Origin of the sequence: Streptomyces sp. NPDC005492, assembly GCF_040605995.1 — a bacterium.
Classification (GTDB): Bacteria; Actinomycetota; Actinomycetes; order Streptomycetales; family Streptomycetaceae; genus Streptomyces.
Window position 1 is genome coordinate 451559 of sequence record NZ_JBEXDX010000002.1, and the last position, 52108, is coordinate 503666.

Annotated in this window: 48 protein-coding genes and 1 pseudogene (1 of these 49 only partly in view); 31 read left to right on the plus strand and 18 right to left on the minus strand. The window is 70.3% G+C overall.

Going from position 1 to position 52108, the window contains the following annotated elements; translation table 11 throughout:
• Nucleotides 1–907, minus strand: the 5' portion of a protein-coding gene (locus ABZT04_RS04845) for an SAM-dependent methyltransferase (protein ID WP_356052952.1). It extends 89 nt beyond the left edge of the window; 907 of the gene's 996 nt are visible here — the first part of the coding sequence; the start codon lies at nt 905–907; its stop codon lies off the left edge, out of view.
• A gap of 118 nt (nt 908–1025) precedes the next feature.
• Here ABZT04_RS04845 and ABZT04_RS04850 point away from each other — a divergent pair, with 118 nt between their 5' ends.
• A complete protein-coding gene (locus tag ABZT04_RS04850) occupies nt 1026–2231 on the plus strand; it encodes a sensor histidine kinase (protein ID WP_356052954.1) in 1206 nt (401 codons plus the stop codon).
• Nucleotides 2232–2312: 81 nt separating this feature from the next.
• Nucleotides 2313–2984, plus strand: coding sequence for a response regulator transcription factor (locus ABZT04_RS04855; RefSeq protein ID WP_356052956.1), 672 nt, complete (start codon nt 2313–2315; stop codon nt 2982–2984).
• Nucleotides 2985–3006: 22 nt separating this feature from the next.
• Here the strand turns inward: ABZT04_RS04855 and ABZT04_RS04860 are convergent, their stop codons facing one another.
• Both ABZT04_RS04860 and ABZT04_RS04865 read right to left on the minus strand, forming a co-directional pair.
• Nucleotides 3007–4116 carry a DUF5937 family protein gene (locus ABZT04_RS04860; RefSeq protein WP_356052959.1) on the minus strand — a complete coding sequence of 370 codons (1110 nt, stop codon included), beginning with the start codon at nt 4114–4116 and terminating at the stop codon, nt 3007–3009.
• A 734-nt stretch (nt 4117–4850) separates the two neighbouring features.
• Nucleotides 4851–6047, minus strand: coding sequence for a beta-eliminating lyase-related protein (locus tag ABZT04_RS04865; protein ID WP_356052962.1), 1197 nt, complete (start codon nt 6045–6047; stop codon nt 4851–4853).
• Between the two features lie 185 nt (nt 6048–6232).
• Here ABZT04_RS04865 and ABZT04_RS04870 point away from each other — a divergent pair, with 185 nt between their 5' ends.
• From ABZT04_RS04870 to ABZT04_RS04915, 10 genes are all read left to right on the plus strand, one after another.
• A complete protein-coding gene (locus ABZT04_RS04870) occupies nt 6233–7153 on the plus strand; it encodes a DUF2520 domain-containing protein (protein WP_356052964.1) in 921 nt (306 codons plus the stop codon).
• The gene (gene panC, locus ABZT04_RS04875; protein WP_356052966.1) at nt 7150–8157 is read left to right on the plus strand and encodes a pantoate--beta-alanine ligase; all 1008 of its coding nucleotides are present in this window, start codon (nt 7150–7152) and stop codon (nt 8155–8157) included. The genes ABZT04_RS04870 and panC overlap by 4 nt, the downstream gene beginning before the upstream one ends.
• On the plus strand, nt 8154–9872 hold the full coding sequence (locus ABZT04_RS04880; RefSeq protein ID WP_356052968.1) for an L-aspartate oxidase: 1719 nt from the start codon (nt 8154–8156) through the stop codon (nt 9870–9872). The genes panC and ABZT04_RS04880 overlap by 4 nt, the downstream gene beginning before the upstream one ends.
• Before the next feature lie 5 nt (nt 9873–9877).
• Nucleotides 9878–10855, plus strand: coding sequence for a carboxylating nicotinate-nucleotide diphosphorylase (nadC, locus tag ABZT04_RS04885; RefSeq protein ID WP_356052970.1), 978 nt, complete (start codon nt 9878–9880; stop codon nt 10853–10855).
• A gap of 2 nt (nt 10856–10857) precedes the next feature.
• Nucleotides 10858–11655 carry a type III pantothenate kinase gene (locus ABZT04_RS04890; RefSeq protein ID WP_355907923.1) on the plus strand — a complete coding sequence of 266 codons (798 nt, stop codon included), beginning with the start codon at nt 10858–10860 and terminating at the stop codon, nt 11653–11655.
• Between the two features lie 137 nt (nt 11656–11792).
• On the plus strand, nt 11793–12440 hold the full coding sequence (locus ABZT04_RS04895; RefSeq protein WP_356053074.1) for a hypothetical protein: 648 nt from the start codon (nt 11793–11795) through the stop codon (nt 12438–12440).
• A 48-nt stretch (nt 12441–12488) separates the two neighbouring features.
• Complete coding sequence (locus ABZT04_RS04900) at nt 12489–12668, plus strand: hypothetical protein (protein WP_043685379.1); 180 nt, start codon at nt 12489–12491, stop codon at nt 12666–12668.
• Nucleotides 12669–12797: 129 nt separating this feature from the next.
• Nucleotides 12798–13211 carry a BlaI/MecI/CopY family transcriptional regulator gene (locus tag ABZT04_RS04905; protein ID WP_356052973.1) on the plus strand — a complete coding sequence of 138 codons (414 nt, stop codon included), beginning with the start codon at nt 12798–12800 and terminating at the stop codon, nt 13209–13211.
• 9 nt (nt 13212–13220) lie between these two features.
• Nucleotides 13221–13754, plus strand: a complete 534-nt coding sequence (locus ABZT04_RS04910) for an amino-acid N-acetyltransferase (RefSeq protein WP_356052975.1) — start codon at nt 13221–13223, stop codon at nt 13752–13754.
• 224 nt (nt 13755–13978) lie between these two features.
• Nucleotides 13979–14314 carry an Lsr2 family protein gene (locus ABZT04_RS04915; RefSeq protein ID WP_055512928.1) on the plus strand — a complete coding sequence of 112 codons (336 nt, stop codon included), beginning with the start codon at nt 13979–13981 and terminating at the stop codon, nt 14312–14314.
• Here the strand turns inward: ABZT04_RS04915 and ABZT04_RS04920 are convergent.
• A complete protein-coding gene (locus tag ABZT04_RS04920; RefSeq protein ID WP_356052977.1) occupies nt 14293–14892 on the minus strand; it encodes an SCO3374 family protein in 600 nt (199 codons plus the stop codon). The genes ABZT04_RS04915 and ABZT04_RS04920 overlap by 22 nt on opposite strands.
• Nucleotides 14893–15333: 441 nt before the next feature.
• Between ABZT04_RS04920 and ABZT04_RS04925 the strand changes: the two genes are divergently transcribed.
• Nucleotides 15334–17862: an ATP-dependent Clp protease ATP-binding subunit gene (locus ABZT04_RS04925; RefSeq protein WP_356052979.1), complete on the plus strand. Its 2529-nt coding sequence runs from the start codon at nt 15334–15336 to the stop codon at nt 17860–17862.
• 72 nt (nt 17863–17934) lie between these two features.
• Here the strand turns inward: ABZT04_RS04925 and ABZT04_RS04930 are convergent, their stop codons facing one another.
• Both ABZT04_RS04930 and ABZT04_RS04935 read right to left on the minus strand, forming a co-directional pair.
• Nucleotides 17935–20958, minus strand: coding sequence for an NACHT domain-containing protein (locus ABZT04_RS04930; RefSeq protein ID WP_356052981.1), 3024 nt, complete (start codon nt 20956–20958; stop codon nt 17935–17937).
• A 48-nt stretch (nt 20959–21006) separates the two neighbouring features.
• Nucleotides 21007–21627 (minus strand): HAD family acid phosphatase, encoded by a 621-nt coding sequence (locus ABZT04_RS04935; protein ID WP_356052983.1) that lies wholly within the window; start codon nt 21625–21627, stop codon nt 21007–21009.
• A 443-nt stretch (nt 21628–22070) separates the two neighbouring features.
• On the opposite strand from ABZT04_RS04935, the gene ABZT04_RS04940 reads away from it, so the two are divergent.
• Nucleotides 22071–22652, plus strand: coding sequence for a M23 family metallopeptidase (locus ABZT04_RS04940; protein ID WP_356052985.1), 582 nt, complete (start codon nt 22071–22073; stop codon nt 22650–22652).
• Here ABZT04_RS04940 and ABZT04_RS04945 read toward each other — a convergent pair.
• Nucleotides 22649–23257 carry a helix-turn-helix domain-containing protein gene (locus tag ABZT04_RS04945; RefSeq protein ID WP_356053076.1) on the minus strand — a complete coding sequence of 203 codons (609 nt, stop codon included), beginning with the start codon at nt 23255–23257 and terminating at the stop codon, nt 22649–22651. The genes ABZT04_RS04940 and ABZT04_RS04945 overlap by 4 nt on opposite strands.
• 127 nt (nt 23258–23384) lie before the next feature.
• Here ABZT04_RS04945 and ABZT04_RS04950 point away from each other — a divergent pair, with 127 nt between their 5' ends.
• From ABZT04_RS04950 to ABZT04_RS04965, 4 genes are all read left to right on the plus strand, one after another.
• Nucleotides 23385–24983, plus strand: coding sequence for an MDR family MFS transporter (locus ABZT04_RS04950; RefSeq protein WP_356052987.1), 1599 nt, complete (start codon nt 23385–23387; stop codon nt 24981–24983).
• A gap of 227 nt (nt 24984–25210) precedes the next feature.
• On the plus strand, nt 25211–25636 hold the full coding sequence (locus ABZT04_RS04955; protein ID WP_356053078.1) for a helix-turn-helix transcriptional regulator: 426 nt from the start codon (nt 25211–25213) through the stop codon (nt 25634–25636).
• 98 nt (nt 25637–25734) lie between these two features.
• Nucleotides 25735–26181: a VOC family protein gene (locus tag ABZT04_RS04960; protein ID WP_356052989.1), complete on the plus strand. Its 447-nt coding sequence runs from the start codon at nt 25735–25737 to the stop codon at nt 26179–26181.
• On the plus strand, nt 26175–27038 hold the full coding sequence (locus ABZT04_RS04965; RefSeq protein WP_356052991.1) for a class I SAM-dependent methyltransferase: 864 nt from the start codon (nt 26175–26177) through the stop codon (nt 27036–27038). The genes ABZT04_RS04960 and ABZT04_RS04965 overlap by 7 nt, the downstream gene beginning before the upstream one ends.
• A 31-nt stretch (nt 27039–27069) precedes the next feature.
• Here the strand turns inward: ABZT04_RS04965 and cseC are convergent, their stop codons facing one another.
• From cseC to ABZT04_RS04990, 5 genes are all read right to left on the minus strand, one after another.
• Entirely contained in the window at nt 27070–28413 is a 1344-nt protein-coding gene (gene cseC / locus ABZT04_RS04970; protein ID WP_356052994.1) for a two-component system sensor histidine kinase CseC, read from the minus strand.
• A gap of 8 nt (nt 28414–28421) precedes the next feature.
• The gene (cseB, locus tag ABZT04_RS04975) at nt 28422–29129 is read right to left on the minus strand and encodes a two-component system response regulator CseB (protein WP_356052996.1); all 708 of its coding nucleotides are present in this window, start codon (nt 29127–29129) and stop codon (nt 28422–28424) included.
• Between the two features lie 130 nt (nt 29130–29259).
• A complete protein-coding gene (locus tag ABZT04_RS04980; RefSeq protein WP_356053080.1) occupies nt 29260–29856 on the minus strand; it encodes a hypothetical protein in 597 nt (198 codons plus the stop codon).
• 80 nt (nt 29857–29936) lie between these two features.
• The gene (locus ABZT04_RS04985; RefSeq protein WP_356052999.1) at nt 29937–30476 is read right to left on the minus strand and encodes a SigE family RNA polymerase sigma factor; all 540 of its coding nucleotides are present in this window, start codon (nt 30474–30476) and stop codon (nt 29937–29939) included.
• 288 nt (nt 30477–30764) lie between these two features.
• A complete protein-coding gene (locus ABZT04_RS04990) occupies nt 30765–31700 on the minus strand; it encodes an A/G-specific adenine glycosylase (RefSeq protein WP_356053001.1) in 936 nt (311 codons plus the stop codon).
• Between the two features lie 319 nt (nt 31701–32019).
• Here ABZT04_RS04990 and ABZT04_RS04995 point away from each other — a divergent pair, with 319 nt between their 5' ends.
• Complete coding sequence (locus tag ABZT04_RS04995; RefSeq protein ID WP_356053003.1) at nt 32020–32841, plus strand: hypothetical protein; 822 nt, start codon at nt 32020–32022, stop codon at nt 32839–32841.
• 10 nt (nt 32842–32851) lie between these two features.
• Here the strand turns inward: ABZT04_RS04995 and disA are convergent, their stop codons facing one another.
• Nucleotides 32852–33976 carry a DNA integrity scanning diadenylate cyclase DisA gene (gene disA, locus ABZT04_RS05000; RefSeq protein ID WP_356053005.1) on the minus strand — a complete coding sequence of 375 codons (1125 nt, stop codon included), beginning with the start codon at nt 33974–33976 and terminating at the stop codon, nt 32852–32854.
• 82 nt (nt 33977–34058) lie between these two features.
• On the minus strand, nt 34059–35468 hold the full coding sequence (radA, locus tag ABZT04_RS05005; RefSeq protein WP_356053007.1) for a DNA repair protein RadA: 1410 nt from the start codon (nt 35466–35468) through the stop codon (nt 34059–34061).
• Between the two features lie 198 nt (nt 35469–35666).
• Here radA and ABZT04_RS05010 point away from each other — a divergent pair, with 198 nt between their 5' ends.
• Nucleotides 35667–37364, plus strand: coding sequence for a hypothetical protein (locus ABZT04_RS05010; RefSeq protein ID WP_356053009.1), 1698 nt, complete (start codon nt 35667–35669; stop codon nt 37362–37364).
• Nucleotides 37365–37368: 4 nt separating this feature from the next.
• Here the strand turns inward: ABZT04_RS05010 and ABZT04_RS05015 are convergent, their stop codons facing one another.
• Nucleotides 37369–38235: a hypothetical protein gene (locus ABZT04_RS05015; RefSeq protein WP_356053011.1), complete on the minus strand. Its 867-nt coding sequence runs from the start codon at nt 38233–38235 to the stop codon at nt 37369–37371.
• Between the two features lie 83 nt (nt 38236–38318).
• Between ABZT04_RS05015 and ABZT04_RS05020 the strand changes: the two genes are divergently transcribed.
• From ABZT04_RS05020 to ilvD, 4 genes are all read left to right on the plus strand, one after another.
• Nucleotides 38319–39251, plus strand: coding sequence for a Ppx/GppA phosphatase family protein (locus tag ABZT04_RS05020; protein WP_356053013.1), 933 nt, complete (start codon nt 38319–38321; stop codon nt 39249–39251).
• Nucleotides 39252–39671: 420 nt separating this feature from the next.
• On the plus strand, nt 39672–40496 hold the full coding sequence (locus ABZT04_RS05025) for a sugar phosphate isomerase/epimerase (RefSeq protein WP_356053016.1): 825 nt from the start codon (nt 39672–39674) through the stop codon (nt 40494–40496).
• Nucleotides 40493–41098, plus strand: a complete 606-nt coding sequence (locus ABZT04_RS05030; RefSeq protein ID WP_356053017.1) for a TetR family transcriptional regulator — start codon at nt 40493–40495, stop codon at nt 41096–41098. The genes ABZT04_RS05025 and ABZT04_RS05030 overlap by 4 nt, the downstream gene beginning before the upstream one ends.
• Nucleotides 41099–41209: 111 nt before the next feature.
• Nucleotides 41210–43063, plus strand: a complete 1854-nt coding sequence (gene ilvD / locus ABZT04_RS05035; RefSeq protein ID WP_356053018.1) for a dihydroxy-acid dehydratase — start codon at nt 41210–41212, stop codon at nt 43061–43063.
• A 66-nt stretch (nt 43064–43129) separates the two neighbouring features.
• Here the strand turns inward: ilvD and ABZT04_RS05040 are convergent, their stop codons facing one another.
• Nucleotides 43130–45232 carry a serine/threonine-protein kinase gene (locus ABZT04_RS05040; protein ID WP_356053019.1) on the minus strand — a complete coding sequence of 701 codons (2103 nt, stop codon included), beginning with the start codon at nt 45230–45232 and terminating at the stop codon, nt 43130–43132.
• Nucleotides 45233–45414: 182 nt separating this feature from the next.
• Between ABZT04_RS05040 and ABZT04_RS05045 the strand changes: the two genes are divergently transcribed.
• The 4 genes from ABZT04_RS05045 (at nt 45415) to ABZT04_RS05060 (ending at nt 47528) form a co-directional block, all read left to right on the plus strand.
• Nucleotides 45415–45732, plus strand: coding sequence for an SH3 domain-containing protein (locus tag ABZT04_RS05045; protein WP_356053021.1), 318 nt, complete (start codon nt 45415–45417; stop codon nt 45730–45732).
• A gap of 29 nt (nt 45733–45761) precedes the next feature.
• Entirely contained in the window at nt 45762–46097 is a 336-nt protein-coding gene (locus ABZT04_RS05050; protein ID WP_356053024.1) for a hypothetical protein, read from the plus strand.
• Nucleotides 46098–46143: 46 nt separating this feature from the next.
• Complete coding sequence (locus ABZT04_RS05055) at nt 46144–46653, plus strand: EamA/RhaT family transporter (RefSeq protein WP_356053026.1); 510 nt, start codon at nt 46144–46146, stop codon at nt 46651–46653.
• Nucleotides 46654–46736: 83 nt separating this feature from the next.
• Nucleotides 46737–47528 (plus strand): class I SAM-dependent methyltransferase, encoded by a 792-nt coding sequence (locus ABZT04_RS05060; protein ID WP_356053029.1) that lies wholly within the window; start codon nt 46737–46739, stop codon nt 47526–47528.
• Here the strand turns inward: ABZT04_RS05060 and ABZT04_RS05065 are convergent.
• Nucleotides 47518–47679: pseudogene (locus tag ABZT04_RS05065) on the minus strand (SulP family inorganic anion transporter); the annotation flags it as partial. The gene ABZT04_RS05060 and the pseudogene ABZT04_RS05065 overlap by 11 nt on opposite strands.
• Before the next feature lie 211 nt (nt 47680–47890).
• On the opposite strand from ABZT04_RS05065, the gene ABZT04_RS05070 reads away from it, so the two are divergent.
• The 3 genes from ABZT04_RS05070 (at nt 47891) to proC (ending at nt 50398) form a co-directional block, all read left to right on the plus strand.
• Nucleotides 47891–48703 carry an ABC transporter ATP-binding protein gene (locus tag ABZT04_RS05070; protein ID WP_356053031.1) on the plus strand — a complete coding sequence of 271 codons (813 nt, stop codon included), beginning with the start codon at nt 47891–47893 and terminating at the stop codon, nt 48701–48703.
• Nucleotides 48700–49479 (plus strand): ABC transporter permease, encoded by a 780-nt coding sequence (locus ABZT04_RS05075; protein WP_356053033.1) that lies wholly within the window; start codon nt 48700–48702, stop codon nt 49477–49479. Before ABZT04_RS05070 ends, ABZT04_RS05075 begins: the two co-directional genes overlap by 4 nt.
• 109 nt (nt 49480–49588) lie before the next feature.
• Complete coding sequence (proC, locus tag ABZT04_RS05080) at nt 49589–50398, plus strand: pyrroline-5-carboxylate reductase (RefSeq protein WP_356053035.1); 810 nt, start codon at nt 49589–49591, stop codon at nt 50396–50398.
• Between the two features lie 27 nt (nt 50399–50425).
• On the opposite strand, the gene trpS is transcribed toward proC, so the two are convergent.
• Nucleotides 50426–51421, minus strand: a complete 996-nt coding sequence (gene trpS, locus ABZT04_RS05085; RefSeq protein ID WP_356053037.1) for a tryptophan--tRNA ligase — start codon at nt 51419–51421, stop codon at nt 50426–50428.
• Nucleotides 51422–52108: the final 687 nt, after the last annotated feature.

Consider the following 52108-nt stretch of genomic DNA (forward strand, 5'->3'; position numbering starts at 1 on the left):
CCTCTCCTGCGCTCGCGAGGGCGCGTACGTACTCCGCCGGGTCGGTGGAGGCCAGCGTGAGCGGGGGGCGCGCGCCGGTGATGCCCAGGGTGTGCAGGGCGGCGCGTTGGGTGAGCAGGCGTGCGCCGGGGAGTGCGCAGGCGTCCAGGGCGACGTGCGCGGTGAGGTCGCACGAGCCGTCCGGCACGGGTGCCGTCTCGCGGCCCTCGCGGAAACCGGTGAGGGTGCCGAACGGGGGGCGGGTGTCCAGGGTGTGCGCGTAGTCGACGGCGATCGCGAGTCCCCGGTCGACGGCGGCGACGGCGGACGCCCAGGCGGTGTCCCTGGGGAGGCCGATCTCGGCGCGCAGCCCCTCCTCGGGCGGCTGTGGCCACCACCGCGCGAGCCACTCGGCCTCCGCGCGGGGGAGGGGTTCCCCTAGCCGCTCGGTCCCGTCCTCCCGTACGAGCACGAGGCGCGGTACGCCGGTGGAGTCCACCTCGGCGACCTCCACGGGCACGTTGTCCAGCCACTCGTTGGCGAACAGCAGCCCCGTGACGCCCTTCGGCGGCTCGGTCCGCCACTCGACGCGGGGATCGAGTCCCCCGGGGCGGTCGGCGAGCTCGACGCCGCACGCACGCACGCGTGCCGCCACTTCGGCGGGCAGGGCGGCGAGCACACCGGTCACCAGCTCGCCGCGGCCCGCGCCGAGGTCCACGAAGTCCAGCGCATCCGGCCCCTCCAGTGCCTCGTCCACCCGGCACAGCAGTCGCGCCACGGCCTCGGCGAAGAGCGCCGACGCGTGCACGGACGTACGGAAGTGCCCGGCGGGCCCCTCGGGCCTGCGATAGAAGCCCTCGGGGCCGTACAGGGCGTCCTCGGCCGCCGCCCGCCAGCCGCGCCAGCGGCCCGAGGTGTCTTCCGTCACGCGGCCAGACTAAGTGCACAGGACAACGGGGCCTCCACCTTGGGGAGTACGTCGGGCGTATACGGATCGATCCTCCGGTTGACCCCCGCACACCGCACGCGTCCCTACGCTGGGTTACGTGCAGCGCCTCTATGACTTCCTCCGCAGACACCCGACATGGGTCGACACCTTCTGGGCTGTCTTCCTGCTGGGGCTGAGTGGCGTGAGCATCGTCGGTGTCCACTACTCGCCGGGCCACCACGAGTCGGCCGTCGGGCCGGCGGTGGTGTCCGTCGTGATGTGTGCCGCGATCGCGCTGCGCCGCCGGTGGCCGGAGAAGATGCTCGTCCTGGCCAGTGCGACGGGCCTCGTGCAACTGGTCCTCGACATCGAGCCCCAGGTGGCCGACTTCGCCATGCTGGTGATCGTCTACACGGTCGCCGCGGTCGGGGCCCGCTGGGCCTCCCGCGTCGCCCTGGCCGCAGGTCTGTCCGCGGCGACCTTGGCGCAGATCCGCTGGCCCCAGGAGCACACCAACTCCCTCGGGCTGATCGCGCTGGCGATCTTCCAGACGGTGCCGTTCGCGCTGGCCTGGGTGCTGGGCGACTCGATGCGCACCCGGCGCGCGTACTTCGCGCAGTTGGAGGAGCGCGCCGCCCGGCTGGAGAAGGAGCGCGAGGCGCAGGCCAAGGTCGCGGTCGCCGCCGAGCGCGCCCGGATAGCCCGCGAGCTGCACGACGTGGTCGCGCACAACGTGTCGGTGATGGTGGTCCAGGCCGACGGCGCCGCCTATGTCCTCGACTCCGCGCCGGACCAGGCCAAGAAGGCCCTGGAGACGATCTCCTCCACCGGCCGCCAGGCCCTCGCCGAGATGCGCCGCCTGCTGGGCGTGCTGCGCACCGGCGAGCACAAGGAGGTCGGGGAGTACGTTCCGCAGCCGGACGTGGAGCAGATCGACGACCTGGTCGAGCAGTGCCGTACGTCCGGACTGCCCGTCGACTTCAAGGTCGAGGGCACCCCGCGCCCGCTGCCCAGCGGCGTCGAGCTGACCGCCTACCGGATCGTGCAGGAGGCGCTCACCAACACCCGCAAGCACGGCGGCCCGAACACGGGCGCCAGTGTGCGCCTGGTCTACTTCGACGACGGTCTCGGGCTGCTCGTCGAGGACGACGGCAAGGGCGCCCCGCACGAGCTGTACGAGGAGGGCGGCGCGGACGGCCAGGGGCATGGTCTGATCGGTATGCGGGAACGGGTCGGCATGGTCGGGGGCACCCTGGACGCGGGCCCGCGCCCGGGCGGCGGCTTCCGCATCAGCGCGCTGCTGCCGCTGAAACCCGCGCACTGACCCTTCGTACGCCGAGCGCTGACACCTGTAACGAACAGTTGAACGACCTTCAGACCGAACGACGGAACGGAAGAGGACCCGATGACGATCCGCGTGATGCTCGTCGACGACCAGGTGCTGCTGCGCACCGGGTTCCGGATGGTGCTCGCCGCCCAGCCGGACATGGAGGTCGTCGCGGAGGCGGGCGACGGCGTCGAGGCCCTCCAGGTGCTGTCCGCGACCGCGGTCGACGTGGTGCTGATGGACGTCCGGATGCCGAAGCTGGACGGGGTGGAGACCACCCGCCGCATCTGTCAGGGCGAGAACCCGCCGAAGGTGCTGATCCTGACCACCTTCGACCTCGACGAATACGCTTTCTCCGGGCTGAAGGCGGGTGCCTCCGGCTTCATGCTCAAGGATGTGCCGCCCGGCGAGCTCCTCACCGCGATCCGCTCGGTGCACAGCGGGGACGCCGTGGTGGCGCCCTCCACGACCCGCCGGCTCCTGGACCGCTTCGCCCCGATGCTGCCCGCCACCGGCAAGGAGCCCCAGCGCAAGGAACTGGAGCGCCTCACCGAGCGCGAACGCGAGGTCATGATCCTGGTCGCCCAGGGCCTGTCCAACGGCGAGATCGCGGCCCGCCTGGTGCTGTCCGAGGCGACGGTGAAGACCCATGTCGGCCGCATCCTGACCAAGGTCGGGCTGCGGGACCGGGTGCAGGTGGTCGTCCTGGCCTACGAGACGGGGCTGGTGCGGGCGGGCGGGCACGGTTAGACGCCTGGCCGCCCGGTGCGGGTCATCTGAGGATGCCCTCCAGGAAGTCGCTGCCCAGGCGGGCCACCATCGTGACGTCCAACTGGTGCAGGACATAGCGGCCGCGGCGGCGGGTCGTGATGAGGCCGGCCTTCTTCAGGACGCCGAGGTGGCGGGATATCTCGGGGGCGGTCATGCCGTGCACCTGGGTCAGCTCGCCGGTGGTGAACGCGCTGCGGGCGAGGCTGCGGCACAGGCGCATACGGACCGGGTGGGACAGGGCGGTCATCCGCAGGGTCAGCAGCTCCACGGAGGTCGGTGCCGTGGGCCTGGGCGCTCCCACGGGGTAGTGCACGACGGGCTGCCAGCCGTACCGGTACAGGACCGTCAGGTGCGGCCAGCCCAGGCTGGTGGGCACCAGGAGGAGGCCACCGTCCTGGGTCGCCGTACGGCCGTCACCGAGCTTGTCGACCGTGATCCGGGTGGCGCCCTCGTCGAGGGTCATCGCGGTGGACACCGACGCCAGCGCCTCCGCCAGGCCCTTGCGGCGCAGGAGGTCCGTCTTGTGGCGGGCGTCGGCCGCGAGCTGGTGCTCCATCCGGGACCAGGTCTCCGCGAAGAACGCCTCGTCGCAGTCCTCCAGGAACTGCCTCAGCCAGGCCCTGGTCCGCGGCGGGTCGGCCAACAGCCGCTCGGTGAAAGCCAGTTGATGCGGACCTCGCGCGGCCGCCTGCTCCAGGGCGCGCCGCTGGATCCCGGTGTCGGTGAGCGGGCCGGGTCCGCCGGTGCTGTAGGAGATCGCGCAGGTGGTGAACTCCAGTGCCGCGTCCACGAACTGCTCGTCCGTCAACTTGTCCAGCAGGTCCAGCTCCTCGGCGAGCGTGGCCCCGGGGAGCGTGCTCCGGCCCGGGATGCCCGCGTACGGCAGGAACAGGTCGGAGAACGTCGACCGCCACAGGAAGTCCGCCTCGCACATCCGGTCCGCCAGATGCGGATCGAGCCGGGCGGTGACGCCGGTGACCCACCCCTGGAGACCGGGATGGTGCCCCGGCTCGGACATCGCGTGCAGCGCCATGCACAGCTCGCCCAGCGGCGAGGGTGCGAAGGTGATCCGCTCCGGCCGCAGCCCGGTGATGTCGATATGCACGCTCATGCCCCCATCGTGCACCCCGCCACTGACAACGCCTCCGTCGTTTGACGCCGCCCGTCAATCGACGCGACAGCCGGCGGGTGGGGGCTGCGGCTGGGGGTTCGTGCGGCTTGCTGCGACCGGTTCGGCCAGGCTTCTGCCGCCGCCCGGCGCCCACGATCGGCGGACCGCCCGCGAGCTGCGCTCCTACCGCCAGTTCCGCGCCGCCGTCGCGGAGCGCTCGGCCCCCGGCCGCTGCGGCGACTCCTGGGCCGGTGGCTGCGCCTGGGACGCGGGGTTTGCTGGGGCCAGCCCCGGCGGCTCGGCTCGGCGAGGCTTCCGCCGCCACCTGGCGCGCACCTCCGGCGGACCGCCCGCGAGCTGCGCCCCTACTGCCGGTTCCGCGCGGCCGTCGCGGAGCGCTCGGCTCAGGGTCGGCTACGGCGGTCCTGGGCCGGTGCTGCGCCTGGGGGCGCGGGGCCCGCAGAGACCGGCCCGGCGGTTCGGCGAGGGCCTTCCGCCGCCGCCCGGCGCCCACGATCGGCGGACCGCCCGCGAGCTGCGCGCCTACCGCCAGTTCCGCGCCCGCCGTCGCGGAGCGCTCGGCCCCCGGCAGGCTACGGCGACTCCTGGGCCGGTGGCTGCGCCTGGGGACGCGGGGTTTGCTGAGACCGGCCCGGCCGCTCGGGTCGGCAAGGTCCTTCCGCCGACAGGCCCAGGAGCGCCTGCGAGGGCCCTGGGGCGCTGGCCCCGCCCCCTCAGCCCCCTGTCTCCTCCTTGAGCCGGGTCACGAAGTTCGTGACCGCTGTCTTCACGTCCTCGGCCGTCCACTCCAGGCCCGCTGCCCGGACGTAGACCTCGGTGACCGCGAGCCCCGGGCCCTTCGTGTCCCAGGGGTTGGCGAAGAGGGCGGTGCTCGTCTCCTCGGACTGGCGGATCGCGGCCTCCGCGAGGGTGTCGGGGTCGTAGGGCAGCCAGACCTGGAACTCGTTCGTGTGCGGCCGCTCGGGGTGGACGCGCGTCCAGGGCACCCCGGCCGCGGCGAACCCCTCGCGCAGCGCCTCGGCGACCACGCGCGCGTGGGCCACGTATGCGGGCAGCCGGGGCAGCTCCCGGTCCAGGCCCGCGAGTGCGGTCAGGGCGGTGGGGAACTGCTGGAAGACCGTGCCTCCGTAGCGGTGCCGCCAGGTCTTCGCCTTGTCGATCAGGGTTTTCGGGCCGGCGAGCGCGGCACCGCCGAGGGCGTCGAGGGACTTGTAGAACGACACGTAGACGCTGTCCGCGAGGTCGGCGATCTCGTCGAGCGGGCGGCCGAAGTGAGGGGCGGACTCCCACAGGCGGGCCCCGTCGAAGTGGACCACCGCGTCGCGTTCGCGGGCGGCCTCGGCGACGGCGGAGAGTTCCTCCCAGGAGGGCAGGACGAAACCGGCGTCCCGGAGGGGCAGTTCGAGCATCAGCGTCCCGAAGGGCTCGGGGAAGTCGCGCACCTCGTCGGCGGTGGGCTGCCGGGGCTCGGTCGTCACATGGACGGGGCGCAGGCCGGCGACCTGGCTGAAGGCGTCCCGTTCGTGCACTTCGGGGTGGGCGAGCGGGTGCAGGGCGACCGTCGGGTTGCCGGTACGGCCCGCCCAGCAGCGCAGGGCCACCTGCTGGGCCATCGTGCCCGTGGGGAAGAACGCGGCGGCCTCCTTGCCGAGGAGTCCGGCGACCCGCTTCTCCAGGGTCTCCACGACACCGGTGCCGTACATGTCCGACGCCTCGTCCAGGTCGTACAGCTCGGCCGCCTCCTGGACGAAGGCGAGCCGCTCCCGGAGGGGGCCCAGGAAGCCGAGGCGGGCGAGTGCGCGCTCCGCGTTCCGGTTCGCGTCGATGCGCCGCTTTCGGCGCCCCAGGATCCGCTCCTCCTCCGTGGTCGGCTCCGCCCGCTCTTCGCCCCGACCCGCCCTATCACTCATGCACCGGATGATGCCCGGCGCACGCCTGTGCGAGCACCCGGGTTTCCGCGGGCTCTCCGCAGAACGCGGAGTGTGCGACTACCCACAGCCTGTGGACAACCGGACGCCCCTCGAACCGATCGCGTTAACATGACGAGAAATCGTCCGGTACCCGGAGCGGACTGGAACGGGAAGGCCGCCCTCGCGTGAGTACATTCCAACAGCCAGAGCCCAAGGACCGCCCCGCGCGGCTCGCCGTCGGCGTCGTCGGCGCCGGCCGGGTGGGCCCCGCGCTGGCGGCGTCCCTCCAACTGGCGGGCCACCGTCCGGTGGCCGTCTCCGGGGTCTCCGACGCGTCCAGGCGACGGGCCGCGTCGATGCTCCCCGAGGTGCCGGTCCTCACGCCCGCGCAGGTCCTGGAGCGCGCCGACCTGGTGCTGCTCACCGTCCCGGACGACGCGCTGCCGGGGCTCGTGGAGGGCCTCGCCGAGACCGGGGCCGTGCGCCCCGGCCAACTGCTCGTGCACACCTCCGGGCGGTACGGCACGCAGGTCCTGGAGCCCGCTCTGCGCGTCGGCGCGCTGCCGCTGGCCCTGCACCCCGCGATGACCTTCACGGGCACCCCCGTGGACGTACAGCGCCTCGCAGGCTGCTCCTTCGGGGTCACCGCGCCCGAGGAACTCCGGCTGGCCGCCGAGGCCCTCGTGATCGAGATGGGCGGCGAGCCCGAGTGGATCGCCGAGGAGAACCGCCCGCTGTACCACGCGGCCCTCGCGCTCGGCGCCAACCACCTGGTGACGCTGGTCGCCGAGTCCATGGAGCTGCTGCGCACGGCCGGTGTCGAGGCCCCCGACCGGATGCTCGGCCCGTTGCTGGGCGCCGCCCTGGACAACGCGCTGCGCTCCGGCGACGCGGCCCTCACCGGCCCCGTCGCGCGCGGGGACGCGGGCACCGTCGCCGCGCACATCACCGAGCTGCGCAAGCACGCCCCGCAGACCGTCGCCGGCTATCTGGCGATGGCCCGCGCGACCGCCGACCGGGCCCTGGCCCACGGGCTGCTCAAGCCGGAACTCGCCGAGGACCTCCTCGGCGTACTCGCCAACGGCACCGAGGGAGACGCCGGATGACCACCGTCCTGCTGCGCACCGCCGGCGACCTGCACGCACGCACGCGTGCGGGCCGTCGCGCCGTCGTGATGACGATGGGCGCCCTGCACGAGGGCCACGCCACCCTGGTCCGCGCCGCCCGCGAGCTCGCCGGGCCGGACGGCGAGGTCGTGGTCACCGTCTTCGTGAACCCGCTCCAGTTCGGCGAGGGCGAGGACCTCGACCGCTACCCGCGCACCCTGGACGCCGACCTCAAGATCGCCGAACTGGCGGGCGCGGACGTCGTGTTCGCCCCCTCCGTGGACGAGGTCTACCCGGGCGGCGAACCCCAGGTCCGCATCTCCGCGGGTCCCATGGGCGAACGTTTGGAGGGCGCGGTCCGCCCCGGTCACTTCGACGGCATGCTCACCGTCGTCGCCAAGCTGCTGCATCTCACCCGTCCCGATGTCGCCCTGTTCGGCCAGAAGGACGCCCAGCAGCTCGCCCTGATCCGCCGCATGGTGCGCGACCTGAACTTCGGCATGGACATCGTCGGCGTGCCGACCGTGCGCGAGGCCGACGGCCTGGCCCTCTCCAGCCGCAACCGCTATCTGTCCCCCCAGGAGCGGCGCACCGCGCTCGCCCTCTCCCGGGCCCTGTTCGCCGGCCGCGACCGGCACGCCGCCCAGGAGGCGCTGCGCGCGCGGGCCCGCGAGGTGCCCGCCACGCACGCGCGTGCCGAGGCGCTCAGTGCCATAGGGGAGTCCCGCGCGGCGGCCGACGCGCACGCCGTCGCCAAGGTCGCCCCCGGCCCCGGAGGCCCGGCGTCCGTCCGCGCCGCCGCCCGCCTGGTCCTCGACGACGCCGCCCGCCTGGACCCGCCGCTCGTCCTGGACTACCTCGCCCTGGTCGACCCGTCCGACTTCACGGACGTGGACGAGGACTTCACCGGCGAGGCCGTTCTGGCCGTCGCCGCCCGGGTCGGGACGACCCGGCTGATCGACAACATCCCACTCGCTTTCGGAACCCTCGGAGCCGCCTCGTGACCAGCACAGGCATACGACTGCACGCGCCCGCCCCCGGGTGGTCCATCGACGCGGACGTGGTGGTCGTCGGCTCCGGGGTGGCCGGCCTCACCGCGGCCCTGCGCTGCCAGGCGGCCGGCCTGCGGGCGGTCGTCGTCACCAAGGCCCGCCTCGACGACGGCTCCACCCGCTGGGCCCAGGGCGGGGTCGCCGCCGCCCTCGGGGAGGGCGACACCCCCGAACAGCACCTGGCCGACACCCTGGTGGCGGGCGTGGGCCTGTGCGACGAGGAGGCCGTACGGATCCTCGTCACCGAGGGCCCCGACGCCGTACGGCGGCTCATCGAGACCGGCGCCCACTTCGACGAGTCCTCCGAAGGAGGGCTGGAACTGGCCCGCGAGGGCGGCCACCACCGGCGCCGGATCGCACACGCCGGCGGCGACGCCACCGGCGCCGAGATCTCCCGGGCGCTCGTCGAGGCCGTACACGCGCGTGGCCTGCGCACGATCGAGAACGCGCTCGTCCTTGACCTGCTCACGGACGCGGAAGGCCGTACGGCGGGCGTGAGCCTGCACGTCATGGGCGAGGGGCAGCACGACGGTGTGGGCGCGGTGCACGCGCCCGCCGTGGTCCTCGCGACCGGCGGCATGGGGCAGGTCTTCTCGGCCACCACCAACCCGTCCGTGTCGACGGGCGACGGGGTCGCCCTCGCCCTCCGCGCGGGTGCCGAGGTCTCCGACCTGGAGTTCGTGCAGTTCCACCCGACCGTGCTGTTCCTCGGCGCCGACGCGGAGGGCCAGCAGCCCCTCGTCTCCGAGGCGGTGCGCGGCGAGGGCGCCCACCTGGTCGACGCCGACGGCGTGCGCTTCATGGTGGGCCAGCACGAGCTGGCCGAGCTGGCGCCCCGGGACATCGTCGCCAAGGGCATCATGCGGCGCATGCAGGAGCTGGACGCCGAGCACATGTTCCTCGACGCCCGGCACTTCGGCGCCGACATGTGGGAGCACCGTTTCCCGACGATCCTCGCCGCCTGCCGCAGCCACGGCATCGACCCGGTCACCGAGCCCGTCCCGGTCGCCCCGGCCGCCCACTACGCCTCCGGCGGCGTCCGAACGGACTCCCGGGGCCGTACGACCGTCCCCGGCCTGTACGCGTGCGGTGAGGTCGCCTGCACCGGTGTGCACGGCGCGAACCGGCTCGCCTCCAACTCCCTTCTCGAAGGCCTCGTCTATGCCGAGCGCATCGTCGCCGACATCATCGAGGGCCGGGCGGAGACCGCCCTCCACGCGCGCGTGCCCGAACCGGTCCCGCACCCCCTGAAGCCGGCGCACCCGCTGCTCGCCCCCGAGGCCCGCTTCGCGATCCAGCGGATCATGTCCGAGGGCGCGGGCGTCCTGCGCTCCGCCGACTCCCTCGCCAGGGCCGCCGGACAGCTCCAGCAACTGCACACCGACGCCCGCGACGCCCTCGACGAGAACGGCAAGACCGCCGAGCCCGGCGTCGACACCTGGGAGGCCACCAACCTCCTGTGCGTCGCCCGCGTCCTGGTCACCGCCGCCGCGCGGCGCGAGGAGACCCGGGGCTGCCACTGGCGCGAGGACCACGCCGAGCGCGACGACAGCGCCTGGCGCCGCCACATCGTCGTACGGCTGAACCCCGACCGCACGCTGGCCGTACGCACCACGGACACCGCAGACTTCCCCCCGACCCGGCAGCACCGTCCCCAGGAGCAGTGACAGAAGTGAGCACCCACGACCTTCCCCTCGCCGACAGCGGCGGCTGCGGCGACGGCTGTGCCTGCGGCGCGGGCGCCGACGAGGAGTATCTGCAGTGCGGCCTCGACCCCGCGCTCGCCGAACTCCTGGCCGACGCCGGACTCGACCCCCTGGAGGTCGAGGACATCGCCAACGTGGCCATCCAGGAGGACCTGGCCCTCGGCGTCGACGTGACGACCGTGGCGACCATCCCCGAAGCGGCCGTCGCCACCGCCGACTTCACCGCGCGTGAGGCCGGTGTCGTGGCGGGCCTCAGGGTCGCCGAAGCGGTGATCTCCGTAGTGTGCACCGACGAGTTCGAGGTCGAGCGGCACGTGGAGGACGGCGACCGGGTGGAGGCCGGAGAGAAGCTCCTGTCGGTCACCACGCGCACGCGTGACCTCCTCACCGCCGAGCGCAGCGCCCTCAACCTCCTGTGCCGCCTCTCCGGCATCGCGACCGCCACGCGCGCGTGGGCGGACGCCCTGGAGGGCACCAGGACGAAGGTCCGCGACACCCGCAAGACGACGCCCGGACTGCGCTCCCTGGAGAAGTTCGCGGTCCGCTGCGGCGGCGGTGTCAACCACCGCATGTCCCTGTCGGACGCGGCCCTCGTCAAGGACAACCACGTGGTCGCCGCGGGCGGCGTCGCCCCGGCCTTCAAGGCCGTACGGGAGGCCTTCCCGGACGTGCCGATCGAGGTCGAGGTCGACACCCTGCACCAGCTCCGTGACGTCCTGGACGCCGGCGCCGACCTGATCCTGCTGGACAACTTCACGCCCGGCGAGTGCGCGGAGGCCGTCGGCATCGTCGCCGGCCGCGCGGCCCTGGAGGCCTCGGGACGGCTCACCCTGGACAACGCCAAGGTGTACGCGGACACCGGGGTGGACTACCTCGCCGTAGGAGCCCTGACCCACTCCGCGCCGATCCTGGACATCGGCCTCGACCTCCGTGAGGCGCAGTAGTCATGCTCCTCACGATCGACGTGGGCAACACGCACACCGTCCTGGGTCTGTTCGACGGTGAGGAGATCATCGAGCACTGGCGGATCTCCACCGACGCGCGCCGCACCGCCGACGAACTCGCCGTCCTCCTCCAGGGGTTGATGGGCATGCACCCACTCCTCGGAGAGGAGCTGGGCGACGGCATCGACGGCATCGCGATCTGCGCCACCGTGCCGTCCGTCCTGCACGAACTGCGGGAGGTCACCCGCCGCTACTACGGCGACGTGCCCGCCGTCCTCGTCGAGCCGGGTGTCAAGACGGGTGTGCCGATCATGACCGACAACCCCAAGGAGGTCGGCGCGGACCGCATCATCAACGCGGTCGCCGCGGTCGAGCTCTACGGCGGCCCGGCGATCGTCGTCGACTTCGGTACGGCGACCACGTTCGACGCGGTCTCCGCGCGCGGGGAGTACATCGGCGGCGTCATCGCCCCCGGGATCGAGATCTCGGTCGAGGCGCTGGGCGTCAGGGGCGCCCAGCTCCGCAAGATCGAGGTGGCCCGGCCGCGCAGCGTGATCGGCAAGAACACCGTCGAGGCGATGCAGTCGGGCATCGTGTACGGGTTCGCCGGCCAGGTCGACGGGGTCGTCAACCGGATGGCCAAGGAACTCGCCGACGACCCCGAGGACGTGACGGTGATCGCGACCGGCGGGCTGGCCCCGATGGTCCTGGGCGAGGCCTCGGTGATCGACGAGCACGAGCCCTGGCTGACCCTGATCGGCCTGCGGCTGGTCTACGAGCGCAACGTGTCGCGGATGTGACCCAGGGGGTGTCGTCCGGAGCGACACCCCCTGACCTGCGGACGAAAACCCCGCGCCACACCCGCCCCCTATGTCGAATTTGTCTGATTAGCGCGTATCGTCGCCGCATGCCCACGCCATACGGATCCCGCGGCGGCATGGCGTTCGGTGCGGAGGAGCTGCGTGTGCTCCGTCGCGCTCTCGCCCTCGCCCTCCAGCCCAGAACCGCCTCGGCCGAGGACGTCCAGGACTGTCTACGGCTCGCCGAATCCCTCGACGAGGCGGTACGCGAGGGCGTCCGGCTGCGCGCCTTCCTGGTCGCCGACCTCGCCCGGTACCGCGCCGCCCTGCCCGGCACCACCGCCGGTTACCTCACGCTCCTGGAGGAGGCGCTCGGCGCCGGGTACCACCCGGACGTCGACGACCTCGCCGCGCTGCGGGCGCTGCGCGGCAATCCGGCGGCCGCCACCCTCCTGGACCGCTGCCTCACGCTCGCCGAACAGGACGTACGCGCGCGCCTCGCCCGCCGTACGACCGCCCGGCCCGCCCCCACGGTCCCCGCCTCCCGCACCCGCCTCCTGGCCCTCCCCGGAGGCCTCTGCGGGGGTCTTCCCGCGCCGGCCGGGGAACCCGCGGCGGAGCAGGCCAAGGAGCCCGTACGCAAGCCCGTGGAGCGGCCGAAGCCCACCCCGGCGCCCGCGGCCCCGAAGCCGTCCCGGCCGATCCCCACCCCGGGCGAGGTGTTCCCCCGGCGCAAACCGGCACCGCCCCCCACGAACCCGCCGCAGCAGCTCGCCGCCGGCTGAACCGACCCCGCCCCGCCCGCCGTCAAGCCCGTGGCTACTCTGGAAGACATGGACTATGTCTCCGCGCTCGTGCCCCCGGTCGTCATGGCCGTGTTCTTCATCGGACTGATCCGGGTCATCGTGAAGACCCAGGGCGGGGCCATGAAGGCCAAGGAGGACGCGGCGGTCGACGCGGCCATCGCGCGCGCGGAGAGCGCCCGCCAGGCCTCTTCGGCCACTGACGCCTGAACCCACCTCTTTCGACGGCTTCGACGGCGTCTTCAAGGGCGTACGACTCCCGCACGCGCGCGTGCGCTTTCCGAGTCGTACGCCCTTTTTGTTCCTTTTCCACTATGGTTCTGAGCTGTGCCTCGCCCATTGGGAGAACTCGAAGACTCGGTCATGACGCGGGTGTGGAAGTGGAACCGCCCGGTGACCGTTCGAGAAGTCCTGGAAGACCTTCAGCAGGAACGGTCCATCGCGTACACCACGGTGATGACCGTTCTGGACAATCTCCATCAGAAGGGCTGGGTGCGTCGCGAGGCGGAAGGCCGGGCCTATCGATATGAGGCGGTCTCCACCCGCGCCGCCTACTCGGCGGCCCTGATGAACGACGCCTGGTCCCAGAGCGACAACCCCGCGGCCGCTCTCGTCGCCTTCTTCGGGATGATGAGCGACGAACAGCGTGAGGCCCTGCGCAGCGCCGTACGCATCGTCCAGGGACCGGAAACACCCGAACCCGCGGATGACGTCGAGAACCCCGGCTCCGCGCCCTCCGGCGGTGGGCGATAGCGTCCGCTCATGTCAGCAGAGCAGCCCGAAGTCTCCGCGAAAGCCATCACCGTCCGGCGGGCCAGGACCGGCGATGTACCGGCGGTACGCCGACTCCTTGACGCCTACGTCCGCGGTCGCATCCTGCTCGACAAAGCGACGGTGACTCTTTACGAGGACATACAGGAGTTCTGGGTCGCCGAACGGGACGACAACGCGGAGGTCGTCGGCTGTGGCGCGCTGCATGTCATGTGGGAAGACCTCGCGGAAGTCCGCACACTCGCGGTGAAGCCCGGCCTGAAGGGCGCCGGTGTGGGTCATCAGTTGCTGGAGAAGTTGCTGCACACGGCTCGTTGGCTAGGCGTTCGTCGCGTTTTCTGTCTCACCTTCGAAGTGGACTTCTTCTCGAAGCACGGCTTCGTGGAGATCGGTGAGACACCGGTCGACACCGATGTCTACGCGGAGCTGTTGCGTTCCTATGACGAGGGCGTGGCGGAGTTCCTCGGTCTCGAACGAGTGAAACCGAACACCTTGGGCAACAGCCGGATGCTTCTGCATCTGTGATCGCCGCGCTCAATTCGACGGAGCCGCCCTGCCCAGGTTCCCTATGTCCGAAACGCGCATCTTTCCGCTCGGGCGAGGTCAGTCGGTCTCTCCCGGGGGTTTGTGTTTTTCCAGCAAAAGCGGTTTGCTTTCCGACGTACTGCAGTACTGCATATAACAGGGGACGGCGAAACGGCGGACGCCGCAGACCCCAGGCCCGCAAGTAATCGATGAAAGGAAATCCGGTGGCACAGAAGGTTCAGGTCCTTCTTGTCGACGACCTCGACGGCGGCGAGGCGGACGAGACGGTGACGTTCGCGCTGGACGGCAAGACGTACGAGATCGATCTCACCACCGCGAATGCGGACAAGCTCCGTGGCCTTCTTGAGGCTTACGTGAAGGGCGGGCGCCGTACTGGTGGCCGCGCTTCGGGCGGTCGCGGAAAGGCGCGTGCCGCAACGGGCGGCAGCCAGGACACCGCGCAGATCCGCGCGTGGGCCAAGGAGAACGGCTACGAGGTCAACGACCGCGGTCGTGTTCCCGCGTCCATTCGCGAGGCCTACGAGAAGGCCAACGGCTGAGCGCACGAGCGCCGCAGCCGTACCCGGTGGCACTGTGTGGCCACCGTGTCCACCAGTCGTACGAGATCAGGGGCGCCCCCAACGCCCCCCACGGCCGACAGTGTCGGCAGCGAGGCCTCGACCTCGCACCCCGGCTCGGGGGGTCGCAGCCATACGGCGGCCCCCTGCAAGGAACGCGGTCGCCCGTTCCCGGGCGCCGTTCCAGGTACCGGCGGCGCCTCCATGTGCCCGCCCTCGCCGAGCGCCAGCAGATCCAGCTCCGGCGCCAGCGCACCCCACTCCAGCCAGTCCAGCAGCCCCGGAAGTTCCTCCGCGCTGCCCGCGGCCACCAGCAGCCGCATCCGGTCGCCCCGTACGGCCACCGGAGAGTCCGAGCCCAGCCGCCACAGCGCCGCGACGCCCGCCTCCACCGGCACGTCCAGAACGTCGAATCGCAGGCCCGTGACGAGCCGCAGCGGCTCTCCGGGCACCGTCCGCCAGCCCAGTGCGTTCTCGTACCAGTGGCGCCGCCCGTCGTCCGGATCGGGCGGGCGACGGGGGAGCGGGACCGTGGCGACCGAGGGGACTGTGTCAACCATGACAAGAGCAACCGCCAAAGCGGGCCGAGAGTTACGCTGAGTGTTCCGGCGATTGCTTTGAGTGCTGGAATGGGGGGCGTTCGGGGGTGTGGAGCGGCGCAAGGTTGTTCGCCCGTAGCTGAGGGAACCGGTGCGCTCGGCATGGAGTGTCAGTCCGTACGGGTAAGACATCCCTAGTGGGAGGGGGCGACACGCAGAAAAGGACGTCTCACGTTCGCCATCGGCGTACTCATGGTGAGGGTAACTGCCTGGCCTGCGGGAACATCGTCTCGCACCATCAGGTTGGAGCAGATGTCGGCGTTCGGGTTCAGGAGGCAGTGTTGGTTCTCGGTCCGGTGTCGGCAGTTGGAATGAGCGGTCCCCGCTTGCGGGACTAAGCTGCGGAAGGACAGGGAGGGGAGCGTCCCCTTACTGCCTGACCGCTCTGAGGAGCGATTAACGATGTTCGAGAGGTTCACCGACCGCGCGCGGCGGGTTGTCGTCCTGGCTCAGGAAGAAGCCCGGATGCTCAACCACAACTACATCGGCACCGAGCACATCCTCCTGGGCCTGATCCACGAGGGTGAGGGTGTCGCCGCAAAGGCCCTGGAGAGCCTCGGCATTTCGCTTGAGGCGGTCCGCCAGCAGGTTGAGGAGATCATCGGACAGGGCCAGCAGGCGCCGTCCGGTCACATCCCCTTCACTCCCCGTGCCAAGAAGGTCCTGGAGCTGTCGCTCCGCGAGGCTCTTCAGCTGGGCCACAACTACATCGGCACGGAGCACATCCTGCTCGGCCTGATCCGTGAGGGCGAGGGCGTCGCAGCCCAGGTCCTGGTCAAGCTGGGCGCTGATCTCAACCGTGTGCGGCAGCAGGTGATCCAGCTGCTCTCCGGTTACCAGGGCAAGGAGACCGCCACCGCCGGCGGCCCTGCGGAGGGCACCCCCTCGACGTCCCTGGTCCTCGACCAGTTCGGCCGGAACCTCACCCAGGCCGCTCGTGAGTCCAAGCTCGACCCGGTCATCGGGCGCGAGAAGGAGATCGAGCGGGTCATGCAGGTGCTGTCCCGGCGCACCAAGAACAACCCGGTCCTGATCGGTGAGCCCGGCGTCGGCAAGACCGCCGTCGTCGAGGGCCTCGCTCAGGCCATCGTCAAGGGCGAGGTGCCCGAGACCCTCAAGGACAAGCACCTCTACACCCTGGACCTCGGCGCGCTGGTCGCCGGCTCCCGCTACCGCGGTGACTTCGAGGAGCGCCTGAAGAAGGTCCTCAAGGAGATCCGCACCCGCGGCGACATCATCCTGTTCATCGACGAGCTGCACACGCTGGTCGGTGCGGGTGCCGCCGAGGGCGCCATCGACGCCGCTTCGATCCTGAAGCCGATGCTGGCCCGCGGTGAGCTCCAGACCATCGGTGCCACCACGCTGGACGAGTACCGCAAGCACCTGGAGAAGGACGCGGCCCTCGAGCGCCGCTTCCAGCCCATCCAGGTCGCGGAGCCGTCCCTGCCGCACACCATCGAGATCCTCAAGGGTCTGCGCGACCGCTACGAGGCCCACCACCGTGTCTCCATCACGGACGAGGCGCTCGTGCAGGCCGCCACGCTGGCCGACCGGTACATCTCGGACCGCTTCCTGCCGGACAAGGCGATCGACCTGATCGACGAGGCCGGCTCCCGGATGCGCATCCGCCGGATGACCGCGCCGCCGGACCTGCGCGAGTTCGACGAGAAGATCGCCGGCGTCCGCCGCGACAAGGAGTCCGCGATCGACTCGCAGGACTTCGAGAAGGCCGCCTCCCTCCGCGACAAGGAGAAGCAGCTCCTGGCCGCCAAGGCCAAGCGGGAGAAGGAGTGGAAGGCCGGCGACATGGACGTCGTCGCCGAGGTCGACGGCGAGCTGATCGCCGAGGTCCTCGCGACCGCGACCGGCATCCCGGTCTTCAAGCTGACCGAGGAGGAGTCCTCGCGTCTGCTGCGCATGGAGGACGAGCTCCACAAGCGCGTCATCGGCCAGAAGGACGCCGTCAAGGCGCTCTCGAAGGCGATCCGCCGTACGCGTGCGGGCCTCAAGGACCCGAAGCGCCCCGGTGGTTCGTTCATCTTCGCGGGCCCGTCCGGTGTCGGTAAGACCGAACTGTCCAAGGCCCTCGCCGAGTTCCTCTTCGGTGACGAGGACGCGCTGATCTCCCTCGACATGTCGGAGTTCAGCGAGAAGCACACGGTCTCGCGTCTCTTCGGTTCGCCCCCCGGTTACGTGGGCTACGAAGAGGGCGGCCAGCTCACGGAGAAGGTCCGCCGCAAGCCGTTCTCGGTCGTCCTCTTCGACGAGGTCGAGAAGGCCCACCCGGACATCTTCAACTCGCTGCTGCAGATCCTGGAGGACGGTCGCCTGACCGACTCCCAGGGCCGGGTCGTGGACTTCAAGAACACGGTCATCATCATGACGACCAACCTCGGCACCCGGGACATCTCCAAGGGCTTCAACCTGGGCTTCGCGGCCACGGGTGACACCAAGTCCAACTACGAGCGCATGAAGAACAAGGTCTCGGACGAGCTGAAGCAGCACTTCCGGCCCGAGTTCCTCAACCGTGTGGACGACGTGGTCGTCTTCCCGCAGCTCACCCAGGAGGACATCCTCAAGATCGTCGACCTGATGATCGGCAAGGTGGACGAGCGCCTCAAGGACCGCGACATGGGCATCGAACTGTCGCAGGCCGCCAAGGAGTTGCTGTCCAAGAAGGGTTACGACCCGGTGCTGGGCGCGCGTCCCCTGCGGCGCACGATCCAGCGCGAGATCGAGGACACGCTCTCGGAGAAGATCCTCTTCGGCGAGCTGCGCCCCGGTCACATCGTGGTCGTCGACACGGAGGGCGAGGGCGAGGCCAAGACCTTCACCTTCCGGGGTGAGGAGAAGTCGGCGCTGCCCGACGTCCCGCCGATCGAGGACGCGGCCGCGGGTGGGGCCGGTCCGAATCTGAGCAAGGAGGCGTAAGGCTTTCGGGCTTTACGGCTGGGAAAGGGGCCGGTGCTCTTCGGAGTGCCGGCCCCTTTCGTGTGTCCGGGGTCAGAGGCGGTCGTCGGTTACTTCGGCCATGGGGAAGATGTCGGCGTACAGGCCGAGGGGGACCTTTCTGCCGTACGTCTTGATGGTGACCGTGCGCAGGTTCGGGAGGCGCGTGGCGAGGGTGCGGAGATGGTCCCGTACACCGCCCTGGGTGGGCAGCCGGAGGGATTCCACGGCGGGCAGTTCTGGCATGCCGTTCACGGCGTAGCCGTCGAGGGATCCGTTCAGGACGAGGTTCCGCAGGGCCGGCAGGCGCTTCACGTACTGCCAGTTCCCGGCGCTCAGGGGGGCGTCCAACCTGTCGAGGCTGAGGGTGGTGAGGGTCGGCCACTGCTCCAGCCCGCGTAGGCCGACGGAGGTCAGAGTGTCCCGGCCGAGGTACAGGTACTCCAGAGACGCGTCCGGGGGCAGGTGCTCGGCCAGGTGCCCGCCCGGCAGAGGCTGGTCCAAGGAGAGCCGGGTGAGTCCGCGCAGGGCTCGTAGCCCGGATGGGTCGACGATGTTGTTGAACGTCAGATCCGTGACGGGCAGTTCGGTCAAGAGGCCGAGACCGCGTACGTCGAAGCAGTCCCGCAGCCACAGCCCGGTCAGGGACCGGAAGGCCAGTAGTCCGTCCAGGGTGCCCAGCATCTCGTTGCGTTCAAGACTCAGGACGTCCACAGCGTCCGGATCACCGACGGCATCGACGATCTCGCCCGGCGTGGACGAGCCATAGATCGTCAGTTTGTGCCAAGGGCGCATCAGCCGCAGTGCCCTCAGATGTTCGGGCGATGTGCAGACCACGAAGAGATCATCCCGTGGCAGGTGGTCGAGCACCTCGACCGCGTACTCCCGCATGTCGAACCGGTCCCAGGTGCCCGCGAGTTGGCGCCGTACGTCGAGAGACGGATGGTCGCGGAAGCGGCGCAGCACCGCCAGTGCGCCATCGGGCTCCTCGGCGCCCAGGACCGAGGCGGTGATCGTCACGGCCCTCGCCTCCTCGTCCGTCAGCCCTTCCGGCCCTGGCAGCAACTCCAGGACCAGCGGACCCGCTCCTGCCAGCTCGTGTGCGTCCTCCCTGGTACGGGGTGGAATCAGTGCGGCCGCCCGGGTCTCGACCTCCGTACGCACGCCCGGATCCAGCGCCGTCGCATGCTCCAGACAGGCCAGTGCGAGCAGGGTCAGCCGTGGGTCCTCCCGTGCCAGCAACTGCCGTAGGACCACGACCCGTTCGCGAGGCCGGGCGTAGGCCACCGCCATGCGGATCACGTCTTCCCACTGGCTGTCGTCCGCGCGGCTGAGGAGGACGTCGAGGTGGCCCTCCTCCACGGCGTAGCGTGCACCCAGGTAGTCCTGGAAGGTGCGATGGACGAAGTCGAGGACCCCCTCGGCGGGTTGGCGGAGCAGGCCGCTGCGCAGGAGCAGGGCCCGTACCACGGTCGTCACGTCTCCGGGGACCGCGATCGTCGGCAGGCACCGCTCCACGATTCCCTCGGCCGTCTCCACGTCCATCTCCGTGCGGCCGCTCAACACCAGCGCGTACGCCAGGCGTTGGAGCAGCTCCATCTGGGCCTCCTCACCCAGCTCCAGGTCCATGCCCCGCTCCCGGTCCCGCCGTGCCAGCAGCATCGTGAGGGCCGCGTCGTACAACTCCTTGCGGCCGGTGGGGAGATAGCCCCGGCGTTCGCGGTGCAGGGCGCAGATCAGGCCGCACATCAGGGGGTTGGTGGCGAGGCGGGCCAGGTCGCGTTTGGTGCGGAGGGAGTCCAGGAGGGGGGCTTCGTACTCGGGGGCCTGGGCCGCCGTGTGCCAGCGTTCCACGAAGGTCTTCACCTCGGGGCGGCGCATCGGGGCCAGCGTCAGTTCGCGGAAGCCCTCCGAGGCCAGCCAGTCGGAGCGTACGGCGGTGGGGCGGGAGGTGAGGAGCCAGCGGTTGCCGGGGAAGGCGCGGATGAGGTCCAGGAGCCAGTCCCGGGTGCGGTGGCGGTCGGCGGACGGGATCTCGTCCAGGCCGTCGACCAGGACCAGGGCGCGGCCGGCGGTCAGGACGCGCTCGGTCCAGCCCTCGGGTGGGGTGTGGGGGCAGCCGGTCGATGACAGGAAGGCCGCGGGGGAGGGGAGTTGGCCGGTGCGGATCAGCGTGCGCAGGGGCAGGACGTACGGGATGCGGTCGCCGTCCCCCGCCGCCGTCACCGCGAGCCACTGCACCAGCGTCGTCTTGCCGGAGCCCGCGTCGCCGCGCAGCAGCACCCGGTCGTGGGTCAACAGGGCTTCTTCGGCGGGGAGTTGGACGGTGAATGCGGTGCCGGGGTGTTCGTCCTGGAGCCGGCGCTCCTGCGTCGCCGTCGCCTCCAGGCTCAGGTACGCCACTTCGAGGGGCCAGCGGTCCGGGGAGTCGCGCAGGTCGATGCCGTAGATGGTGATGTGGTTGTGGCGCTCGGCGACGTAGGGGAGGTAGCGGCGCTCGAACGTGCGGTCCTGGGAACCGGGGCGCGGGCTACGGGCGATCAACTCGTCGACTCTCGCGATGAGTTCGGCCTGGGCGCGGGTCTGCTCGACGAGGGTGCGGGCTACAAAGGTGGAGCGGCGGGTGAAGAACTCCAGGATCTGCAGGCAGGCCCACTCGGTCGCCGAGTCGAGGAAGTAGCAGGCGTCGGTGGAGAGTCCGTCGGGGGCCGGGGCCTGGTAATGGAGCTTCTTGGCGAGTTCGCGGTGGCCCAGGCGTACGGCCTGGACGTCGTCCATGTCGAGGTCGCCGAGGGCGAGCAGTCTGCGGGCCAACGCGTCGGCCACGGCGGTCTGTTCGGCGGAGCGGAAGGGGCGTTCGCCGGGGGAGTCCATCGCCTGCTGGACGAAGTGCTCGGCGAGTCTGCGGACGTCCTTCTCGCCGAGCACGCGCTTCTCGCCCCTGAAGGACACCAGGTCCTTCAGACGGACCGGTTTGTCGACCAGGCCCGCGCCGGGGCCGTCCGCGACGAACAGTCTCTTCACCAGCGGTGCGATCAGGCTGGACGCCAGTTTGCCGCCGAGTACCGCGGGCTCCATCCGCCACCCTCCCCCGAGTTGTGCGAGCGGATGGAGCCTAACCGCTCGCTACGACAACTGGCCGTCGTAGTCGGGCAGCTTGAACGTCTTCTCGGCGTGGCCGCCCGACAGGTCGGTGGCGCTGTTGCCGATGTTCGCGATGATCGTGTAGCCCTTGTTCTCGATGTCGGCCCGCTGGGCGGTCTTGTACGCGGCGACGTCCTTGAAGAGGTCGAAGAGGCCGCGCACATAGAGGCCGTCGACGTCGTAGCCGTCGTGTTCGAGGTTGTACTCGGTCGGCAGGTAGATGATGCCGGGGCGGGCCGTCACGAAGAACAGCGAAACACCGTGCTCCTGGGCGTACTTGGCGACCGAGAGGACCGGCTTGTTGGCCGGCTGCGGCCAACTGAAGCCGAAGTCGGTCTCCAGGGTGGTGTTGTCGATGTCGAAGACGATCGCCTGCTTCTCGCCGGGCTTCGTGGCCGCGATCCGCTGCTTCAGGTAGGGCAGTGCCTGGTTCATGACCGACTGGCAGTCGGTCTGCCAGGTGGCGTAGTCCACCGTGGCCGTCGTCGTCGCGGCGGCGGCGGTGGTCGCGGCCTGCGCCGGGACGGTCACGGCCACGAGGGCGGCCGTGGACACGGCGGCGGCTGTGGCGGTACGGCGAGCCCAGGGGCGTCGTCTCGTCATGGGGGTCGGGGTTCCTCTCACGGCCAGTACGGAAAACACATGTTCGGGGGCGGGGATGGCGGGAGGGGAACCATAGGGTTACTGATGGGTAGGTGGATAGAGGTCTGCGCCACATTTTCGTGGCCGGCGAGCACCCCTGCCGGTGACAAGCCGCACAGGCGATTCGGCCCCTACTAGGACAGGTAGTCGCAATCCTCATTCGGAACAAAAGGGACTTTTTGCGCGAGATTGAGTGGAACCGAATGGGCGATTTTGCCGTCCGAGGGGCGATTCATGCGAAAGATGCGCTCTGTCAAGGAGTCGGAAGTTTTGAGATGAAGTACTAGCTTCCGTCGTAGAAGAGCGGTTTGGGGGTTCGTGGGGGCGGGGGTTACCAATGGATGTGCCATCCGGCGGCCGTGTGTGCCGGGTGGTTCTTCTGTCCCCGTCCCCGTGAGGTTTCGATGTTCCAGCGCGCCACGTCCCGTTCTTCCCGTACGACCCCGCTCCGCACCCGGGTGGCCGTCCTGGCCGTCGGGCTGGGAGCCACCGCCGTGCTGGGCACCGGGGTCGCGAGCGCCGCCTCCGCCACCGTCGCCCCGAAGACGGTCAGCGCGAAGACCGCCGCGTCCTGGGTCGACCCGGTGAAGAAGTACAAGCTGTCCGCGAGCTTCGCCCAGGCCGGCAGCCTGTGGCAGTCCACCCACAGCGGGCAGGACTTCGCCGTGCCCAGCGGTACCAAGGTCGTGGCCGCGCACGGCGGGACCGTCGTCAAGGCCGGTTCGAACGGTGCCGGTGACGGTCCCGCGTACGGCAACGCCATCGTCATCAAGCACGGCAACGGCACCTACTCGCAGTACGCCCACCTCTCGCGCATCGACGTGAAGGTCGGCCAGGTCGTCAGCACCGGTCAGCACATCGCCCTGTCCGGCAATACCGGCAACACCACCGGTCCCCACCTGCACTTCGAGATCCGTACGACCGCCAACTACGGCTCGGCCATAGACCCGGTAGCGTTCCTGCGCGGCAAGGGCGTGACCGTCTAGGACGGTTCCCAGGCGTCGCGCGTGCGGGCGTGCGCCTGCGTGATCATGTCGGTGGCGACCTCCAGGACGGCCTTGCGCTTGTCCTCGGGGTCGCCTTCGAGGTCCTGTACGGCGAACATGCCGGCGTGCAGCGTGAAGATCGCGCTGAGCGAGCGGACCTGGTCGACCAGGCTCGCTTCGGGGTCGATGACGATCTCCCGCAGGCCGCGCATGCGGTCCTTGAAGCGCTCGCCGATGCGCAGGTCCCGTACCGTCGCCTGGTTCTCCTGCATGAAGCGGAACAGCGGGGTCGCGCCGTCGAGCGCGTCGCCGTAGCGCCGTACGATCTCCTGCTTGGTCTCCAGGGTGTGGGGCTGGTCGCGGCCCCATTCGATCAGGTCCTCGATGGGCTTGGTGAGGTCCTCGAAGATGCTGACCAGGATCTCTTCCTTGGTCTTGAAGTGGTAGTAGAGCGCCGCCTTCGTGACGTCCAGGTGCTCGGCGATCTCGCGCAGCGAGGTCTTCTCGTAGCCCTGCTCGGCGAAGAGTTCGAGCGCCACGTCCTGGATGCGCTGGCGGGTGTCTCCGCGACGTTGCCGCTTGGTGCCGTCCATGGTGCCGCCCATTCGTCTCATGCCCCAGCAAACTTACTTGACGCCCGGCTAGTTACGGGTCTACTTTCCCTAGTGTAGTCAACTAGCCGGGCGGCAAGTAAGTAGCCGGACGGTGGCGGTATCAAGGGGAGTGGGAAAGATGGCGGACACACAGACGGTCGACACCGGGCCAGGGGCCGCGCCGGAGAAAGCCGAGAAGCAACCGAAGAGCGTGCGGGTCGTCCTGCTCGCCCTGATGATCACCATGATGCTCGCGATGCTCGACAACATGATCGTGGGTACGGCGATGCCGACGATCGTCGGCGAACTGGGCGGGCTCGAGCACCTCTCCTGGGTCGTGACCGCGTACACGCTCGCGACCGCCAGCTCGACGCCCCTGTGGGGCAAGCTCGGCGACATGTACGGGCGCAAGGGCGCCTTCATGACGTCGATCGTGATCTTCCTCTTCGGTTCCGCGCTCAGCGGCATGGCCCAGAACATGGGGCAGTTGATCGGTTTCCGGGCCATCCAGGGTCTCGGCGCCGGTGGTTTGATGGTCGGCGTCATGGCGATCATCGGTGACCTGATCCCGCCGCGTGAGCGGGGCAAGTACCAGGGCATGATGGCCGGCGTCATGGCGCTCGCGATGATCGGCGGACCGCTGGTCGGCGGCACCATCACGGACAACTGGGGCTGGCGCTGGTCCTTCTACATCAACCTGCCGCTCGGTGTGGTCGCGCTCGCCGCGATCAGCGTCGTACTGCACCTGCCGAAGAAGCGCTCGCAGGCGCGCATCGACTACCTGGGCGCCGGACTGCTGACCCTCGGCATCACCTCCATCGTGCTCGTCACCACGTGGGGCGGCTCGCAGTACGCCTGGACGTCCGCGCGGATCATGGAGCTGATCGGCATCGGCGTGGCCGCGCTCATCGGGTTCGTGTTCTGGCAGACCAAGGCCACCGAGCCGGTCGTGCCGCTGCACATCTTCCGCAGCCGCAACTTCACCCTGATGGCGATCATCGGCTTCATCACCGGCTTCGTGATGTTCGGCGCGACCCTGTTCCTGCCGCTGTACCAGCAGTCCGTGCAGGGCGCGTCCGCGACCAACTCGGGCCTGCTGCTCCTGCCGATGCTCGGCGCGATGCTGGTGACCTCGATGGTCGCGGGGCGGGTGACCACCAACACCGGTAAGTACAAGGTGTTCCCGGTCGTCGGCAGCGTCCTCATGGGTGTCGGCCTGTACCTGCTGTCCACCATGGACACCGACACGACCCGGTTCATGTCCGGTGTGTTCATGGCCGTCGTCGGGCTCGGCATGGGCTGTCTGATGCAGATCACCATGCTGGTCGCGCAGAACAGCGTGCAGATGAAGGACATGGGCGTCGCGTCCTCCACGAGCACCCTGTCCCGCACGCTCGGCTCCTCCTTCGGTGTCGCCATCATGGGCGCGCTGTTCAACCACCGGGTCCAGGACGTCATGGCCCAGCGGGCCGGTGCGATCGGCTCCAAGGTGACCGAGCAGTCCGCCCAGCTCGACGCGAAGAGCCTGGAGAAGCTGCCGGCGGTGGCCCGCGAGGCGTACCAGCACGCGGTGTCGGCCGGCACGCACTCCGCGTTCCTGCTGGGGGCCGTGGTCGCGGTGGTCGCGCTGGTGGCGGCGGTGTTCGTGAAGGAGGTTCCGCTGAAGGGAGCGGGGTCGGCTGCGCCTAAGCCTGGCGAGGAAGCGGTGGCGCCGGCGTCGGTCGTCGAGGCTGTCTGATCCGCTGCGCGTGAGCTGAAGGTCCCCCGGTTGGTGTCCGCCCCGGGGGGCCTTCTTTTTTGTCGTCGTCTGCGTTCCGCTGCCGGGGGCTCCGCCCCCGGACCCCCGTCGGCCTGAAGGGCCTCGTCCTCAAACGCCGGACGGGCTGAGTGTGCGGGCCGGTGTTGAGAGGGACCGGACCCGCGTCGATGTCAGTGGCCCGTGTCACCATCGGGTTCATGGACAAAATGCGGCAGTTGCGTCTCGCCAAGGACGCCATGGACCGTGACTGGGCCGAGCCGGAGCTCGATCTGGGCGCGGTGGCCGCGCATGCCGGGTACTCGCGGTATCACTTCATCCGGGCCTTCAAGGAGGCCTACGGCGAGACGCCCGGTCACTATCTGACGCACCGCCGCATCGAGCGCGCCGAGGACCTCCTGCGCACCGCCAACCTGTCGGTGACCGAGATCTGCAACCTCGTCGGCTTCAGCAGCCTGGGCACGTTCTCGACGCGGTTCAAGGCATGGACCGGGCTGACCCCCACCGAGTACCGGGCGAAGCACGTGGGCCGCGGGGCCGCGCTCATACCGGGGTGTTACGCCATGCTCTGGGCCGGTGGCTTCAGAAGCGGCCCGGGCGGCGCGCGACGCAGCAATTCCGGAGAAGCGGGCTGACGTCGCCGCTGCCTACGGTGATGGAGCAGGAGACCGGGAGACCGGGAGACCGGGAGACCGGGAGACCGGGAGACAACCACCGACGGCAGGAGCACACCGTGATCAAGGGACTCAAGATCTCGACCGTCTGGGTTCTCGACCAGGACCGGGCCAAGGAGTTCTACACGCAGAAGCTGGGCCTTGAGGTCCGCTCGGACCTGACGATGGGCGAAGGCGGCATGCGCTGGCTCACGGTCGGCGCCGAGAACCAGCCCGACGTCGACCTCACGCTGATGGTTCCGGGCCCGCCCGCGATGGACCCCGAGTCCGCCGAGATGGTCAGGAAACTCGTGGCCAAGGGGGTCCTCGGCGCGGGTGCGCTGACGACGGACGACATCCACGCGGACTACAAGAAGCTCAAGGACCGGGGCGTGGAGTTCCTGCAAGAACCGCAGGAGCGTCCCTACGGCACCGAGGCGGTGTTCCGCGACGACTCCGGCAACTGGTTCTCCTTCACCCAGCCCAGCGACGGTCAGCTCGACCTGTCGAAGGACTGGGCATGCTGAGCGGCTCCGCCGAGCGGGAACCCGCGATCGCCGACCACACCGCGGTCCGGGTCGCCCTGTGGCGGGCGCTGCACGCGCAGGTCGACCCGCCGCCGCATGTGATCGAGGACGAGGTCGGGCTGCGGCTCGCGGACCCGGGGGACGACTGGCGGGACCGTCCCGACATGGACGTCGAGGCCACGCGTCGGATCCGGGCCTCGATCGTGGCGCGGGCCCGCTTTGTGGAGGACGTGGTCCTGGAGCAGGCGGAGAAGGGCGTGGACCAGTACGTCGTACTCGGTGCCGGGCTGGACACCTTCGCCCAGCGCCGGCCCGAACTGGGCGCGAAAATAAGGGTTTTCGAGGTCGACCGGCCCGGTACCCAGGCCTGGAAGCGGCGGCGCCTGGCGGAGCTGGGGTACGACGTCCCGGACTGGCTCCGGTTCGTGCCGGTGGACTTCGAGGGCGACTGGTGGGGGCGGTTGGCCGCCGCCGGCCTCGACACCGGGCGGCCCGCCGTGGTCGCCGCGACCGGGGTGACCATGTACCTCACCCAGGACGCCATCACCACCATTTTCCGCCTGATCGCCCGACTCGCCCCGGGTTCCACCCTGGTCACCACCTTCCTACGGCCGGTCGACGACGTGGAGCCGGAGCAGCGCGCGCAGTTGGAGGTGGCGGTGGAGGGCGCTCGCGCCGCGGGCACGCCGTTCCTGAGCTTCTTCACCCCGGAGCAGGTGTTGGAGCTGGGGCGGGAGTGCGGGTTCCGGGAGACACGGCATGTGTCGGCGAGTGAGCTCGCCCAGCGGTACTTCGCCGGCAGGGGGGCCGGGGTGGGGCCGTCCAGAGGGGAGGAAGTGATGGTGGCCGGCACCTGAAGGGGCGTGACCTGCTCACCTCCGGACGGGTCTACGGCAGCATCGGATAGCTGCCCGTGCTCGTCGGCGCGTGTTCCGGCAGCCACAGGACGGCGACCGCGCCCTCCGCCGGAATGTGGTCCGGCGCGCCCGCGGGCCGTACGTTGCGGAAGGTCAGCCGGGCGCCGAGGACGCGGGCCTGGCCCGCCGCGATGGTCAGGCCGAGGCCGTGCCCGTGGCCCGCGCGGTCCTTGCTGCCGGTGCGGAAGCGGCTCGGGCCCTCCGCGAGGAGCTCCTCGGGGAAGCCGGGGCCGTGGTCGCGGACCCGGATCACCCGGCCCTCGACCGAGACCTCGATCGGCGGCTTGCCGTGCCGGGCCGCGTTGGCCAGCAGGTTGAACAGCACGCGCTCCAGCCGGCGCGGGTCCGTGGTGACCGCCGACTCGTGCACGATGTGCACCACCGCGTCCGGGTCCTTCGCGATCACCCGGCGACCCACGAAGTCGCCCAGCATGATGTCCTGCAACTCGGCCCGCTCGGAGGCCCCGTCGAGACGGGCGACCTCCAGGACGTCCTCGACCAGCGTGCGCATCGCCTTCGCGCGGTCCAGGACGAGTTCCGTGGGGCGGCCGGGGGGGAGCAGTTCGGCGGCGGTCAGCAAGCCCGTCACCGGGGTGCGCAGTTCGTGCGCGATGTCCGCGGTGACCCGGCGTTCGGCCTCAAGTCGCTGCTGCAGCGCGTCCGTCATCGCGTCCACCGCGCGCGCGAGGTCGTCGGTCTCGTCCCGTACGACGCCGCCGATCGCGTCCCGCACCCGTACGTCCGTCTCGCCCTTGGCGACCTGGTTCGCCGCGGCGGCCGCTTTACGCAGCCGGCGCGAGAGCTGGCCGCCGATCAGCACACCGAGCGCACTGCCGCCGAGCACGGCCGCGATCGAGCCGATGACCAGGGCCTGGTCGAGGTCTTTGAGGATGTCCGTGCTGCGGTCGGTGAACCCGGTGTGCAGCGACATCACATGACCGTCCTTGAGCGGTACGGCCGCCCAGATGTCCGGGATGCCGTGCGGCCGCTCGGTGACGTAGGTCGCCCGGCGGCCCTCCTCGACCTTCTCGCGCAGGGCCGGCGGCAGGCTGGGGTCGTCGATCTTGATGCTGGGGAAGTTCGGCCGCCCGGACAGCTCGTAGTTGCGCTGGGCGATCTGGACCCGCTCGTCCGCGAGGTCGCGTGCGCTGTCCAGCATCGAGACCCGGGCGGCGTTGTGCACGACCAGGCTGAGCGCGATCGCGACCAGCGTGCCGACCATCGCGATGGCCGCGCTGAGCTTCCATCTCAGGCCCGTACGAATGCCCGCTCTGTCCATGAACGACGGGACTCCGCGCCGTGATTTCCCCCGCATACCCCTGCTCAGGCCTTCAACTTGTAGCCGAAGCCGCGGACCGTCTCGATCCGGTCCTGGCCGATCTTCGTCCGCAGCCGCTGCACATGGACGTCCACGACCCGGGTGTCACCGCCCCAGCCGTAGTCCCACACCCGCTCCAGGAGTTTGTCGCGGGAGAGGACCGTGCCCGGCGCCGAGGAGAACTCCAGCAGCAGCCGCATCTCGGTCGGCGTCAGCGCCACCGGCTGCCCGGCCCGGCGCACCTCCATACCCTCGGTGTCGATCTCCAGATCGCCGAAGGTGAGCACCCCGCCGTCGACCGGGTCAGCCTCGGCGTCCGTCGTACGGTCGCCGCCGTTCGCGTGCCCGAAGCGGCGCAGCACCGCGCGGATCCGGGCGACCAGGACGGCACCGTCGAAGGGCTTGGTGACGTAGTCGTCGGCGCCGGCCTCCAGGCCCAGCACCACGTCGATCGAGTCGGCGCGCGCCGACAGCATGATCACCGGCACGGTCGAGTCGTCGCGGATCCGGCGGCACAGGCTGACGCCGTCCAGGCCGGGGACCATGACGTCGAGGAGCGCGATGTCGGGGCGGTTCGTCCGGAACGCCTCCAGACCCGACAGTCCGTCGGGCATCGCCGTGACCGCGAAGCCGTCCCGCTCCAGGGCGAGTTGGGTGGCCTCACGGATGACGTCGTCGTCCTCGACGAACAGGACGTGGGTCTGGTCTGCCATCCCGGTGCTCTCAGTCCTCGTATGACTCGTTTGGGTCGTTCTCAAGCATGGGACGCCTGCGGCGGCGTCCGCGTTCACTGGAGGATCGGTTCGGGCGGTTCGATCGGTTCAGTGCTGGTTCGATTCCCGCTCAGTTCGCGGTGGGGACGGGCGATGCCTCGCCGCCGACCGCGTTGCTGTACTCGTTGTGGGTGCTGTACTCCTGGACGAAACGGCTCGCGGCCCAGCGGTATGTGATCACGTTCTCACCGGAGGGACTCGACACCGGGTCGCCCTTCTCGTACACCTGCTTGGTGACGACCAGATCGCCGCGGTCTATCTCCGCGTAGACCGGGGGTTCCTCGGTCTTGAACACATTCTGGTACGTCCCACCCGTCTCGCGATACACGTACGAGCCGATGCCGACCGCGTCGCCGCAGGTCATCACGTTGACGACGACGTCGTTGACGGTGCCTCCGGTCAGCTCGCCGTACGACACGTCCACCGCGTACTCATCGGCGACGCATGGCTTCAGCTCGCGCTTGACCGCCGCCGAGACCTCGGGATCATCCTTGACGAGTTTGACCGCGTCCACATGGTCGTCGACGGTGGCGGAGGGCGAGGGGGACTTGGCCGCCTCCAAGGGGCCCGCCACCGTGTCCGAGTGCGCCGGGCCCTCGTCACGGGCGCCGGTGCCGCCGGTCGCGCAGCCGGACACCAACAGGGCGAGGGCGGCGAGCACGGCCATCGCCGTGAACGCCGCCTCGTAGCTCCCGCGAGCCCTGCTGGATCCGGAGGTGCCGCTCGGGCCGGGCCCAGGGGTGTTGCTCAGGCCGCGCAACGCTCCTGCTCCTCACGCTCCAGCGCGCGTGCGTCCAGATCGCGGGCCTCCAGCTCCTCCCGGAGCCGGGCGAGCGCCCGGTGCAGCGTGCTCTTGACCGTACCGGCCGACATGCCCAGGGCGGCGGCCGTCTCTTCGGTGGACATCTGCTCCCAGTGTCGCAGGACGACCACACTGCGCTGCTTCGGAGCGAGAACTTTCATGATGTCCATAAGGAGCGCCCGGTCCGCGTGCTGCTCGGTCGCGTCTTCGACGCACGCGTCCGGCAACTGCTCGGTGGGGACCTCCTCCAGCTTGCGGGCCCGCCACCACTCGGTCCGGGTGTTGATCATGACGCGGCGCAGGTAGGCATCCGCGAGGCGCTTGTCCTCGATGGTCTCCCAGCGGCCGTACGTCCGTACCAGCGCCGTCTGGAGCAGGTCCTGGGCGTCGACCGGGTCCGGTACCAGCCGACGGGCGCTGCGCAGCAGCGCGTCCTGTCGGGTGCGGACGTACTCCTCGAATTCGAGCACCTCGCCCTGCGCCATGATCAACCGCCTCCATCCCCGTTTCCGACCCGCCTGCTGTCGGCTTTTCGTTGCTGTGTCCCGCCGGTCCGCGGCACAGGAACGAAGCTACGGAGGGGTTGTCACGGGGTTGTGCGCAGCAGCCTGCGGGGAGCGCTCGGCTGTCCGTCGGTTGTGTAACGGAAGTAGGTGAGGGGTAAGGGGGATGGGGCTTTTGGGTTGTTGTGGGGTGGTTTATGCGCTGCGGGAGTGTTGCGAGGGCTGGGTGTGGGCTGTGGGATCGTCGCCTGTCTGTGAAGTGACCGTGTGTCAGGTGCGGGTCACGGGCAGGCGGTACAGGCCGTTCGGCAGGGGTTCCACGAGGCCGTCGGCCACGAGGCCGTCCAGGGCGCGGGCCCGCTGGACCGGCTCGTGCCACACGCGGTCCAGTGCCGACTGGGGGACGGGGGTGTCGGCCTCCGCCTCACGGAGTACGGCGAGCAGCTTGCCGCGCACCTGGCGGTCCGTGCCGGCGTAGGTCTGGCCGCGGCGGGCCGGGCCCTCGTGCTCCGGCTTGCCCGCGAGGTGCCAGGCGCACTGGGCGGCGATCGGGCAGCGGTGGCACGTCTCGTTCTTCGCCGTGCAGACCAGTGCGCCCAGCTCCATGGAGGCCGCGGCCCAGCGGGCGGCGGTCGGCTCGTCCTCGGGGAGCAGCGCGCGGGCCAGCTTGCGTTCGGCGGCGGTCGTCGCGTTCGGGGGGTACTGGACGCCGGTGACCGCGCGCGCGAACACGCGGCGGACGTTGGTGTCGAGTACGGCGTGGCGCTGGCCGTAGGCGAAGGACGCGACGGCCGCGGCCGTGTACTCGCCGATGCCGGGGAGGGCGAGGAGTTGGGCGTGGTCGGTGGGGACGTCGCCGCCGTGGCGTTCCGTTATGGCGGTGGCCGCGCCGTGCAGGCGCAGGGCGCGGCGGGGGTAGCCGAGGCGGCCCCAGGCGCGGACGGCTTCGCCGGGGGCCTCCTTGGCCAGGTCGGCGGGGCGCGGCCAGCGCGCCAGCCACTGCTCGTAGACGGGCAGCACGCGTGTGACCGGTGTCTGCTGGAGCATGAACTCGCTGACCATGACGCCCCAGGGGCCGGCGTCGGGGCGGCGCCAGGGGAGGTCCCGGGCGTGGTCCTCGAACCAGTCGATCACGGGGGAGTGGAGGCCGACTCCGTCCGGGGTGGTGGCGGACGTGTTGTGCGGGGGTTTCGTGGGCGCAGTCATCGCCTTCCGATCCTGCCATGTGCGGAGGGTTCGGCGGGTGCGGGTGCGTGCGTGGTTCGCCCGTCGTTTCGTCGTGGGTCGGTGCCGCGCCGGGGGGTGTCCGTCCTCGGAACGGCGCGGAATCGGTCGCTCACCGACGCACCCGTGTTGACGCGCCAACCGCTGCGGGCGGACACCCCCCGACACGACACCTTCGTGCCGTACGGGACTTGCGGTCCGCTTCGCTCAACTCCCTTACCGGGATGATGATCCGGAAAAGTTGGGGCTGGAGCGGCGGGTGGGGCGAGGTAACTCGCCGATCTCTCGTACAGTTTGCGCCGTGGGATCTCTGCGCAATCCGGTCGGGCCGCTTCCCTCCTCCATCTATTGGCGACGGAGGGTCCTCATGGTGTCCGTGGTCGCCCTGTTGGCACTGCTGATCACCTGGATCGTCACGTCGGGTGGCGGGGGCGGCAAGAACGGTGCGGACGGGTCGAAGAACGGGAAGACGCCTGCGCCTACGATCACTGCCGGGCCGTCTAGTTCTGGGCCCGCCATCAGTCAACACCCCGGCGGGCGCGATGAGTCGAGTGGTGGTAGCGGTAGCAGCAGTAGCAGCGGGTCGGGCGGGTCGGGTGCGGCCAGTGGCGGCTCCGGCTCCGGTGGGTCTGGTGACGGTAGCGGCGGTAGCAGTGGGTCCGGTGGGGGGAGCAACGGCGGCAGTAGTACGGGGACTACGGTGCCTGCCGACTCGACTCTGCCCAACTGCACTGCCAGTGCTGTGCAGTTGAGTCTGCGGAGTCTTCACAACTCCTACTCGCCCGATCAGACTCCGACCTTTGTGCTGACTGCCAAGAACTCCTCCGGCAGTGACTGCAAGGTTGATCTCGGGCCCAAGAGCGCGGTGTTGACGATCACGGAGGCGGGGGGAACTTCTGATTTCTGGTCGTCGGCCGACTGTCCCAAGGGCTCCGGGAGTGTCTACTACCGGGTTTCCGCCGGGAGCAGCGTCACGTACACCCTGAAGTGGGACCGCAAGCCCAGTGCGCCCGAGTGTGCTACTCCGGCTGCCGGTTCGGCTGGGGCGGGGACCTATTTGGTGGAGGCTCAGGCTTCCGGGTTCACCAAGGCGCAGACCTCGTTCGTGCTCGCCAGTGACTGACGGTCTTGGGTCAGACGTAGCGTTCCAGGATTGAGGATTCCGCGAGGCGGGAGAGGCCTTCTCGTACGCTTCTTGCCCTTGCCTCGCCTACGCCGTCGACCGTCTGGAGGTCGTCGACGCTTGCCGCCAGGAGCTTTTGGAGGCCGCCGAAGTGGTCCACCAGGCGGTCGATGATCGCGCCGGGGAGGCGCGGGACCTTGGCCAGGAGGCGGAAGCCTCGGGGGGAGACCGCCGAGTCGAGGGCCTCGGGAGAGCCGGTGTAGCCCAAGGCGCGGGCCACGGTGGGGAGTTCGAGGAGTTCGGCGTGGGAGAGGGCGTCCAGCTCGGCCAGGGCCTCGTCCACCGTGCGGGAGCGTTTCGCGGTCGGCTCGGGGACGTAGTCGCGGACCACCAGTTCGCGTTCCGGTTCCACGCCTGCGATCAACTCGTCCAGCTGGAGGGCCAGTAGGCGGCCGTCCGTGCCCAACTCCACTACATATTCGGCGATCTCGGTGGCGATCAGGCGGACCATTTCGAGGCGTTGGACCACGGCCGATACATCGCGGACCGTCACCAGGTCTTCGATCTCCAGCGCCGAGAGGGTGCCTGCCACCTCGTCCAGGCGGAGCTTGTAGCGCTCCAGGGTGGCGAGGGCCTGGTTGGCTCGGGACAGGATCGCCGCCGAGTCCTCCAGGACGCGGCGCTGGCCGTCCACGTAGAGGGCGATCAGGCGCATCGACTGGGAGACGGAGACCACGGGGAAGCCGACCTGTTTGCTCACTCGGTCCGCTGTGCGGTGGCGGGTGCCGGTCTCTTCTGTGGGGATCGTGGGGTCGGGGACCAGCTGGACGCCCGCTCGGAGGATCTTGGAGAGGTCGGACGAGACCACGATGCCGCCGTCCAGCTTGCAGAGTTCGCGCAGGCGGGTGGCCGTGAACTCCACGTCCAGGATGAAACCGCCGGTGCACATCGCTTCCACGGTCCTGTCGGAGCCGAGCACGATGAGTCCGCCCGTGTTGCCGCGGAGGATCCGCTCCAGGCCGTCGCGCAGGGCCGTGCCGGGTGCCACGGCGCTCAGGGAGGCGCGCATCAGGCCATCGGCACCGGAGCTCCCACCGGACTTTCCGGGAGCTGACGCCCGGTCGTTGGCTGCCACTGCACTCCTCGGGTCGCAGGTTCTTCTGGTCCTCCCGTTTCACGTACCTGGTTCGTACGGACGGGCGAGACCAGGGCAAAGTCTACCGGCGGTCCTCGGCGTCCCGTGGGGCCTCTCGCTTACGGGAGCGCGGAAGGACCTGGAGGGCGTCTCCTATGTCGGCCACTTCGAGGACCTTCATGCCGGGCGGGATCTTGCCCGGGTCGCTCGGGACGAGGGCGTGGGTGAAGCCCAGGCGGTGTGCCTCGGAGAGTCTGCGCTGGACGCCCGTGACCCTTCTGACCTCGCCCGCGAGGCCCACTTCGCCGATCGCGACCAGGTTCTTGGGGAGTGGGGTGTCGCTCGCCGCGGAGGCCAGGGCGAGAGCGATCGCGAGGTCTGCGGCCGGTTCGGAGAGCTTCACCCCGCCCACCGTGGCGGAGTAGATGTCCCGCTTGCCCAGGGCGCTGATCCGGCCGCGCTGCTCCAGGACGGCGAGCATCATCGAGACGCGGGAGGTCTCCAGGCCCGAGGTGGTGCGGCGGGGGGAGGGGATCTGGGAGTCGACCGTGAGCGCCTGGACCTCCGCGACCAGGGGGCGGCGGCCCTCCAGGGTGACGGTCAGGCAGGTGCCGGGGACGGGCTCCGCGCGGCGGGTCAGGAACAGGCCGCTCGGGTCGGCCAGGCCTGTGATGCCCTCGTCGTGCAACTCGAAGCAGCCGACCTCGTCCGTCGTGCCGTAGCGGTTCTTGACGCCCCGGACCAGACGAAGGCGTGCGTGGCGGTCGCCCTCGAAGGAGAGGACCACGTCCACCAGGTGCTCCAGGAGGCGGGGGCCCGCGATCGCGCCGTCCTTGGTGACATGGCCCACGAGGAGGGTGGACATGCCGCGCTCCTTGGAGGCGCGGATCAGGGCGCCGGCGACCTCGCGGACCTGGGCCATGCCGCCGGGCGCGCCGTCGATCTCCGGGGAGGCCACCGTCTGGACGGAGTCCAGGATCAGGAGGGACGGCTTCACGGCGTCCAAGTGGCCCAGGACCGCGGCCAGATCGGTCTCGGCGGCGAGATACAGGTGGTCGGCCAGGGCCTTGATGCGGTCGGCGCGGAGGCGGACCTGGCTCGCCGATTCCTCGCCCGTCACATAGAGCGTGCGGTGCTCGTCGCTCGACGACTTGGCCGCCACGTCCAGGAGGAGTGTCGACTTGCCCACGCCGGGCTCGCCCGCCACGAGGACGACCGCTCCGGGGACGAGACCGCCGCCGAGCACCCGGTCCAGCTCGGGCACGCCGGTCGAGCGGGCGGTGGCCTGGCGGCCGTCGACCTGGCCGATGGGCACCGCCGAGGTGGTGACCCGGCCGGGGGCCGTCGTACGGACGGCGGGCGCGCCGTACTCCTCGACCGTCCCCCAGGCCTGGCACTCGGAGCAGCGGCCGAGCCACTTGGCCGTCTGCCAGCCGCACTCGGTGCAGCGGTAGGACGGACGGTCCTTGGTGGATTTCGTACGGGCAGCCATGCGTGAACCGTAACCGGAGGCACTGACAACGCGGTCGGCGGACGGACCGTCAGTGCTCGGTATCCGGCCACTGCCCGTCGGGAACGAGCCAGGGAGGCGGGGGGTGCCGTCCCCTATTGAGGGATCGTTTCACCCGTACGGATTAAAAGTGCTCAAGGGGGCGGAAGGTGCCATCTCCTGCCGCCTACGGTCGCACGGGTGATGAGCAGCAGTCCGGAGACCTCGACCCGCACCACCGGCGCACACCGGGCGCATCGGGAGGCGCGTGACCGCGCCGCGGCGCGCACGCTGGCGCAGTGTCCGCCCGCGCGTTACGAGCCGTATCTGGACGGTCTGTTCACGTACTGCCTGTCCGTGCTGTGCGACCGCGACACCGCGACCGCGGCCCTGGGAGACGTGCTGGCGCTGGCCGAGCGCCGGGGCGGGCGCGTGCCGGAGCCGGCCGGGGACCGCCGGGCCTGGCTGTACGCGCTGGCCCGCTGGGTGTGCCTGCGCCGACTGACCGAGGCCAAGCAGAAACGTCAGGGCACGCACGCGGTGGGCCGTACCGAGGCGGAGGAACCGTCCCTCTCCGAGGAGGTGCGTGACCAGCGGCGGCGTGAACTCGCCCTGCTCGCCTGGCCGGAGGCCGCCGGGACCACCCCGGAGCAGCGCGAGGCCCTCGAACTCGCCGTGCGCCACCGGCTCGCCGCCCACGAGGTCGCCGCCGTCCTCGGCATGGACCTCGCCACCGCCCGCGAACTGCTGGCCTCCGCCGCCTGCGAGGTGGAACGCACGCGTGCGGCCCTCGCCGTGGTGGAGACCGGGGGCTGCCCGAGCGTCGCCCGGCTCACCGGCGACCATCAGCTCGTGCTCAGCAGCGCCCTGCGCCGCGAACTGGTCCGGCACGTCGACGACTGCCCGCGCTGCCGTCGTACCGCCGAGCGCGCGCTGCCCGGCAGTTGGCCCGGCGCGAGTGTCACGCCCGCCGAACTGCCCGTCCTGGAGGCGCCCCGCGCGGCCCTGCACGTGGCGATGGCGCACCTCCCACGCGCGCGTGGCGCCGCGGCACCCCGCTTCGACCGGCGCGGTTTCCCGATGGACCCCAAGGACCACGCGGCCCGAAGGGACCGGCTACGCGCGCGTGCCGTCACGACGACCGTCGTCGCCACCGTCATCGCGGCACCCGTGCTGGCCCTGTGGGCCGCCTACCGGGGCACACCGACCGGCGAGGGGGTCGACGGCCGGGTCGCCACCGCGAGCGAGCAGCACGGCTCCGGCAGCCTGGAGGGCGAGGTCGCGAGCGGCGGCTACGAGAACGCGGGCGACGTCGGCACCGTCGGACCCGGCGGCCGCCCCGGGAAGAGCGGCAAGAACGATGTCTCCGTGGAGGTCATCAGTGTCACCGGCGCCGGCCAAAAGGGTGCCGGGCACCTCGGTGTCTCGGCCGCCAACAGCGCGGACACCACGCTCATCACCCTCACCGCGTCCGGTTCGGTCCCGGTCCACTGGTCCGCGGCCACCGCGGCACCCTGGCTCTACCTCAGCCAGTCCTCGGGAACCCTCGCACCGGGCGAATCGTTGACGATCAAGGTGTACGTCGACCATCTGCGCGAGCCCTCCGGCCACTGGACCGCGCGCGTGGCCGTCTCACCCGCCGGCGCCATCGTCTCGATCGAGGGCTACGGCACCGCGCCCGCCCCGAGCGGCCCCCCACACCCCTCGGATCCCGGCCCCGGCGGACCGCCTACCTCGGGACCGGACCCGACGCCGACGAGCACGGCCCCGGGCGATCCCACGCCGAGTGAGCCCCCGCCCACCTCCGCCGGACCGGACCCCAGCCCGACGGACTCGTCACCCGCCGACCCCGGGGGCTCGCCGTCGCCGCCCGCCGGCGGCGACCCGAGTCCGTCCTGATCGGTCAGCCGACCGGGTCCGCCGGATGCGGTGCCAGCAGCGGCAGTTGCGAGGCGAGGCGCTCCTCGCACAGCTCGACGAGCCGGTCGTAGCCCGCCTTGCCCATCAGCTCGGTCAGCTCCGGGCGGTAGGACACGTACACCGGGTCGCCCCCGCCGTGCGCCGAGGTCGCCGACGTGCACCACCAGTGCAGGTCGTGGCCGCCGGGACCCCAGCCCCTGCGGTCGTATTCGCCGATCGACACCTGGAGCACGCGCGTGTCGTCCGGCCGGTCGATCCACTCGTACGTCCGCCGCACCGGCAACTGCCAGCAGACGTCCGGCTTGGTCTCCAGGGGCTCGCGGCCCTCCTTCACGGCGAGGATGTGCAGCGAGCAGCCCGCGCCGCCCGCGAAGCCGGGGCGGTTCTGGAAGATGCACGAGCCTTTGTAGGGGCGGGTCTGGCGGTCGCCGTCCTCGTCCTGAGAGATCCAGCCGTGCTCCACACCCTCGTCATGGTGCTGCCAGATCTCCGGCGTGAGCCTCGCCACATGTCCGGCGACCCGCTTCTCGTCGTCCTTGTCGGAGAAGTGCGCGCCCAGGGTGCAGCACCCGTCGTCCGCGCGGCCCGCCTGGATGCCCTGGCAGCCGCTTCCGAAGATGCAGTTCCAGCGAGAGGTCAGCCATGTCAGATCGCAGCGGAAGAGCTGCTCCTCGTCCGCCGGATCCGGGAACTCCACCCACGCGCGCGCGAAGTCGAGCCCCTTCTCGTCGCTCTTCAGGGCCTTCTTCGACATCTGCGACGGCTTCGGGGGCTTGGCCGACGTCACCGGCGAGGAATCGCCGGGTGATTTGGCCGCCTTGTCGGTCTTCGCCTTTTTCGTCTTTGGCACGCGTCCAGGGTAAGTCGCCCGGGGCGGCCCCAGAAACCGCACCGGGGACGGAGATCGATGCAGGTGGCAGTAGCGTTCCGTACATGAGACTCGGTGTCCTCGACGTGGGATCGAACACGGTGCATCTGCTGGTGGTGGACGCACACCCGGGCGCGCGCCCGCTGCCCGCGCACTCGCACAAGGCGGACCTCCGCCTTGCCCAACTCCTCGACGGGGACGGGGCCATCGGCCCCGAGGGCGTCGACAAACTCATCGGCGTCGTCCATGAGTCGCTCCAGGCCGCCGAGGACAAGGGCGTCGAGGAACTGCTCCCGTTCGCCACCTCCGCCGTCCGCGAGGCCAGCAACGCGGACGACGTGCTCGCGCGCGTGCAGGCCGAGACCGGCGTCGAACTCCAGGTCCTCACCGGCGCCGAGGAGGCCCGGCTGACCTTCCTCGCCGTCCGCCGCTGGTTCGGCTGGTCCGCCGGAAAGCTCCTCGTCCTCGACATCGGCGGCGGCTCCCTGGAGATCGCCTACGGCATCGACGAGGAGCCCGACGCGGTCGTGTCGCTGCCGCTCGGCGCGGGCCGCCTCACCGCCGGCTGGCTCCCCGGGGACCCGCCCGAAGCCGGGGCGATAAGGACCCTGCGCCGCCATGTGCGCGCGCAGATCGCCCGTACGGTGGGGGAGTTCAGCCGTTTCGGCGCCCCCGACCACGTCGTCGCCACGTCGAAGACCTTCAAGCAGCTCGCCCGCCTCGCCGGCGCCGCCCGCTCCGCCGACGGCCTCTACGTCCAGCGCGAACTGAAGCGCGAGTCCCTGGAGGCCTGGGTCCCCCGCCTCGGCGGCATGACCACCGCCCAGCGGGCCGCACTCCCCGGCGTCTCCGACGGCCGCGCCGGCCAGCTCCTCGCGGGCGCGATGGTGGCGGAGGGCGCGATGGACCTCTTCGGCGTCGAAACCCTGGAGGTCTGCCCGTGGGCCCTGCGAGAGGGCGTGATCCTGCGGCGGCTGGATCAGATGCAGTCGGCGTAGGCCGGGGCGCCATGGGGGGCGTTCTTGTTCGAGGGGCACGCGCGCGTGGTTGTTGACGGCAGCACGCGCGTGGTTGTCCGTCGGGCACGCGCGGGGGACGGGCCGCCGGGGGCCTGGCTGTTCGTGTCGGTTCTGTCCGAGCCCTTCGCCCGGCCGGCCGTGGCCCATGCGCGCGTGCCTGTCCGCCGCGCACGCACGAGTACCCGTCTCCGGTGTCGGCCCGCACCCCCACCGGCAGACGCCCACCGCACCCGGCGCCCCCGCTACTGAACGCCCGCGCGGTACGTGACGTATCAGACCCCCATGAAGTATCCCCACCACGCGACCCCCCGCCGCAGATGGCCGGTTGCCGTGCCCCGCACAGGGCGGGCACAGGAACCGGCTCCCGTGCGCAAAGCCGCGCCCCGTAGTCTGTCCCCCGTGGCAGAACCAGTCGTGCGCATCCCGGATGCGAAGGTCGCGCTGTCCACGGCGTCCGTGTATCCGGAGTCGACGGCGACGGCCTTCGAGATCGCCGCGCGCCTCGGCTACGACGGGGTCGAGGTCATGGTGTGGACCGACCCGGTCAGCCAGGACATCGACGCGTTGCGCAGACTCGGCGACTACCACCAGGTCCCGATCCTCGCCGTGCACGCTCCCTGCCTGCTCATCACGCAGCGGGTGTGGTCCACCGACCCGTGGACCAAGCTCCAGCGCGCCCAGGCGGCCGCCGAGAAGCTCGGCGCGAGCACCGTCGTCGTCCACCCGCCGTTCCGCTGGCAGCGCCAGTACGCGCGGGACTTCGTCAGCGGCATCTGGCGGATGGCGAACGAGACGGATGTGCGGTTCGCCGTAGAGAACATGTACCCGTGGCGCTACCGCGACCGCGAGATGCTCGCCTACGCCCCCGACTGGGACGTGACGAACGAGGACTACCGGCACTTCACGATCGACCTCAGCCACACCGCGACCGCCCGCACCGACGCGACCGAGATGATCGCGCGCATGGGGGACCGTCTCGGCCATGTCCACCTCGCCGACGGCAACGGCTCCAACAAGGACGAGCACCTCGTCCCCGGCCGCGGCACCCAGCCCTGCGCCGAACTGCTGGAAAGGCTCGCCCTGACCGGTTTCGACGGCCATGTCGTCATCGAGGTCAACACCCGCCGCGCGATGTCCAGCGCCGAACGCGAGGCCGATCTCGCGGAGGCACTCGCCTTCACGCGGCTGCATCTGGCCTCCGCCGTGAAGGTGCCCCGGCGGTGACCGACGCCACAGCCAAGCGCCGGGGCCGGCCCCCTCGTACGGAATCCGCCGACACCCGGGACCGCATCCTGACCGCGGCCCGGGAGGAGTTCGCCGAGCGGGGCTACGAGAAGACGTCCGTGCGCGGTATCGCCAAGGCCGCCGGGGTCGACCCGGCGCTCGTGCACCACTACTTCGGCACCAAGGAACAGGTCTTCGAGTCGGCCATCGAGGTCGCCTTCGCGCCCGCGCTGGACGCGCCGGAGGCCGTCGCCGAGGGGCCGGTGGACGGGGTCGGCGAGCGGCTGACCCGGTTCATCTTCGGCGTCTGGGAGAACCCGGCCACCCGTAGGCCACTGCTGGCGATCGTCCGTTCCGCCGTCAACAACGAGGCCGCCGCGGCCGTCTTCCGTCGGCTCGTGGTCTCCCAGGTGCTGGGCCGGGTCGCCGCCCAGCTCGACCTCCCGGACGCGGAACTGCGCGCCGAACTCGCGGCGGCGCAGTTGGTGGGTACGGCGATGCTGCGCTACGTGATCAAGGTGGAGCCGCTGGCCTCGGCGGACCCGGAGCAGATCATCGCGCGGGTGGCGCCGGTGGTGCAGGGGCATCTGACCGGCCCCTGAGGCCGCTCTCTCCGCGAGACGGGCGTCCCGCGATACGGACACCGTGTCCGACCCCTGGATGACCGGCGTACGCTCGTTAGCAGCCCTATCTGTCTGAAGGAGCGAGCGACGATGCCCGAGCTGAGGTCCCGCACAGTCACCCACGGACGCAACATGGCGGGCGCACGCGCCCTTATGCGCGCCTCCGGTGTACCCGGTGCGGACATCGGCCGGAAGCCGATCATCGCGGTGGCGAACAGCTTCACCGAATTCGTGCCCGGTCACACCCACCTCCAGCCGGTCGGCCGGATCGTCAGCGAGGCGATCACCGCGGCCGGCGGCATCCCGCGCGAGTTCAACACCATCGCGGTGGACGACGGGATCGCGATGGGCCACGGCGGCATGCTGTACTCCCTGCCCTCCCGCGACCTGATCGCGGACAGCGTGGAGTACATGGTCGAGGCGCACTGCGCCGACGCCCTGATCTGCATCTCCAACTGCGACAAGATCACCCCGGGCATGCTCAACGCGGCCCTGCGGCTGAACATCCCGACGGTCTTCGTCTCCGGCGGCCCGATGGAGTCCGGCCGCGCCACGCTCGTCGACGGCACGGTCCGCACCCTGGACCTCGTCGACGCGATCTCGGACGCGGTGAACGACAAGATCTCGGACGAGGACATCCTCCGTATCGAGGAGAACGCCTGTCCGACCTGCGGTTCCTGCTCCGGCATGTTCACCGCCAACTCGATGAACTGCCTGACCGAGGCCATCGGCCTCTCCCTGCCGGGCAACGGCTCGGTCCTCGCCACGCACACCGCTCGCAAGGGCCTGTACGAGGACGCGGCCCGCACGGTGATGGACATCACCCGCCGCTACTACGAGCAGGACGACGAGACGGTCCTGCCCCGCAACGTCGCCACGATCGCCGCGTTCGAGAACGCGATGGCCCTCGACATCGCGATGGGCGGCTCCACCAACACGATCCTGCACCTGCTGGCGGCGGCCCAGGAGGCGGAGGTGCCGTTCGGCCTGGAGGAGATCAACGAGGTCTCGCGCCGGGTCCCGTGCCTCGCCAAGGTCGCCCCGAACGTCGCGAAGAACCGCACGTACTACATGGAGGACGTGCACCGCGCCGGCGGCATCCCGGCCCTGCTGGGCGAACTGCACCGCGCGGGCCTGCTCAACGAGGACGTCCACTCCGTCCACAGCCCGTCCCTCGCGGACTGGCTCAAGACCTGGGACGTGCGCGGCGGTTCCCCTTCCCCGGAGGCGATCGAGCTCTGGCACGCGGCCCCCGGCTGCGTCCGCTCCGCCGAGGCCTTCTCCCAGTCCGAGCGCTGGGAGGCGCTGGACGAGGACGCGGCCGAGGGCTGCATCCGCTCCGCCGAACACGCGTACTCGAAGGACGGCGGCCTCGCGGTCCTCAAGGGCAACCTCGCCGTCGACGGCTGCGTCGTGAAGACGGCCGGCGTCGACGAGTCGATCTGGACCTTCGAGGGCCCGGCGGTCGTCTGCGAGTCGCAGGAGGAAGCCGTAGAGAAGATCCTCAACAAACAGGTGACGCACGGCGACGTCGTCGTCATCCGCTACGAGGGCCCCAAGGGCGGCCCCGGCATGCAGGAGATGCTCTACCCGACGTCCTTCCTCAAGGGCCGCGGCCTCGGCAAGACCTGCGCCCTGATCACCGACGGCCGCTTCTCCGGCGGCACTTCGGGCCTGTCCATCGGCCACGCCTCCCCCGAGGCGGCCTCCGGCGGCACGATCGCGCTGGTCGAGGACGGCGACCGCATCCGCATCGACATCCCGAACCGCACCATCGAACTCCTCGTCGACGACACCGATTTGGCACGTCGCGAGGCCGCCCTGGCGGGCCGGTACGCCCCGAAGAACCGCGAGCGCAAGGTCTCGGCCGCCCTGCGCGCGTACGCAGCGATGGCCACCAGCGCGGACCGGGGGGCTGTGCGGGACGTCAGCAAGCTCGGCTGAGCCACGGCATTGCCGCCTTGGGGGGCCGCCTTCGTTCCGACGGGGGCGGCCCTTCGCGTCGTGCGGCTACCAGGCCTTGGGCGTCAGGGAGTTGACGGCGAAGATCGTGCCGTCGGGGGCGGCGGCGTAGACGCGGTTGGTTGTTACGACCGGTTCGGGCAGCGTCGCGCTGATCCGGTCGGAGTTGGCGTCGAGGCGCGCCGGCGTCTGCCCGACGAGTCGGCCCGCGCGGGCACTGACGGCGAGCAGTCGTCCGTCCGCCGCGGTGATGTACACCTGCCTGCCATCCGTGACCGGCGTGGAGCCCCGCAGCACGGCCGTTTCCAGACCCCACAGCCGCTTCCGCGCGCCCATGTCCACGGCCGACATCGATCCGCCGGTCCCCACCAGGTAGACGACGTTCCCCCGGACGGTCGCGTGGGCCTGTTCAAGTCGTACGGGCAACGCCACGCGCCGCGAGGCCCCGGTGTCCGGCGTGTAGCGGACCACGGCTTGCGTGGCCCCGTAGACCGTGTCGACGGAGAGGAGAAAGACGGACCCTCCCGTCGAACCGACGGGCTGCAACGTGCCCTTCAGCCGCGCGTCCCAGCGCACCTCGCCCGTGTCCGGATCGACCGCCGTCACCCGGCTGTTCGCACCGTCGTCCGACGTGTTCGTCGCATACGCCAGCGGGTCCCCGGTGAACGAGTTGAAGTAGGGCTGCTGTTGGCCCGGCACCGGGTGGTTCCACTTCGTGGCGCCCGAGGCGGCGTCCACACCCGTGACCGTCCCGTCGGCGTTGGTGAGCAGAAGCATGTCTCCGGCGTCCGCCAGCCCGGTGTACACAGGGACGGTCCGCTGCCAACGCACCTTGCCCGAGGCGGGATCGAGGCCCTCCAGATGCCGGCCGCTGTCCAGCGAGGGCTGCACGAGGCCGCCCGACAGCACCGGTGGGCCGCTCCGGTGGGTCGAGGCGACGGCATGCCGCCACAGCAGACTGCCGTCGGACGGGTCCAGGGCGAACACCACACCGGGCTGCGCGCAGAGCAACTTCCCTGCTCCGAAGGAGCATTGGGGTGTGCTTTTTTTGGAGACCGGTGCCGTCTGCCATCCGCCGAACGCTGCGCCGGGTGTGGTGCGCGGGCTGGCGCTCTTCGGTGTCGTGTCACCGTCGTCGGACAACTGGAGCGAGGCGAGCGTGCCGATCACGGCCAGGCCGAGCGCGCCCGCCCCGAGTGCGACCCGCTTGCGCAGCCGTCTCCCACGCCGCCGTTCGGGCGGTGCGGGCTTTTCCGCGGGGGGCTCCGGCGTCGGCGTGATACCGGTCCGCTGCGCCGGTATGTAGGCCTGAGTGTCGTACGAGGCCGACACGGACCGCAGTTCACGCATCAACTCGTCGGGTGTGGGCCGGTCCTCGGGCTCCTTGGCGAGACAACGCAGCACCAGCGGCGCGAGGTTCTCCGGCAGCCCGGCCAAGTCCGGCTCGTCGTGGACGACTTGATAGGCGACGACGTACGGACTGTCGGAGTCGAACGGTCCGCGTCCGGTCGCCGCGTGCACCAGTACGGACCCGAGCGCGAAGATGTCGGCGGCCGGACCGACCTCCCGGGGCCGCCGGAACTGCTCCGGTGCCATGAACGGCGGTGTGCCGATCAACTTGCCGGTCTCCGTGCGCAGTTCGCTGTCTTTTGGCCGGGAGATACCGAAGTCGATGACCTTCGGTCCGTCCTCGGCGAGCAGCACGTTGCTGGGTTTGAGATCCCGGTGCACGACGCCGACCCGGTGGATGTCGCGCAGCGCCTCGGCCAGTCCCGCCATCAGCCGGCGCAACTCGAAGGGCGCCATGGGGCCGTTCCGCTTCACATGCTCGGAGAGGGTCTGCCCGGGGATGAACAGCGTTGCCATCCAAGGCCGTCGGGCCTCGGGATCGGCATCGACCACCGGCGCGGTGAAGGCCCCGCTCACCCGCCGGGCAGCCGCCACCTCCTGCCGGAACCGCCCCCTGAACTCGGGGTCCTGCGCGAACTCTGCGTGCACGACCTTCACGGCGAGCTTCATCCCGGAGGTGCTCTGCGCCAGATGCACCACCCCCATGCCACCGGAGCCCAGGCATGACTCCAGGCGGTAGTGACCGGCGTACTCCGGAAGTTCCGCTTCCGCGCCCGCTCCGGCGTTGTGCTGTGGCGCCATGGAACCACCCCCGTGCTGTTCGTCCGCGCGCGCGACGCACGGAGCCTAGTCGATGCTCCGTGCGGGACAGAGGCGGCTTGCTAGCCTGCGTGTGTGAGTTGCGCACATATGTTTCATGGCGTGTTTTAGGGGAATCAACGGGGCCCCATGGCAGTCATGGGGTTCAACGGGGGAGGTTTTTCATGTCTGTTGACCGCATCGAAGAGGTCGAGGGCGAAGCCACGAAGGAAGCCGTGGCGACGGCGGCGGCCCTGCACTACTACTCGATAGCACCCGGCACCCGCGTCAACGTCCGCAGCGGCCCCGGCACCGGCTACACCATCGTCCGCGTCCTGGCCGAGGGCTCACAGGTCCCGATCTACTGCCAGACGCCGGGCACCAACGTCTCGGGCTACTACGGCACGACGAACATCTGGGACAACATCGACGACGGCCAGTACATCTCGGACGCCTATGTGAACACCGGCAGCGACGGGTACGTCCGCCCGCGTTGCTCCTGACCCACCACCACAACCACCCAGGGGGACGTATGACATTCCGAAGGCGCGTATCCGTCCTGCTGGCCGGCGTGGCCGGAGCCCTGCTCATGGTGATGGGCTCACCGGTCACGGCCAGTGCGGCGCAGACCTACACGACCGCCAACGTCCGCCTCAACATCCGCAGCGGCCCCGGCACGGGTTACAGCGTCGTCGGCACCCTGCCCGGCAGCTCGAAGGTCCTGATCTACTGCCAGACGCCGGGGACGACGGTCACCGGCACCTACGGCACGTCGAACATCTGGGACAACATCAGCAGCGGCGAGTTCATCGCGGACGCGTATGTGAACACGGGCAGTGACGGCTACGTAGCCTCTCGCTGCGACTGAGCCCCCACCGGGAGCCCGCGCCCACCCCCGGAGCCATAATCGTCCCGTGAACGACGAGACCGGCCCCCAGGACGACGCGGGCTCCCCAGCCACAGGCGGCCCCCGCCCCGAACCCCTCCGCTTCTTCGGCACCACCTGGGTGAACCACGACAACGGCTACACCGCGCGCCGCATCGCCGCACCGATCGCCTCGCTCCTGATCGCCGCCGTCTCCTGCCTGATCCTCCGCTTCGCCTACCAGGGCCTCCAGATCGCGGACGTCGGCAGTCTCGTCACCCTCCTCGTCATCGTGATGTTCGCGGTCTGTAGCGCCCTCTCCTTCGGCCACACCTGGGAAGCGTTCAAAAAGCGCCCCGACCCCGACCGCCAGGCCTCCCTCCGCGGCCTCCTCGCCATCGGCTTCGTCGGCTCCCTCCTCGCCTACTTCTTCCGCTCCCTGACCGAGGCCCCCGGCGAACAACTCCACCGCCAGGAGTACGAAACGGCAGTGGAGCAGTACGAGAAGCGCACAACCCGCCGCACCCGCAACCCGTCGAAGAAGCGCCGCCGCACCTGACACGGCCGGTTCCGCCAACCCGGCACTCCATTTCTCACCAAAAACCACCTGCCCCCTGCACCCACCCCAGCCACGATGGCCATATGACCAAGCGGCCCACTGCACCCACACCCCCCACCCCCGCCATCCGAGCCCACTCCTTCAACGCCGCCGCGGCCCAGTACGCGAAGAACCGCCCCTCCTACCCACCGGCCCTCTTCGACGCCATCGAAGACCTCGCACATCACACCCTCATTGGCGCCCGCGTCGCGGACATCGGCGCAGGCACCGGCATCGCGACCGCTCTCCTGCACACCCGCGGCGCCGAAGTGATCGCGATCGAACCCGGCGACGGCATGACGGCCCAGTTCCGCCGGACCCTCCCCGGCATCCCGATCGTCCGGGGCAACGGCAACGCCCTCCCCCTCGCCGACCACTCCGTCGACTTCCTCACCTACGCCCAGGCCTGGCACTGGACCGACCCCAACCACTCGGTCCCGGAGGCGCTGCGCGTCCTGCGCCCGGGCGGCGCGCTCGCGCTCTGGTGGAACACGAGCGCCCTCGACGTCCCGTGGATCACCGAGCAGTCGGAACGCATCAGGACCCACTTCGGCGTAGACCGCGTCGTGGAGCAGAACGGCAGCGGCCTGCGTTCCGCGCTCGCCGACCCCACCGGCCGGCTCGACTTCGCGCACCGGACGGTCCGTTGGAGCCGCCGCGTCCCGGTCGACACCCACCTGGCCAACATCGGCAGCCACTCCGCCTTTTTGGTCCACGACGAAGAGAGCACCAACGCCTTCCTCACCGAGGAGCGGAACCACCTGCGGACGGTGTTCCCGGACGGGATCGTGGAGGAGACCTACGTCGTGGAACTCGTCGTCGCCCTCACGTCATGACCCCCTGACCGCGACCACTCCCGCTCCCCCCGGTCATCCCGCCCCGTGCGGCGGCCCACCCCTCCAGGGCCGCCGCACACGCATGATCCACATGCCGCAACCCGCCCAACTCCAACCGCATCTCCCGGTCGTACGGCACCCCCTCCAACGCCCTCCAGCGTGGGCGCCACACCGGGGGAGGCCACGGCGAACTGAAATCCATTGTCAGGAAAGGGAGTTGGCCGCGCACCGGATTCATGTGGCCACCCCGTGAACGCGGAGGCGTACATACCGGAACACCTCACTCCGATCACGCCGACACGCTCCTGCGCCATCGCACGCGCCGCTTGACGGCCGCCACTCACCGGAGCATTATTCATCACATGATGAATTCTCCTTCCGGGCAACCCGAGACACCGGATGTCAGGGAACGGGAACCCGCCGTCCACGCCGAGGCTCTCACCGTCGTCCGCGGCCCCCGCACCGTCCTGCGCGACCTCGACTTCACCGTCCCGCGCGGCCAGATCACCGGCCTGCTCGGCCCCTCCGGCTGCGGCAAGTCGACCCTCATGCGCGCGATCGTCGGCACCCAGGCCAAGGTCACCGGCACCCTGAACGTTCTGGGCCACCCCGCCGGCCACCCCACCCTCCGCACCCGCATCGGCTACGTCACCCAAGCCCCCTCCGTCTACGACGACTTGACGATCCGTCAGAACCTCGACTACTTCGCCGCGATCCTCGACCCCGGCCGCGCCGCCGCCTCCCGCCGCCGCGAGGACGTCACCCGCGTGATCGCAGACGTCGACCTCACCACCCACGCCGAGGCCCTCGCCGGCAACCTCTCCGGCGGCCAACGCAGCCGCGTCTCCCTGGCCGTGGCGCTCCTCGGCACCCCGGAACTCCTCGTCCTCGACGAACCCACCGTCGGCCTCGACCCCGTCCTCCGCCGCGACCTGTGGACCCTCTTCCACGACATCGCCGCCTCCCGCGGCGCCACCCTCCTCATCTCCTCCCACGTCATGGACGAGGCCGAGCGCTGCCACCGCCTCCTCCTGATGCGCGAGGGCCGGATCCTCGCCGACGACACCCCGGACGCCCTCCGCACCCGCACCCACTCCGACACGGTCGAAGCGGCCTTCCTCACCCTGGTCGACGAGGCCGTGGCCGCAGGCCGCCAGAAGGAGACGACCCGATGAGCACGACCACCGCGACCGCCGCCGCGCCCATCAGCGCCCTCAGCGCCGCCCGCACCACCGCCACCGCGACCCGCGTCCTGCGCCAGCTCCGCCACGACCCCCGCACGATCGCGCTGATGGTCCTCGTGCCGTGCGTGATGCTCTTCCTGCTGCGCTACGTCTTCGACGGCAGCCCGCGCACCTTCGACAGCATCGGCGCCTCGCTGCTCGGCATCTTCCCGCTCATCACGATGTTCCTGGTCACCTCGATCGCCACCCTGCGCGAACGCACCTCGGGCACCCTCGAACGCCTCCTCTCCATGCCCCTCGGCAAGGGCGACCTGATCGCCGGCTACGCCCTCGCCTTCGGCATCATCGCGATCATCCAGTCGGCCCTCGCCACCGGTCTCGCCGTCTGGTTCCTCGGCCTCGACGTGGTCGGCAGCCCCTGGCTCCTCCTCTTGGTCGCCCTCCTCGACGCCCTGCTCGGCACCGCCCTCGGCCTCTTCGTCTCGGCCTTCGCCGCCTCGGAGTTCCAGGCCGTCCAGTTCATGCCGGCGGTGATCTTCCCCCAACTCCTCCTCTGCGGCCTCTTCACCGCCCGCTCCAACATGCACCCCGCACTGGAGGCGATCTCCGACGTCCTGCCCATGTCTTACGCAGTCGACGGCATGAACCAGGTCCTCAAGCACACGGACATGACCGCCACCTTCGTACGCGACGTCCTGATCGTGGCCGGCTGCGCGCTGCTGGTGCTCGGCCTGGGCGCGGCGACCCTGAAGAGGCGCACGGCATAGAGACGTACGGCATAGCGGCGCTGCGCACAGGGGTGCTCCGCACAGAGGTGTTGTTCCGCCAGCCGGACAGCGACCACCCCCTCCCCACCGCCGGTGCGAGGATGAACCCATGACCCAGAAAGTCGCAGTCCTCGGCACCGGCAAGATCGGCGAAGCCCTGCTCAGCGGAATGATCCGAGCGGGCTGGGCCCCGGCCGACCTCCTGGTCACCGCCCGCCGCCCCGAGCGCGCCGAGGAACTCTGCACCCGCCACGGAGTCACCCCGGTCACCAACCCCGAGGCCGCGAAGACCGCCGACACCCTGATCCTCACCGTCAAGCCGCAGGACATGGGCACCCTCCTCGCCGAACTCGCCCCGCACCTCCCCGCCGACCGCCTGGTCATCAGCGGCGCGGCGGGCATCCCGACCTCCTTCTTCGAGGAGCGCCTGGCCCCGGGCACCCCGGTCGTCCGTGTCATGACGAACACCCCCGCCCTCGTCGACGAGGCCATGTCCGTCATCTCCGCCGGCAGCCACGCCACCGAGGCCCATCTCGCGCACGCCGACGAGATCTTCGGCGCGGTCGGCAAGACGCTCCGCGTCCCCGAGTCCCAGCAGGACGCCTGCACCGCCCTCTCCGGCTCCGGCCCGGCGTACTTCTTCTACCTGGTCGAAGCCATGACGGACGCGGGCATCCTGCTCGGCCTGCCGCGCGACAAGGCCCACGACCTCATCGTCCAGTCCGCGATCGGCGCCGCCGTCATGCTCCGCGACAGCGGCGAACACCCGGTCAAGCTCCGCGAGAACGTCACCTCGCCCGCCGGCACGACGATCAACGCCATCCGCGAACTGGAGAACCACGGCGTACGCGCCGCACTCATCGCCGCCCTGGAAGCAGCCCGCGACCGCAGCCGCGAACTGGCCTCCGGCAACAACTGACCCACCCTCCTCGCGGGCGGTCAGCGCTCAGGCAGGCAGAAGCCCGATGGCCCGATACGCGCTATCGACCATCGGCTTCGCCATCTCTCTCGCCCTCTCCGCCCCGTCCCGCAACACCCCTTCCACATAGGCGGGATCCGCGCACAACGCCTTGTGCCTCTCCTGCACAGGCCTGAGCAGCTCGACCACAGCCTCCGCGGTGTCCGTCTTCAACGCTCCGTACGACTCATATTCACCGCTCAAGTCCGCGGGGCTCCCACCACCGCAAGCGGCCAGAATCTCCAGCAGATTGGCCACCCCCGGCCGCGCGTCCCGGTCGTAGACGACCTCCGCCGCACTGTCGGTCACGGCCCGCATGACCTTCTTCCGTACGACGTCCGGCTCGTCCAGCAGATAGACGATCCCCGGCCCGGAGTCGTCCGACTTCCCCATCTTCGAAGTCGGCTCCTGGAGGTTCATCACCCGCGCCGCCACCGCCGGCCGAGTCGCCCGAGGCACCACGAACGTATGGCCGTACCGCTGGTTGAACCGCACCGCCAGATCCCGGGCCAGCTCGACATGCTGTGCCTGGTCGTCCCCGACCGGCACCTCGTCCGTCCCGTACGCCAGGATGTCCGCGGCCATCAGCACGGGATATGTCAGCAATGACAGCCGCACACTCCCGCCGCGCTCCCGCTCCCGCGCGGCCTTCTCCTTGTACTGGATCATCCGCCGCATCTCACCGTCGGTGGCCACACACTCCATGACGTACGACAGCCGCGCGTGCTCATCCACATGACTCTGTACGAATACGGTGCACAGCTCGGGATCCAGCCCCGCCGCAAGCAACAGCGTCGCCGCCTGCCGAGTGAGCCTGCGCACCCGTGCCGGATCGTGGTCCACGGTCAGCGCGTGCAGATCGACCACGCAGAACAGCGCATCGCTCTGCCGCTGGTCCACGTCGACCCACCGCCGCATGGCGCCCAGGTAGTTCCCCAGCGTCAGGTGCCCGGTCGGCTTGACCCCACTGAAGACCCGTGTCATCTCTCCACCTCCTGGTAGGGACCGCCGCACCTGGCCGGCCGACCCTCTGGAGGGAGATACGAGAACGGCCGCCGATGCGGCGGCCGTTGAGTACATACGTGAGTACGGCCGCCGTCAGGCGGCCCACCACTGTTGGGCGCACGTATGTGTAGTCACGTCACACAGCGTACGCCTGTATGGTGCTCTCCGGAGCGGAGTTGACACTCCCCGACCGCCTACGTAGTGTTCTCCGAGTTGTCCGACGTGAGCGCCGACCCCGGTCGGTCCCCGGACAACCATTCCGCAAGTACCTACAGACAATCGACGATCCGTCGTCGCGTGTATTGGCATGCGTATTTGCGAAATGAGGAATCCGCGTTCGAAAGGACGCACCCCCGATTCGCTCGGGACTCGGGATTCCGCTAAAGTCTCACTCGTCGGAACGGCCCAACGGCCGGGATGGCAGCCCCCGCTGACTGGGAGTCAGGCCCGAAAGGATCTGATAGAGTCGGAACCGCCGGAAAGGGAAACGCGGAAGCGGAAACCTGGAAAGCACCGAGGAAATCAGAAGCCGGAAACGGTCTGATAGAGTCGGAAACGCAAGACCGAAGGGAAGCCCGGAGGAAAGCCCGAGAGGGTGAGTACAAAGGAAGCGTCCGTTCCTTGAGAACTCAACAGCGTGCCAAAAATCAACGCCAGATATGTTGA

Bases quoted from the DNA above. Each gene is read 5' to 3' on its own strand.
- cseC (WP_356052994.1), bottom strand. From the start codon at position 28,413: ATGCGGGGGAAATCACGGCGCGGAGTCCCGTCGTTCATGGACAGAGCG.
- ABZT04_RS04950 (WP_356052987.1), top strand. From the start codon at position 23,385: ATGGCGGACACACAGACGGTCGACACCGGGCCAGGGGCCGCGCCGGAG.
- ABZT04_RS04930 (WP_356052981.1), bottom strand. From the start codon at position 20,958: ATGGAGCCCGCGGTACTCGGCGGCAAACTGGCGTCCAGCCTGATCGCA.
- ABZT04_RS04965 (WP_356052991.1), top strand. From the start codon at position 26,175: ATGCTGAGCGGCTCCGCCGAGCGGGAACCCGCGATCGCCGACCACACC.
- ABZT04_RS04940 (WP_356052985.1), top strand. From the start codon at position 22,071: ATGTTCCAGCGCGCCACGTCCCGTTCTTCCCGTACGACCCCGCTCCGC.
- ABZT04_RS04935 (WP_356052983.1), bottom strand. From the start codon at position 21,627: ATGACGAGACGACGCCCCTGGGCTCGCCGTACCGCCACAGCCGCCGCC.
- ABZT04_RS05045 (WP_356053021.1), top strand. From the start codon at position 45,415: ATGTCTGTTGACCGCATCGAAGAGGTCGAGGGCGAAGCCACGAAGGAA.
- ilvD (WP_356053018.1), top strand. From the start codon at position 41,210: ATGCCCGAGCTGAGGTCCCGCACAGTCACCCACGGACGCAACATGGCG.
- ABZT04_RS04910 (WP_356052975.1), top strand. From the start codon at position 13,221: ATGTCAGCAGAGCAGCCCGAAGTCTCCGCGAAAGCCATCACCGTCCGG.
- ABZT04_RS05050 (WP_356053024.1), top strand. From the start codon at position 45,762: ATGACATTCCGAAGGCGCGTATCCGTCCTGCTGGCCGGCGTGGCCGGA.
- ABZT04_RS04980 (WP_356053080.1), bottom strand. From the start codon at position 29,856: ATGGCCGTGCTCGCCGCCCTCGCCCTGTTGGTGTCCGGCTGCGCGACC.
- proC (WP_356053035.1), top strand. From the start codon at position 49,589: ATGACCCAGAAAGTCGCAGTCCTCGGCACCGGCAAGATCGGCGAAGCC.
- trpS (WP_356053037.1), bottom strand. From the start codon at position 51,421: ATGACACGGGTCTTCAGTGGGGTCAAGCCGACCGGGCACCTGACGCTG.
- ABZT04_RS04890 (WP_355907923.1), top strand. From the start codon at position 10,858: ATGCTCCTCACGATCGACGTGGGCAACACGCACACCGTCCTGGGTCTG.
- ABZT04_RS04985 (WP_356052999.1), bottom strand. From the start codon at position 30,476: ATGGCGCAGGGCGAGGTGCTCGAATTCGAGGAGTACGTCCGCACCCGA.
- ABZT04_RS04900 (WP_043685379.1), top strand. From the start codon at position 12,489: ATGGACTATGTCTCCGCGCTCGTGCCCCCGGTCGTCATGGCCGTGTTC.
- ABZT04_RS05040 (WP_356053019.1), bottom strand. From the start codon at position 45,232: ATGGCGCCACAGCACAACGCCGGAGCGGGCGCGGAAGCGGAACTTCCG.
- ABZT04_RS05020 (WP_356053013.1), top strand. From the start codon at position 38,319: ATGAGACTCGGTGTCCTCGACGTGGGATCGAACACGGTGCATCTGCTG.
- ABZT04_RS04860 (WP_356052959.1), bottom strand. From the start codon at position 4,116: ATGAGCGTGCATATCGACATCACCGGGCTGCGGCCGGAGCGGATCACC.
- ABZT04_RS05075 (WP_356053033.1), top strand. From the start codon at position 48,700: ATGAGCACGACCACCGCGACCGCCGCCGCGCCCATCAGCGCCCTCAGC.
- ABZT04_RS05070 (WP_356053031.1), top strand. From the start codon at position 47,891: ATGATGAATTCTCCTTCCGGGCAACCCGAGACACCGGATGTCAGGGAA.
- ABZT04_RS04920 (WP_356052977.1), bottom strand. From the start codon at position 14,892: ATGGTTGACACAGTCCCCTCGGTCGCCACGGTCCCGCTCCCCCGTCGC.
- ABZT04_RS05060 (WP_356053029.1), top strand. From the start codon at position 46,737: ATGACCAAGCGGCCCACTGCACCCACACCCCCCACCCCCGCCATCCGA.
- cseB (WP_356052996.1), bottom strand. From the start codon at position 29,129: ATGGCAGACCAGACCCACGTCCTGTTCGTCGAGGACGACGACGTCATC.
- ABZT04_RS04990 (WP_356053001.1), bottom strand. From the start codon at position 31,700: ATGACTGCGCCCACGAAACCCCCGCACAACACGTCCGCCACCACCCCG.
- ABZT04_RS04895 (WP_356053074.1), top strand. From the start codon at position 11,793: ATGGCGTTCGGTGCGGAGGAGCTGCGTGTGCTCCGTCGCGCTCTCGCC.
- ABZT04_RS04855 (WP_356052956.1), top strand. From the start codon at position 2,313: ATGACGATCCGCGTGATGCTCGTCGACGACCAGGTGCTGCTGCGCACC.
- panC (WP_356052966.1), top strand. From the start codon at position 7,150: ATGACCACCGTCCTGCTGCGCACCGCCGGCGACCTGCACGCACGCACG.
- ABZT04_RS04925 (WP_356052979.1), top strand. From the start codon at position 15,334: ATGTTCGAGAGGTTCACCGACCGCGCGCGGCGGGTTGTCGTCCTGGCT.
- ABZT04_RS04865 (WP_356052962.1), bottom strand. From the start codon at position 6,047: ATGAGTGATAGGGCGGGTCGGGGCGAAGAGCGGGCGGAGCCGACCACG.
- radA (WP_356053007.1), bottom strand. From the start codon at position 35,468: ATGGCTGCCCGTACGAAATCCACCAAGGACCGTCCGTCCTACCGCTGC.
- ABZT04_RS04955 (WP_356053078.1), top strand. From the start codon at position 25,211: ATGCGGCAGTTGCGTCTCGCCAAGGACGCCATGGACCGTGACTGGGCC.
- ABZT04_RS04945 (WP_356053076.1), bottom strand. From the start codon at position 23,257: ATGGGCGGCACCATGGACGGCACCAAGCGGCAACGTCGCGGAGACACC.